This window comes from Gilliamella sp. N-G2 (genome assembly GCF_002142215.1).
Taxonomy (GTDB): Bacteria; Pseudomonadota; Gammaproteobacteria; order Enterobacterales; family Orbaceae; genus Gilliamella.
The window spans coordinates 1-41138 of the sequence record NZ_NAST01000021.1 but is presented as its reverse complement, the minus strand read 5'-3'; the positions used below and the strand labels follow the sequence as shown (position 1 = coordinate 41138).

Genomic DNA, 41138 nt, shown 5'->3' with positions numbered 1-41138 from the left:
GAACTAATTTTAGTAATAATTATTTTATTTTTAGGAATTTAAAATAGATTTTTTGGGAAAAAATGGATTTTTTTAAACTTAAAAAAATTGCTACTCAAATTATTTAAGTAATTATCTTTATACGCATGGTTTTAAATGCTTTTTAATTTCCTAAATTTAGTACAATTGAAATAATTCATACAACTGATGTATTTATAACCTATTTAACCTTGACGATAAGGTAAGCCAATGCTAATATTTCCCACCTATTCAGATAGACCTCTATGGCGCGTTGGCAGAGTGGCCATGCTGCGGATTGCAAATCCGTCTACCTCGGTTCGACTCCGGGACGCGCCTCCATTAAAATCGATAAGTTACCTACAGTATTTCCTCGAATAAAGTACTAAATCAATCGAGAGAATTATTTTTTATATGATATAGTTAATGATAATTATAGCGAATTGAGTATTATTATGACGGTAGAAAAACTTAGATATTGGCTATCATTTATTATTGCATCAGTAGCAGTTTTCTTTTTTATGAATCAATTTGACCTATTTGATAAAAAAATATTGAAAAGCTGTTAGTTATCATGTCAAACGAAATAAATAAAAATACCTCATATCAGTTAGATCAGTTCACGTTTTTAGATTCAACTATCGCATGTAAAAATACAATAGTTTTCAAAATGACAATTTTTAATGTTAATATTGAAGATTCAGAAATGGGTTTTGTTGAAAATAAACTTTTTTTAACTGCAAGAAACTCTATTTGTACTGAAGAATCTACAAAAGAAATAATATCTAAGGGAGCGATTTTTAAAAACATGTATTATGAAGAAAATGGTAAACATTTATTTTCTTTTACTATAGATAGTAAAGATTGTTTAGAGATGTTAAAGGATGATTCAAAATAACCATTCTTTAGTAACCCTAAAACTGAATATCATCATTAAAATCCATTTGTAGTTAAGGCATTTTTTGTAATTATAAAAATGTTTTCAATTTTTAATGTTATTTATTAAATCATTAGTCAATTAAACAATCAAAAAATACTCATCATTTACTGTAAACTCATTGATTGAGTTATACCCACTTATAATGTTAATCAAACAACAGGATAAAATAAGATATGGCTTATTTTAATTATCATGCTAAAGCCAAAAAACTGATCTCACAAGGCTATCTGATACACTATGAGTTTGTCGATAATTGGAATGGTATTAAGCCGGCATTAGTTTTATATTTTGAGAATGTTAATCCAATGCCAATAAGGAAATATCGCTGGCAAGAATATTTGCCGCTTATTGGATTAGATGATGAAATGGATTAATATTTAATATATAAAGCTATTTATCGAGTTGTAATGCAATATAAAGCAGTACACGATCATCAAATTTTGATAAATCTAATCCCGTTACTTTGGCAATATTGTTTAATCGATACTCAAGTGTATTGCGATGTATGAACAGGGCTTTTGCAGTATTATTGTTATGTAGATTATGAATAAACCAAGTTTCGAGAGTATTTTGCAGTAAGCCATTTGTATCTGATGCTTTTAATTTATTTAATGGTGAAAGTAACTCTTCCGCTTGCCAATCTTGGTTTAAACCATCCAATAAAACCGGTAAGATTAGGTCCTGATAATAATAATTACGGCAATGTGGAAATCTTTTTTTTCCGATTTCCAATGCTGTTTTAGCTGTTTGATAAGATCTTGCTATGGCGTCGTTACCTTGATGAAAGTAATTTCCTAAAGATATTTTTATAACAAATTTACTAAGAAGTTTTGTTTGACCAATTAGTTTTTCAAGTTTTGTTTTATGCTCTGCTAAATCCCATCGATTAAACTTATTTAAGGCTGGAAGTAATATCACAATTTCGGTTAGTGATTTTATGGCTACTAATTTGGTTATTGTTTCGAGTTGATTTTGAATTTGTTGTAATTCGCTCATAGCTGTTTGAATTCCTAACTGGCCACTCTCGATTTCAATAATTACAGTTACATACGGTAAAGATAAATCAATATTTAATTTTCGACTCCACTCAGTAATATTTGCCATTGTGTTGTCTGATTGAATTATTGATAATATAAATTCTTCTTTTAAACGATTATCTTGAGAGAGCTGATTGAGTAATAATGCTTGTTCCATCATCATCTCAGCTGTCATACTTACTAGTTCTGCAAATTGAATGATTTTATTAGGTTCACCCGTGATACCAATAACACCAACAATTTCATTTTTAAGTTTCAGTGGAAAATTAACACCCGGTTTAACACCTTTAAGTTTTTGGGCGGTTGGATTATCAATGGTAACAACTCTACCTTGCGATATGGCTAATACTGCGCCTTCATGTAATTCGCCAATTCGTTCTAAATCACCGCTACCGATAATTTCTCCCTTGTTATTCATTATATTTACATTACAATTAATGATTTGCATGGTTTTATCCACAATATATTGAGCAAGTATTGGAGAGATGCTTTGAACTTTCATAGTGATAAACATTTTTTATTTTTAATAAATTATATTTTATAACTCATTGATTTTTATTGCTAGGATCTTTATCAGAAATCATCTGAAGCCTTTCCATGATAGCTGATTTTGAATACGTTATTTTAATGATTAAAATTATTAGTGTTTATAATAATTGGGGAAATAAAAAATAGCCTCTTTATTTCCCCATTCTCTTACTTGTTAGATGTCTTAAAATGTTAAGGTTGAGTGATATTAATTAGACGACCAATATTTTCACTGGTACGTTCAATATTTTTAAATCCATCTGCTAATAAATCTTCAATCTTAGCTAAAGAAGGAATAATGCCAAAAATGGTGTTAATACCTTCAGGATAAAGTTCCTCGATGTTTTCACCAATCATTCCAGCTAATGCAATAACGGGGACATTGTGCTTTTTAGCTGTTTGTGCAACACCATAAGGCGTTTTTCCAAATTTAGTTTGAAAGTCAATTCCACCTTCACCAGTAAAACAGAAATCAGCACCAATTAATTGATTTTCTAAATTACTGTACTTGATAACTATATCAATGCCTTTTTCCATTTTACTATTGGTAAAAGCCATTAATCCGGCACCCAATCCACCTGCAGCGCCTGCGCCAGGAATCGTTGCAACATCTTTATTTAACTGAGTCTTTATGATTGAAGAATAATGCTGTAAGTTCGCATCTAGTTGTTCAACCATCTCAGGGGTTGCTCCTTTTTGAGGGCCAAATACTCTTGAAGCACCTTTTTCGCCACATAGTGGATTGGTTACATCACTAGCAACAATAAATTCAACTGTATCTAATCGAGGATTGATTTCCGACGTATCAATTTTAGCTAAATCTCCTAATGCACCACCGCCTTTAGGAAGTAATTGATTGTTTTTATCATAAAATTTCACACCTAAAGCTTGTGCCATGCCAGCTCCGCCATCATTAGTGGCGCTACCTCCAATGCCTAAAATGATTTTTTTAATACCATGTTTTAAGCTGGCAAGGATTAATTCGCCCGTACCAAATGTTGTGGTAATCAATGGATTACGTTGGTCTTTTGGTACAAGATGGATACCACTTGCTGAAGCCATTTCAATAACCGCGGTTGTGTTATCACCCAAAACTCCATAATAGGCTGTTACCTTATTACCAAGTGGACCTGTAACTTCACAAGCATATAATGTACCGTTAGTGGCATCAACTAATGACTGTGTTGTACCTTCACCACCATCAGCCATTGGGACATGAATATATTTTGCATCAGGAAAAACTTTTTTTAACCCTGATTCCATAGCCTGACAGACTTTTTTTGCAGTTAAGCTTTCTTTAAAAGAGTCAGGTGCAAGTACAAATGTTTTTTGTTTCATAAAAATTACTCTTAATATTACATAATAAATTGATAGAAAATTGTGGCAACGAGAGTCATAGTGCCACCAACCATAGCTTCATATGGGATCAATTTCATACGTTGTTTAATTGTCATATTCATACTACCACCAGTGACATGGAAGTAATTTCCTTGCGGTAATGAATCAATAACTGTTGCACCTGTATGCATCATAACTGCTGCACTAATTGCAGGTATACCCATATCCATAATGGTTGAACCAAATGTTCCTGTTGCTAAAATAACACCTGTAGAGGTTGAAGCTGTTGCTGCTGCCATTAATACCCCGGAAATAGGTGATAAGTAATAGCCTGAGATACCCATGGAATCAATAATATTGATAACTTGAGCTGCTAAGTTTGATGCACCAATTAAACCAGCAATAGCACCGGCACCCACCAAAATTAGTACAGTTGGTGTCATTTTTTCAATTCCTGATTTTGTATACATAGCAATGTTACGATGTTGTCCCATGGCTAACATTCCGATGATCCCCGCAACAGGCAGTACATATAAAGCATCAAGTTTTAAACTAGCTAATGCTTCAATATGAAAAATATTACCTATAGGATTGATCATTAATAGCAAAATTGCGGTTACAGGCGCAACAACAGCTTTTCCTAGAGAAGGATTGTTATTTTTTTGTTCAGTATCATTTTTTTGCAAAGCAATCACTTCTTTAGAATCTACTTTGTCACCTTTATTTTTGATTAATGAAGCAATTACAACAGTTGCAATTAAACCAAATAACGCAGGAATAAAACCAGCTATCATCACGTCACTCAAACTTAAATTGAAACCATTGGCAACCGCGATAGTATTAGGGTTAGGAGAGATAATATTTCCTGCCTTACCACCACCAGAAAGAGCTAATAATAAGGCTAACCGAGAAATGCCCATTTTATTACCTACAGAAAGAGCAATTGGTGCAACAATTAATACAGCAACAGGAATAAATACGCCAGATGCAGTAATAATACCAGTGGCTAGTGCTAAAGCGAGTAATGCCTTTTTTTCACCTAATTTTTTTACGACAGCTTGTGCGATGGTTTCCGCTGCACCTGATTCCATCATTACACCAGCTAGAATACCTGCCGCTAATACTCTTATTACGGTACCCATAATACTTTGTGTACCGCTAGTTAAAACTGAAACAGTTTGTACTAGATTTGCCCCTCCAATGAAAGCACCAATTATCGCGCCAAAGAATAACGAATAAACTGGATTTATCCCGCGTAAAATTAAAAAAATAGCAAGAAAAAGTCCTATAATCGCTCCATACCAACTAATGAGTTCAGTCATTTAAATTTTCCTCATGTTTTTTATGACAATTAAAAAAAGTTGTACTAATTTTATTATTGAATTTGTTGTTTATGCTATGTGGTTTTGCACAAATATAAGCAATAAAAACTAAAAAATATTGGGCTTTATAATAGTTTTATGTGATATTAGTCACAAATTTATGTTGTTTTATCTGTATTCTATTATTTTTTTTATCCGATTTAAAAAAATTTCCCCATTTTTATTTAACATTATGGAATAACTTTATATTGAATAAATTATTGTTTTTTTTATTTATCATTGAGATATTGTTGTTCCTAATTATGGTTACAATAAATTTGCCAATCTGATAGCTAAAGCGTAAAATGCCCATCCTATTTTGCTTAACCTATTACCTTATAAGGTAATACTGACTTGAAATCAGAGGCATTTGTTAATGACAATGTTATATCCAAAACCAGAATTACTTTCACCAGCTGGTTCACTTAAAAATATGCGTTACGCGTTTGCTTATGGTGCTGATGCAGTTTATGCAGGGCAGCCACGCTACAGTTTGCGAGTGCGCAATAATGAATTTAATCATGAAAATCTTGCTATTGGCATCAACGAAGCTCATGCTCAAGGCAAAAAGTTTTATGTGGTAGTTAATATTGCCCCTCATAATTCAAAATTAAAAACCTTTATTCGTGATTTAGAACCAATTGTTAACATGAAACCAGATGCATTTATCATGTCTGATCCGGGTTTAATCATGTTGGTTCGTGAACATTTTCCGGAAATGGAAATTCACTTATCTGTGCAATCCAACGCGGTTAACTGGGCGACGGTAAAATTTTGGCATAAGATGGGATTAACGCGTGTTGTGTTGTCACGAGAGTTATCCATCGATGAAATTAAAGAAATTCGAGAAAAAGTGCCGGAAATGGAACTTGAAGTTTTTATTCATGGTGCGCTTTGTATGGCCTATTCAGGACGTTGCTTGTTATCTGGTTATATTAATAAACGTGACTCAAATCAAGGTACCTGTACTAATGCTTGTCGTTGGGAATATAAAGTATTTGAGGGCAAAGAGGACGAAGTAGGGCAGATAGTCCATAAATGCGAGCCGATTCCTGTACAACAAATTGAACCAACATTAGGTATTGGCTCAACAACCAATCAGGTCTTTATGTTAGAAGAATCTGGTCGCCCTGGCGAATATATGCAAGCTTTTGAAGATGAACATGGTACTTATATCATGAATTCAAAAGATTTAAGAGCAGTTGAATTAGTCGAAGATCTGACAAAGATTGGCGTACATTCATTAAAAATTGAAGGTCGAACCAAATCGTTTTATTACTGTGCTCGAACTGCACAAGTCTATCGTCAAGCTATTGATGCCGCCAGTGAAGGTAAACCATTTGATCCACGCTTATTGGCTGAACTTGATTCTTTGGCTCATCGAGGATATACCGAAGGCTTTTTACGTCGCCATAAACATGAAGATATGCAAAATTATGTGCACAGTCATTCTGTATCTGATAGACAACAATTTGTTGGTGAGTTTAGTGGTCAACGTCTAAATGGCTTAGCTGAAATTATTGTTAAAAATAAATTTTCAGTAGGGGATAGTGTTGAAATGATGACCCCTAAAGGTAATATGACCTTTATTATTGAACGAATGGAAAATAAAAAAGGTCAACCAGTTCCAGCAGGACTTGGTGATGGTCACATTGTTTATATTCCAATCGCCGAAGATATTGATTTAAATTATGCGCTTTTAATGCGTAATTTTGATTAATCTATTTAACTTATATAACTAATAACTATATAACTAACTGTTCAGGTTTATGAACAGTTAGTTGTTATCATTACTGACGAATTAAATCTTCGCCATAACCAATCCATTTATACGTTGTTAAGGCTTCAAGGCCCATTGGTCCTCTAGCATGTAATTTTTGCGTACTAACTGCAACTTCAGCACCTAAACCGAATTGTGCACCATCGGTGAATCGGGTCGATGCATTAACATAAATTGCAGCAGCATCGACTAAGTTAACGAATTGTTCTGCATTTATAAGGCTTCGCGTTAAAATGGCTTCTGAATGACCACTACCATATTCGCGAATATGTTCCACCGCCAATTCCAATGAATCAACAATAACAATATTCAGATCTTTGGAAAGCCACTCTTGCCTTAGTTCATCATCCTCAACGGCAAAAACATTTGCCACTCCAGCATTCAAAATCTTATAAGCATCGGGATCGGCATGCAATATCACCTGATTATCGGCCATGATTTGACTAAGTTTTGGTAAAAAAGTATTGGCAATTTCAGTATGAACAAGTAATGTTTCAACAGTATTACAGGTACTTGGTCGCTGAGTTTTTGCATTAAGTATTATTGATAGCGCTTTATCAAAATCAGCACTTTCATCGACAAAAATATGGCAAACACCAATACCACCAGTAATAACAGGTATGGTTGAATGTTCTCGACAAAGTTTGTGTAATGCTGCGCCACCTCGAGGAATAATCATATCAACATATTTATCAAGTTTAAGTAATTCTGTGATATATTTGCGATCAGGATTATTAATAGATTGAATTGCTGTTTCAGGTAAGCCGACTTGTTTTAAGGCTTGTTGAATAATAGCTATAATAGCAGCATTGGTATTAATTGTCTCTTTACCACCACGCAGTATCGCTGCATTGCCGGTTTTTAAGCAAAGAGCCGCAATATCAATAGTCACATTAGGACGAGCTTCATAGATAACACCAATCACACCTAATGGCACTCTGTGACGTTGTAACTTTAATCCGCTTGCTAATGTCGAACCATCAATAACTTGGCCAATTGGATCGGTTAAAGAAACAACATTTCGAACATCATTAGCAATAGATGATAATCGTTCGGAAGTTAATAACAGACGATCAAGTATTGCCTCGGTCAATCCTTGTTCTTTTGCCATAACCATATCTTTCTGATTAGCATCAAGAATCTTGTCAGCATTTAGTTCTAATAAATCGGCGATATGAATTAAAGCCTGATTTTTAATTTTTGTTGCGCATTGTGCTAATTGATATGAAGCAAGTTTGGCTGCTTTACCCATTTCGTTTATCATTGCTTAACCTTTATTGATTTTGTCCACAAAGTTTTTTAATAGATTGCATTTTTTCTAAATATAACTGCTTTTCTGACTCCAACATCATATTTAGGTTGATAACATAATCCTCAATAATATCGTTTGTCTTATATTTTATTATCATTGTATTAGGATTTTTTTCTGAGATATTAATAATATTCTTAAATAGGATACAGGTCATTTTATTTTTATCTTTTCTTTTTAAAAAGACATAAACAATAAAAAACAGGGTAAATAGGATAAGATCCGCAACGGTAAACTGACTATTCCTAATACTAATAAATGTTTTACCCAAAATGATATATTTTTCAGCCCATTGTAATAACAAAAAAACAATCATTAATAATAAAATGAGACCTAGTTGAAAAGGGATTTCGATTATGTGAGAGAATATAAAGAATGCTATAAAGCAGGTAAGTAAAATTATTATAAGTGGTTCAATATATTTACGTCTATAAAAGACTAAATCCTGCTCATCTTTTTGCCATTTTTCGTGATAGCTATTAACTTCAATACTCAATTTTATAAGCCTTTTATCTTATTCATCTGTTTTTTTATTTATCGATAAGATAGGTAATCTATCCAGAACGCTATGTTATATATTAAATCATCAATATATTTTTGTAATTTAACTATGTATTTCTAATTTTACTAAAATAATTCCTCTAAACCCATTTGATTTACTATTGTATCGATTTTATTTTCTAAAGGAGCAGTTTGCTCGATTTTTCTAAAAGCTATTTTTAATGTAATAAAAACTTGTCTAGTTTTATTATAAATCATTTTGTATTATGAAAAATATAAACATGCCAATAATGACTTTCTCTGATGTTGGCTTTTGCATAGTCAAAAGCCTGATTGTAGGCATTATTACTATTATTAGTAAAAGATTATACTGAACACAACGCTATAGAGTAAGTTTTTGTAACGATTTGGCCGAATGTCTCTATTCTAAATCTATTATTTAATCAGCATATCATCTCGGTGTACGGCAACAGGACCATATTCATAGCCAATTATTTGGCTAATTTCTTGTGAATGATGTCCAGCTATTTGTCGTAATGCATCACTATTATAACGGCTGACTCCTCGAGCTATTTGTTTACCAGATTTATCACAAATATTAATGACTTCACCACGTGAAAAATCTTTTTCGACAGCGATAATGCCTTTTGGTAATAGCGAACTGCCATTATTTAAAATAGCATTAATCGCACCATCATCAAGTATCACTTTGCCTACGTTTGGTGCGCCATATAGCCAATGTTTACGATGTTCTAATGGGGTTTTTTGCGGTAAAAAACGGGTACCAACTGATTGATTATTGACTGCATCAACAATCACATTGGCTTTATTTCCTGCAGCTATAATTACTTCTATGCCAGCACTCCCGGCTACTTCGGCAGCTTGAATTTTGGTGCTCATGCCACCGGTTCCTAAACCTGAAACACTATCACCGGCGATACTGCGCAGATCATCATTAATCTGAGTTACTTCTTTTATCAATTGTGCATTGCTATCGCTTCTTGGATCGGCGGTATATAAACCTTCGATATCGGTAAGTAATATCAATTTATCTGCTTCAGCTAAAATTGCGGCAAGTGCTGATAAATTATCGTTATCACCAACTTTAATTTCAGCAGTAGCGACAGCATCATTTTCATTAATTACTGGGACAATATTATTTTCTAGCATCGCCTTTAATACATCTTGAGCATTTAAAAAGCGTTCGCGATCTTCAAGATCTGCGCGAGTTAATAGCATTTGTCCAATATAAATTTTATATATCGAAAAAAGCTGTTCCCAAAGTTGGATTAATTTACTTTGACCAACTGAAGCAAGTAATTGTTTTGTGGCAACAGTATTGGGTAGATTAGGATAGTTGAGGTATTCTCGACCAGCAGCAATAGCGCCCGAAGTCACGATAATAACTTTATGACCAGTTTGATGTAAATAAGAACATTGTCGAATCAGTTCTACTATTCTCGCACGGTCTAACTGTTTAGTTCCTCCAGTTAAAACACTGGTACCGAGTTTAACAACGACAGTTTGTTGTTTTTTATTATTCATAACAATACTCTTATTTAAATTAGCTATTACAAAATAGACTCCATCCATTTAACTGATTGAGCAAAGGCGTTTTGTAAGCCTTTTTGCAATGGTGTTTTGGGGATTGTGACAATTTTGCTTTGTTTTGCTGATTGAATTAGTTTCGCTTCACTCAAATTACTTAATTTATCATCTTCAAAGATAATATTCATAACTGGTACAGGGCAAGAATGAGTTAATAATCCTTGATTCTTAAGAGAAAAATAATTCAATTCGGCTGCTAGTTGTTGATTTGATACAGAAGTTAAACCTAAACGACTGGCTAGCATATCTTTATAGCTATTAGGTAGATTTTGTTGTAATGCCTTATCAACAAAAAGTTGGTGTACAAATGGAGTAAAATTAAATAATCCTTTAATTTTATTAGGCATTAGATAAGCAAGCCGTGTTGCAATGTGTGAACCAAAGCGGAACCCAGCAACAATCACTCGATTGCTATCTACCCATGGAACCGATGATAGTTGTTCGATCACTGCTTGATGAATTTGGCTACTATTTTGGCTCAATACAAAATTACGACTATATCCAACGGTTGGTAAATCTATAGTTAACATAGCAAAACCTTGCGGAGCAAGATATTCACTAAAGTAACGATAATAATCAATTTGTAAATTACCTAAACCATTGCAGACTAAAACAACAGGGCAAACACTACTATTACTATTGTTTGGTAAATGCAAAATGGATTTAATAACTCGATTTTCAACCTTAAATTCTAACTGTTTGTTTGAATAAGGTGAATATTCAAGTGCCTTCATATATGATTGATAGGCACAGGTTTGAGCATACATCGCTAGCTCATCATTCTTAAAATGAGGGTAACTGGCAATGCTGGCGTATTCGCTGGCAATGAGATAATCCTGATGTAAGCTATTTTTTGATTCTTCAGTTAAATTAGATTGAGCAACATTATCAGCTTTAGCTTGCCACATTGCAGCTTGATTTAAAAACTCATATATCCAGTTGCCAGATTGATAACCAATAACTGAATCCAACCATTTATCATTAGTATGGCGCTTAGTTGAAACAGAGATTCTTGATAAAACCGCTTCGATTTCTAACTTAGGAAGACCGCGCCAATACCATAAAAGAGGGTTAATGATTCGATACCATTTTGAATCAATTTCACCATCAAGAGGACTAATACTGCTGCCATTGCTACTATCAAGACGATTGATTAGCGACGATGTTTCAGGGTAGTCATATTGTGGTTTAAATATCTTTTCAGAAAGGTTTTCAGTCATAACCATAGCAACCTAGTTATATTTAACAATTATTTATTATCACAAATTGGTTTAACAAACATGACACCAGTATCCCATGGTTGTTCAATCCATGTATCTTGTGCGATGTCGACAACATAATCATCAACTAATGGTTTACCTGCTGGTTTAGCAAAAATAGTTACAAAGTGCGCCTTAGGATACATTTCACGAATGGTATGTGCAGTGCTACCAGTGTCAACTAAATCGTCAACAACAATAAAGCCTTCGCCATCACCGTTTGCTTGTTTTAAAATTAATTTTTCACGTTGATGATCATGATCATAGCTAGAAATACAAACTGTATCGACATAACGAATACTAAGTTCACGAGCTAAAATAGCTGCTGGTACTAAGCCCCCACGACTAACTGCAATGATGCCTTTCCATTGATTGGCGGGTAATAATCTCTCAGAAAGCTGACGACCATAAGCTTGTAGCATTTCCCAAGTGACATTGAATTTTTTCTTTTCAGCGATAATCTCTGCTTTATGCTGTTTTTTGGCTTTGATTTCTTCTTCTGTTAAAGTTTGTTCTATTGACATGTGTAACCTGCAATTTTAATCGAATATACGAATTTAATAAATTAATATTAATGGGCTAAAAATAGATGTAAAATTGCACCTTATTATAGAGTGGTTAGATAAAAAAAACCACTTATTAATTCATTACCCACCTAATATTGAGGATAAAATATGCTATCGACCTTAAATCCAAAATTTGTTTGGCAGATTTTTAATGATATTTGTAAAATTCCACATCCTTCTCATCATGAACAAATGATAACTAAATATATAGTCGATTTTGCAACTACTCATCATATTGATTGTCAGCTAGATAAAGCTGGTAATGTTTTACTGCGTAAAGCTGCTACTAAAGGGATGGAAGATTGTCCATCAATCGCTTTGCAAGCTCATATGGATATGGTTCCGCAAAAAAATGAAGGTACACAGCACGATTTTCTTGTTGATCCAATTCAAGCTTATGTTGATGGCGATTGGGTCAAGGCTAAAGGGACTACATTAGGTGCAGATAATGGCGTAGGTTTGGCATCAGCATTGGCAGTATTAATTGATCCTTCAGTTGAACATGGACCTCTTGAAGTATTAGTTACTACTTCGGAAGAGACGGGGATGCATGGCGCTTTTGGTCTACAACCAAATTGGTTGAAAAGTCATTATTTGATCAATACTGATTCAGAAGATGAAGGCGAAATTTTTACTGGCTGCGCTGGAGGTGTTGATTTTACGACCAGTTTTGCCATCACATATGCGGTAATGCCAGAAACACATGATTGCTATATTCAACTCTCGCTAAAAGGTTTGAAAGGTGGTCATTCTGGTTGTGATATTCATCTTGGCCGCGGTAATGCAATAAAATTACTGGCAAGATTTTTAGCGGAATATGGACAAGATATCTCATATCGATTAGCAGACATAAGAGGTGGTTCTTTACGTAATGCAATACCTCGAGAAGCATTTGCTGAATTAACCTTAAATAAACAAGATTTACCAAAACTAGAACAGATTGTTAACCAATATAAATCTATTTTACAAAATGAGTTTGGACAGGTAGAACCCAATATAGAATTAACCTTAAAAGAGGTTAATAGTGATCATATTAAACGAGTCCTCGCCGTTGAACAGCAAAGTAAAATTATCAATTTATTAAATGTTGCGCCAAATGGTGTGGTGAGTATGAGTAGCCAAATTCATGGTGTTGTTGAAACATCTTTAAATCTGGGGATTGTAAGTATTAGCGATAATCAACTGAACGTTAATTTCTTAATCCGTTCTCAAGTTGATAGTGCGAAAGATGCAGTCGTTGCAACATTAATCTCGTTAAGCCAATTAGTGAATGCCAATTACGAAATTAGTGGTGGCTATTCGGGCTGGGAGCCTAATTTAAATTCTAGTCTTTTACAATTAGCTAAAGATAAATATCAAGAGATTTTCTCAAAACAAGCAAAAATTATGGTGATCCATGCCGGATTAGAATGTGGTCTATTTAAACAGTCTTATCCTGATATGGATATGATATCAATTGGCCCGACAATTGTTTCACCTCATTCACCTGATGAAAAAGTTAATATTCAAAGTGTTTATCGTTATTGGGAACTACTCATAGCAATCTTAAAATCTGCCAGCTATTTAAAATAATCATTAACCTTCCTCCTACAGATCTAATGTGTAGGAGGATGACATTTTCACCTCACTGCTAAAGTTTAAAACGTGGCAGTAATTGTCTTTTTGAAAATAAATTCACAAAAAGTGAATAAAAATTCAATTTTCTCTTGTTTTGTTGTTTTAAATCGCCTACTATACTGCATAAAAATCTGAATGATAGATAAGGAAAGATATGTTAAAAGCAATAATTGTTGGGGCGAGTGGTTATGCAGGTGCAAAATTAGCTTATTATTTAACAAAACATCCAAATATTGAATTAGTCGCTTTAACGGTATCAGAAAATAGTCTTGATGCGGGAAAACTTATTTCTGATAGATTTTTATACCCGCAATTGAAAGGTGTTGTTGATTTACCTTTAATTGCTACGGCTGATTATTCTTCTCTTGTTAAAGATATTGATATTGTATTTTTAGCTACTGAACATTCTGTTAGTCACGATATCGCACCATTTTTTCTTGAAAATGGTTGTACAGTATTTGATTTATCGGGTGCTTTTCGAGTCAATTCTCCCTCGTTTTATACCCAATTTTATGGTTTTGAACATCAACATCAACAGTGGTTAGATAAAGCTGTTTATGGTTTAGCTGAATGGAATTTTGATGCGATAAAAAATGCGCAATTAATCGCTGTACCAGGTTGTTATCCAACCGCATCGCAACTGCCACTAAAACCGTTAATTGAAGAAGATTTACTAGACAAAAGGCAATGGCCTGTCATCAATGCTGTGAGTGGCGTTAGTGGTGCAGGTCGTAAACCTTCTACAAATAATCTATTTTGTGAGGTTAGCTTACATGCTTATGGCATATTTACTCATCGTCATCAACCTGAAATTGCGACACATCTAGGACAGGAAGTCATTTTTACTCCTCATTTAGGTTGTTTTAAAGAAGGTATTCACGCCACTATTACCTGTCAGGTAAAAGAAGGGGTAAGTGAGGAAGATATTCTTACCGCATTAAATAAATATTATGATGATAAGCCATTGGTAAGAGTTTACCAAAAACAATGGCCAGCCCTAAAATCGGTAATTGGCTTACCTTATTGTGATATTGGTTTTGTGCTAAAAGGCCAACATCTGATTTTAATTTCTGTGGAAGACAATTTATTAAAAGGTGCAGCTGCGCAAGCAGTTCAATGTATGAATATTCGATTTGGTTTTGATGAAACAACAGCCTTATTATAAAGATAGATAATAATTTGTTAATGATGACAAGTTTATATCAGTGAACATTTATTAGAGTGAATAGGAAATAAAAATGAAACCATTGATTATTAAGTTTGGCGGCGTATTACTCGATAATAAAGAGGCATTAAGTAAATTATTTATTGTTATTAGCGAATACAAAAAAAATTTTAAACGTCCTTTAATTATTGTTCATGGTGGTGGTAGTGTGGTTGATTCATTAATGGATCGACTCTCCTTACCGGTTGTTCGACGTAATGGTTTACGTGTTACACCGGCAGATCAAATAGATGTGATTGTTGGTAGTCTTGCCGGTAGTGCGAATACCACAATTTTGTCAGAAGCTAAAAAATTACAAATAGCCAGTATTGGACTCTGCTTAGCCGATGGTGATAGCGTTAAAGTTAAGCAAATTTCTGAAGAGTTAGGTTATGTAGGTGAAGCTGAACAAGGCGATCCTGCCTTAATCAATTTACTCCTTACTAATGGTTATTTACCTATTGTTAGTTCAATTGGGATTACCGATGAAGGCAAGATGATGAATGTCAATGCCGATCACGCAGCTGTTGCCTTGGCAAAAACTTTAGATGCAGATTTAATTTTACTATCTGATGTATCTGGTGTTTTAGATGAAAACAAACAATTAATCGAATCGTTAACGCAAGCTGAGGCAGATCATCTAATTGCTCAAGGAACTATTACCGATGGAATGATCGTAAAAGTGAATTCTGCTTTTGAAGCGGCTAAAACATTAGGCCGACCAATAGATATCGCAAGCTGGAAAGAATCAGATAAACTCATTGAATTATTTAATGGAAAATCAGGTATAACGGGTACAAGAATTATTGCTTAAACATAAATCAGTCAGTATATTAAACAAGTATATTTATTGTTAGATATACTTGGCTTAGTGTTTAAAACATTTATTTTTTTCGTCAGTAAATTATGAAAGGGTATAACATGAAAAAAAGTGCAACAAAAAAAGTAGTTTTAGCCTATTCGGGTGGCTTAGATACATCAGCTATTATTCCTTGGTTAAAAGAGAATTATGGCGATTGTGAAGTTTATGCTTTAGTCGCCAACGTTGGACAAGATCCTAAAGAACTAAAAGATGTGGAAAAAAAGGCCAAAGCATCTGGCGCAGTAGCATGTAAAGTTGTTGATTTACGCGAAGAGTTTGTTAAAGACTATGTTTACCCTGTTTTAAAAACTGGCGCATTATATGAAGGAACGTATTATCTTGGTACTTCAATGGCTCGCCCAATCATCGCTAAAGCTCAAGTTGAATATGCATTAGAAGTTGGTGCTGATACCCTTTGTCATGGTGCGACCGGTAAAGGTAATGACCAAGTCCGTTTTGAAACAACTTATACCGCTTTAGCACCACAACTAAAAGTTATTGCACCATGGCGTGAATGGGATTTACGTTCACGTGAAGCGTTAATTGACTATCTAAAAGTGAGAAAAATTCCTACTACAGCAACAGTTGAAAAAATTTACAGCCGTGATGAAAACGCATGGCATATTTCAACCGAAGGTGGAGTGTTAGAAAGCACTTGGAATCAAGCAAATGCTGATTGTTGGGCATGGACTGTATCACCAGAAGATGCACCAGATGAAGCAGAATTTGTCACTATTGGTATTGAAAAAGGCGAAGTTGTTGCCGTTAATGGAAAAAAATTATCACCATATAACTGTGTTGCAACACTGAATAAAATTGGTTCAAAACATGGTGTAGGTCGAGTAGATATTATTGAAAACCGTTTAGTCGGCATCAAATCGCGTGGTTGTTACGAAACCCCTGGTGGAACTATCATGATGACTGCGTTACGTGGTTTAGAACAACTGATCCTAGATCGTGATAGCTTCAAATGGCGTGAACAACTAGGTCTAGAAATGGCTTATGTTGTTTATGATGGTCGCTGGTTTGCACCATATCGTCGTTCTCTTCAAGCTGCTGCAGAAGTGTTAGCAGAAGATATGACTGGTGAAGTTGTAGTTAAACTTTATAAGGGTAATGCAACCGCAGTACAGAAGAAATCACCAAATAGCTTATATAGCGAAGAGTTTGCAACGTTTGGTGAAGATGAGGTTTACGATCACAGTCATGCAGGTGGTTTTATTCGTTTATTCTCCCTATCTTCACGTATCCGTGCTTTAAATGAAGGTAAGAAAAATCAGCCGACTAAAAAAGCTAAATCGTCAGCGAAAGAAACCACAAAATCAAAAAGTAAAAGTAAAAGTAAAAAGTAATTTTTAAGACTTTTTAATTAGATATAAAACATAATATATACAGACTTTGGTCTGTATATATTTTTCGATAGTATTGTTATAGATAAACTTATCATTAAAATTATTAAAAAAATAATAAATTTTAATTGGTTAGGACTGATTTGAAATAAAATATTTGAGGTGATTATGGCATTATGGGGTGGGCGTTTTAGCCAAGCAGCAGATCAACGATTTAAACACTTTAATGATTCTCTGCGCTTTGACTATCGGCTTGCAGAGCAAGATATCATTGGATCAATTGCATGGTCTAAAGCATTGGTCACTGTCAACGTTTTATCTCATGATGAACAACAACAGTTAGAACAAGCGTTAAATGAATTATTAAGTTCGGTACAACAAGATCCGCAGCAGATCTTACAAAGTGACGCTGAAGATATTCATAGTTGGGTAGAACAAAAACTAATAGAAAAAGTCGGTGATTTAGGTAAAAAACTTCATACAGGTCGCAGTCGTAATGATCAGTCAACCACCGATCTAAAATTATGGTGTAAAGATGAAATTGCTCATCTTATCTCTGCTATCAATCAATTACGTAAAACACTGGTGTTAACTGCAGAACAACATCAAGATGCGGTTATGCCTGGTTATACTCACTTACAACGTGCTCAACCAATAACTTTTGCGCATTGGTGTTTAGCTTATTATGAAATGTTAACGCGTGATGAAAGTCGTTTACAAGATACTCTAAAACGCTTGGATGTTAGTCCTTTAGGCTGTGGTGCTTTAGCAGGTACAGCTTATCCTATGGATCGTGATATGTTAGCCAACTTGTTAGGTTTCGCAACTGCAACCAATAATAGCTTGGATACGGTGTCTGATAGGGATCATGTGCTTGAACTACTCAATAATGCATCAATCGGTATGGTTCATTTATCACGTTTTGCTGAAGATTTAATTATTTTTAATAGTGGTGAAGCGGACTTTGTTGAATTATCTGACCGCGTTACTTCAGGATCTTCATTAATGCCGCAGAAAAAAAATCCAGATGCATTAGAATTAATTCGCGGTAAAGCAGGACGAGTGGTTGGCGCATTAACAGGAGCATTAGTCACATTTAAAGGATTACCTCTGGCATATAATAAAGATCTACAAGAAGATAAAGAGCACTTATTTGATGCACTTGACAGTTGGCAAGAGTGTTTAGATATGGCGGTATTAGTACTTGAAGATATAAAAATCAATTACCAAAATTGTCAAAGTGCTGCTAAACAAGGTTATTCTAATGCGACAGAACTTGCTGATTATCTTGTGGCTAAAGGCATTCCATTTAGACAAGCGCACCATATTGTTGGTGAGGCGGTAGTAGGAGCGATTGCGAAACAAAAAGCATTAGAAGAGCTAACTATAGATGAATTAAAACAATACAGCCAAGTCATTGAGGATGATGTTTATTCTATATTATCTTTAGAATCTTGCTTAGCGAAACGATCTGCAAAAGGTGGTGTATCACCACAACAAGTAAAATTTGCCATCGAAAACGCTAAACAGAAACTAGCTCTTTAAATTTCATTTTCTTTGCGATAAATGCCGACTATTGTCGGTATTTTTATGCTTCAAAAACCCCGTTCCTCAAAATTTTTTGCTAAAAATCTGATTGTATATTGGTTCATAGAGTGTAAAAATAGATTTTCTATTTTTTGATGGATGAAAGTGAATCGCAATGAGTAAAAGTTATAATTTTAGTGCAGGCCCAGCCAAACTACCGGCGGATGTTTTAAAGCAAGTACAAGTTGAATTATTAAATTGGCAAAACACTGGTGCATCGGTGATGGAACTAAGTCATCGAGGTAAAGAATTTGATGCATGTGCGATTGAAGCAACTAACGACCTTCGTCATCTTTTAAATGTACCAGAAAATTATAAAATCTTATTTTGTCAAGGTGGAGCTAGAGCTCAGTTTGCTGCTGTACCATTAAATATTTTAGCTAATAATACTCACGCTGATTACATCAATAGTGGCTATTGGAGTCAGTGTGCAGCGAAAGAAGCGGCAAAATATTGTAATGTAATTGAGCAAAATGTAGTTATCAAAAATGCAGGAATAACCTCAATCAAACCAATGTCTGAATGGCAATTAAGCGATAATAGTGCTTATGTTCATTATTGTCCCAATGAAACCATCGATGGCGTTGAAATATTTGAACAACCTGACTTTGCCGATAAAACTGTCGTAGCAGATTTATCTTCTTGTATTTTATCACAACCTATCGATGTTAAGCGTTACGGTATTATTTATGCTGGTGCACAGAAAAATATCGGCCCATCAGGAATTACTATTGTCATTGTTCGTGAAGATCTGATTGGTTATGCGCAAAAAGTCTTACCTTCGGTACTTGATTACAAAATATTATTAGATCATGATTCTATGTTTAATACTCCACCAACTTTTGCTTGGTATATGTCAGGTTTAGTCTTCAAATGGATTAAGAGTTTAGGTGGCTTAAGTGCCATGCAACAACGAAATCAAGCAAAAGCACAGTTACTTTATCAATTTATTGATCAGTCTGATTTTTACCGCAATACTGTAGCGGTAAACAATCGTTCCATTATGAATGTAACCTTTTTATCGCCAAATGAAGAACTCGATAAAAAGTTTGTTAGTGAGGCTACTCAAGCGAATATTATTGGCATTAAAGGTCACCGAATTGCAGGCGGAATGCGCGCATCAATTTACAATGCAATGGAAATTGAAGGTGTCAAATACCTTATTGAATTTATGCAACAGTTTGAAAAGCAAAATGGCTAATTATTTTGGTAAATTTTACTAAAAAGGGATATCAATATATCCCTTTTTTTATTTGCTGATTAGCTATTTACAGCTGAAAACTTCACCAACCATAACTGCATCTGTTGGGGCAATATCAGAAACATATTGTAAAGATGCATCTTGTGCATTATAAATTACGTTACCACCCATAGCTGCAGCCTTATTCATTAAATCAGTTGCTGCATCACGGATTAGTTCACTATGCGTTTTTAAACCAGAAAAGAAAGTACTACGACGCCCTTCAGCTTTACCAATAAATTGACAAGTTGCGGCTGGTTTCGTATCAATAAATTGAACTTGGCGACCAGCAGAGGTAGCTTGATAATCTGAACTACTACAACCATTTAAAAATAATGTCGCTGACAGTGCAGCACTAATAAAAAGAGTTTTTTTGATAGACATAATATTTCCTCAACCAATAAAAAAACATTACTAATAATATAAAACATTGTATCAGGATAATTGATTAAAAAATATCGCTTATTATAAATGATGCTATTATGACAAATGTCAGCTTAATAATTAACCAAATCAACCTATTTAGTTAATTAATTGTAGCAAATTAATTTTAACTCTATTATAATCGCAACCCTACTAAGTCAGTAGCACATCAAAACATGGCCCCTTAGCTCAGTTGGTCAGAGCAGTCGACTCATAATCGATTGGTCACTGGTTCAAGTCCAGTAGGGGCCACCATCAAAGTTTTTTAAATTCAATTGGTTACTTCCTTTTATAATGTTCAGTTTGTCGAGTTATTTTATGCTGTGGCGATAAAATGGCGGTTGATATTATGCTTATTCTACGTTTTAATCTTGCTAGTTAGTAGTTAGTAGTTAGTAGTTAGTAGTTAGTAGTTAGTAGTTAGTAGTTAGTAGTTAGTAGTTAGTAGTTAGTAGTTAGTAGAAGCAGTGCTTGGAATAGGAGGGGACCAGATTGCTATGAGATGCAACCTGGTGATGTTTTAGGCTTTTTTGGCGTGTCGGCTATATGGCGAAATAGGAATGTTTACTTTTGGATCTGGAATTGCGCTTGGTACAATTGTTTCAGATATTGATTGCATTGCAGTAAATGTATGCCCACAATATATGTTGGAGCATTGATAATACTGTTTGCGAGTTAAGTTACTAATTTCTTCACTAGATCGTATAAATGTTTTGTTTCGGCAATGTGGACATTTCATGTGACAAACCTCTTCTGTTAAGCTTAGATTAATTTTACATTAATTTAGGTTTAAGTCTAGTTTTTTTGTATTTTTATTTTTATACAATTTTACAGGGGTTTTTTATTTAATGGTGGTAAAGTTTAGCTGAACCATAACTTGGTTAATTATTAATTTAAGTTGTTTTTTTGAATTGAGTGATGACTCTTTGTGGGAGTCATCATTTGATAGGCATCAAACTATAGATTAATTTTGCTAAGATTATTTCATTACTTTTTTAAGGCTTTAATTATATATATTCTCATAACTTTCTTCCTCTGGTTTAATCTCTAATTCTACTTCAGTTGTGAATCCACCACTTTTATTTAATGAATGTGAACATTTAGCAATGGTCCATTTGGTTGAATTTATTTCTGGTTTAAATCCATCCACTTCAACAGGCATTTCAGTAAATAAATCGGGACGACCTAGTGCTAGTTTAAGTTTAAATTGTGCTATTCCTTGTTCAATTTTTTTCAATTCACTTTTAGCCGCTTCTATTGCACTTTTTTCATTTGCATAAACATATCTAAGTTCTTTGATTTTACCTTTCATTTCTTCTTTTTCGGCTTTTTCCTTATCAACACCCTCTACGTGAGTTTTACTTTTTTCAATCTGTTCTTTATAAATAATTTTGTACGGTTTTTTGGTGGGATGTCTATAACTATGCCAATAGGCTTTTACACCTTGATATTGACTATCGATGATGGTGTAGCTGTGTGAATTTCCTGACTGTCTTTTGATTTTAGCTGGGGGGATTTTTTTTCCATTTACTGTTATCCCTTGGCCTTTATTAAATGCTATTAAGATATCATTTTTAACCGTTACACCTCCGCCATAATCATTAACTAAGCGAGTAAGAAAAGAACTATCTGTTTCTTTTGTTTGGTCAATATGTGAAATATATTTGGAACCTAACAGTTTATCACAGCGATAACTTAAATTTCTGCGTATAGCAATAATTGCGATTATTTCGCCTAAGGTAAGATCGTGATAAGATTTTTCGAGAACTTCATCGTTGAGCTTTCTTAAATCATCAGCACTATCTCCTTGTATAGTAATGACATCTGGTGTACCAGAATGTGTAACTTGCTTGATGGTAAATACATTTTTTATATTTGCATCAAAGATCACCGTTTCTTGATCGTTTAGCGTGTTTTTTTTGTTATCAGCTTTCCAACCAAGGGTAATTTCCAATTTAGCACCTCGAGTGGGTAAATTAACTTTCTGATCGGAATCATCAATGACTATGCTAATTGTATCTGCTTGAAAGCCATTATTGTCGACATAAGTCATTGAGATAAGACGATTGTCAAATTTTTTGGTTATGTCTTGTTTCTTGTTATCATCTAATAAGATAATTTTGTAAAATGGACTTGCCATGTTATACCTATATAATAATATCAATAATATCTTTGATTGCACCTTCACCAAAGAAGTCTGGAATATCGACTTTAGTCAGGTTTATCGTGAAATCGATTTTTAGTGGTGAGCCATGACGATTTAGTTCGGTATAGGTTTTCTCAACACTATTTAATACAAAAAAGCCAAGCGGAACACCGTCACCTTCAATTAGTGGCATTGGTATAGATAAATATGCCATACGTTCTAAGACTTCAAGGCTGACTCTGCCATGGGTTATTTCGCTGTATACTGAACCAGACAGACTTATTGTTTCATTATTAGGTCCGGTAAATTGTAATGCTGAGCGTTTGTTGACTCTATTATTACTTGCCCAGTTCCAACTTTTGTTTATTCTCATATTTTTGTAAGGTAATGTTTTTAAGCAGAAAACAAAAAAGCCATAACACATCATCATTTTAGTAGATATCCCTTAAACTGCTTCTAATTTGAAATAATTGTTGTTGTTCTCGACGATCAAGTTCTTGAGTGATAACTTTGACTAACTCTTGTTCATTCATGCCTGGTGCTGCATTAATGGTAATATAATATTGTGAGGTTCCTCCTTGAATATTACCCATCCCCGGATTGGCGATAGAATTTGTGCTATTATTCATGCCATTAAATGGCATTTGTGGCGCAGTAGTCGTCACTTTGTCAGCAAATTTACTCATTGAATCTAAAGCTAGATCTTGTGTTCCATCAATCCCAATTTGATAGCCTTCAATAGTGTTAACACCAAATTCTTTAAAGATTTTCGATGGTGAATTAATTCCAAGTATTGATTTGAAGCAACCGCAAATGTTATTACCAAGATTAGATAAATTTTCCTTTAAACCGTTCCAGGCATTTTTAATACCGTTCGTCAGCCCATCTAAAATATCGCCGCCAATTTTTAAAAACTTATTGAATAATCCATTTTCACCAGTAAAAATTTGTTCTATTTTGTCAGGTAGTTCTTTTATTTTGTCAGGTAATGACATAATAAGATCCCAAGTGTCACCGACTATTTTAGCAAGACTTTCAAATAGTCTGATTGGTGCCATTAGAATGCTACCCACAACTGAACCAAAAGAGGTTCCGGCCGATTTACAGCTTTCGAACTGTTCATCTGTGAGTTTCATTGGTGATAATAATTCACTAAACCAGTTGATCACTCCGCCTATTGCATCACCTATAGTTGTGAATACTGGTCCTAAGAATGAAAAACTATCAATTACTGGTTGTATTTCATTGGTGAGTCCTTGCCAGAAACCTGTGAAGAATGCGCTGATTGGTTCCCAGAATTTTCGAATTACTAGTGCTGCCGCGGCAATAGCCATAACGACAAGACCGATAGGGCTGAGTAGAAATGCTCGACCAACTGTTGTGATAACAGTGCCTAAACCTTTAAATGCACTGGTTAAGCTTTTAATTGGAATTTCTCCTAATGCACCTAATGCGGTACTTGCCATGGAGGTGATTGAAATAATTTCCATAAAGGTAGCAACAAAAGTAGGGTGGTTATTTACCCATTGCTGAGTATTTGCCATGAGATCTGTTAACCATGGCATTGCACTAACTATTGGTCCTTGCATGGAGCCACCCATTGAAGTTGAGATGTTAGCTAGTGTGGTTTTTAATAATTGAAATTGTGACGCGAAACTTTTACTGTCAATATCGGCTTTTATTTGTAAAGAACCCATGGCATTTGGATTATTGATTACTGATTGTTGTTGGGTGAGTAAAGGCAGATTATTGGTAAGTTTGCCGGTATTTTGCGCCTGTTTGCTACCGAATAGCTTAGTAAGAATTTCTGTTTGTTGGGTAGTATTCTGTTGTTTAATGGTTGTTAGTACTTTTTGTATTGTGTCAATGGCATCAATTGACATATCTTGTTCTATTTTACTGGCATTGAATCCAAGTGATTGTAGTGTTTGTTGGAATTGCTCCGATTGCGTTGTGGCTTTTGATAAACTGTTGACGATGGCATTGGTAGCGGCAATCGCGCCCTCTGGTTTTATATTCAGGTTTAAGAACGCCGAATTTAATGCCATAACTTGTTTGAAATTAAGTTTATCAGCTATTTCCTCCATACCTTTTAATGAACTAATGATATCAGCTGCATTAGCGTTGGTGTTGTCACTGAGATAATTAATGGTGTCGGCTAAGTTTTCAATATTTTCTGTTGGTATATTAAATAGTTTGGCAATTTTACTCAGATCTGTTGCTAACTCTTTTACTGGTAAGCTAAATGCATTGGCTGAAATTGCCGAGATTTTAGTAAAGTTTAGCAGTTGTTTATGTTGTTCGCTTATAGGATCGCTTTGTTTAGTTAGCCCTAATTTGGCATTGGATTCTACCTGTTCAGCAATACCTAGTGCTCCTTTGGCAGTTGGTATTTGTTGACTTAGTGATTGAATTTGTTCTTTCATGCTGTCAAATAATTTAGTCGGTTTTCCTTGTAGGTCATATAGCCCTTTAACTTGTCTAGCGACTTTATTCATAGCTTGTTCGAGTTCAATAAAGGAACCAACCGAATTAAATACAGGTTTACCAATATTTTTACCCAATTCTTTTAGTTTTTTACTTTGCGAGCTTGTTTTTTCTTTATTATCTGATTTTTTGTCAGCAATTTTTGCATTAACCTGTTCATTAACATTTTTTTCCAGACTTGTTTCAGAAGACTTGGTTTTATACTGAGGCTTGTTTGTATTATTTCCCTTGTATCTATTATTTTTTGATTTTTTGTTAAAATTTTTGGCCATAATTAATAAACTTTTATTTTCTGATTTTGATTAATGATGTTTATGTTGAGCGCATTAATTAAGTACTGATTCGATTATTTAAATTATTTAAAAATCAATGTAGTCAAACGGTACCTTTTATTTTGGATAATTTTGTTAATGATTATTCAGGATTATTGGTACCGTTTCTGACGCGAGCATGCTCTCGCCATTCCATAAGTTCAGATAAGTTTAATTCATCCATGGCAGACGGTTGCCAGTGAAAGATTAGCGCAATATCTGCCATTGCCTCCTCTACTCGGTTGGGGATTCCTTGTTGGCATCGTTCGAGTTCTGGGACAAAAAATTGATTACCTCTTTAGTGATTTCTGATAAGTCAATTAAATCTAAATTAAATACTTCATGTTCAGCAATTGATGGAGTAGTAATGCGTGGTAATACTTTTGCTAATGAGTCGATATCTAAATCAATAAATTCGATTAATTTAACGCCACGTAAATCACCAGTTAAAGGTTTGCGGACAGTAATTTCGTTTATGGTTGTTTTACCTGATTTTAGTCCAGTTTTTAACGTAATTTTTTTGCTGATAGTCATTTGTTTTCCCTCGTAAGAAGCCCTTGCGGGCTTTTTTATTTAAATGGTTAATTTTAAATTAATTGTTATAGTCCAATGGCATTGCGTGCTTTGGATAAACGATCTTCGCCGTTTACTTTGTCGATCATGTTGATAAGGTCGATTTCTGTAATCTCTTCGTTGTTGATGATCTCTTTATAGTAAGTACATTGCGTAGTGATTTTGGTCGAGTTGCTTTCACCTTGTTTTAGTTCACCACGGTCTTGTTCTTTATGACGTCCGTTAACAATGATTTCGACTTTAATAAAATCTTCACTATCATCTTTTTGGTAAGCACCAGCAAAACGTAATGTAACGCCATTGAGTAAGCCGCCATGCTGTTTTAGCACTTCATGAGCTAACCCACCGATTGTCCATTCAACATTTAATGCATCATCTTCATATCCCATGTCGATTGGTACACTACCAGGCATACCTGCACCACGATAGTTTTCAAATTTTCGGGTTAGTTTTGGTGGTGTGAATGATTCGACTTCACCAGCAAAAGATGTCCCGTTGACATAGACGTTAAAGTATTTGAGTTTTTTAGGTAGAGCCATTTAATTGTTCTCCTTAGTTAGTGGCGACTGAATTAGCCAGCTCAACCAAATATTTATCGGTAATGCGTTGGCGTAACATAAGATTTTCAAGTGGCGGGACAGGGGTATAATCATAATCGATATATAATTTGCCTGCTTTTAGAATGTCTGCTGTATTAGCTTCAGGATCAAACCATGCTTTACCATCAATAATGTAGCCGTTAGATTTTAATTCACGGAATTTATTATTGATTGATTCAATTAAATCTTTAATTAAAGAAGCATGCATTGGTGCATCAACTAATTGGAATTGAGCTTCAGCGATAGTGTCAGCTAATACTTGTGCAGTACGAGTGTAGTTTTCAAACGCAAATAATGTATCAGCAGAACAGGTACGAGAGCCCCAGAAGCGATAACCTTGATTGCAAATTAAAGTTGTTACATCGTGTTCGTTTAAGTAATTTGAATCTGAGCTTTCTTCTTGCAAATCCCAAAATACATCGTTAGAAATGCCTGTGACGCCATTGACAGGGACATTTGATAATGTTTTATGCCAGCCAACTTTTTGGTCGATTTGGGCACGTAGACCTAACGCTCTAGCCGTTGCAGCTAAAGTAACATTTTGTTTTTGTGTGGTATCAAAGCCGACAAAATCAGGCCAAATTACCATCGCTTCTCGAGCTCCTAATTTATCGCGATAAAGTACCGCTTGCTCTTTGGTTTTAGCGCCATAAGCAGAAACATAACAAAAGGCACGTAATTTTTGTGCTAATGAAACTAGCGCAGTAGCAACTGGTAATGAGTCATAACCAGGTACACCTAAAATACGTGGTTTTACTTTCAATTGCGTTTGTGCTGAAAGTAGTGCTTTCATACCAGTATATTTGCCGTCTTCAGTCGTGGTACCAATAATATTTGCTTCTGTTTCTGCAACAGTTGCACCTGTTTCAACACGAACAGCAACAATAACCGGTGAACACTGATCTGCAATTGCTTCTAGTGTTGGTTTGAGTGTTCCTGTTGAGCCAGCTTTACCGATAGCAGTATTGACATTGGTAATCAAAACTGGGGTGTTAAGTGGAAAATGCGTCGCATCGGCATCATCGCCAGTACAAACAATACCAATAACAGCAGTTGATACTGTTCTGATAGAGCGTGAACCTTCATTGATTTCGATGACTCGGACGCCGTGATGATAGTCGTTAGCCATAAGTTCTCCGTTGTGGTTTACATATCGTAAAGTTAATGTACTTATCAATATTTACATATTTAAAACAAAGGAGTTAGTGATTGGATTTGTAGTGGAAATTGTTACAACTTATAATAAAAATGTTTATAAGATAGAATGAATAAAACAGGTAAAGAAACTGTCATTTACTATGCTAAATCGAATAAGTAAATGACAGTAATTGATACAAAAATTAGTTATTTGGATTATTTGGCCAATCGATATTTGGCGCTTGTTCGATATCAATGCGATTAACTAGCACACGATATTTTTTCCATTCAGCGAGTAATTGTTTTTCTTGTTTACTGGCAATTTCTGATTCGACCGCATCTTGTAAATAACTGATTTGCGCTGTTGCATCAGTAATAAGCTGATTTTTTTTAGCTGAAGCTTGATTGACTTCATATTGATGCTGCTTGCTGACATCTAATTGCCATTTTTTACCATCCCAGCTATCAAATTCACTGGTTGGTTTTGATGTTGTAAAGCCATCAGGGATTTCACCCACTTCTTGCATGGTCGTTTCCGCACCCGTTTCGGTTGAGTAAATTATCGTGCCACGTAAATCTTTAGGGTAGGTCCACTGTTGGCCATTGTGAATAATGGCTTGATTATCTTTAACGCTTTTTGGTGCGTCTAAATAAGCATTAGCTGGTAAACCAACACCTGTTGGTAAATATTGATAGGTGGCTTGTAAAAATTCACCTTTAGCATCAACATTATAAACAACAGCCCAGCCTGGTGAAATTGTTAAGCCGTTATTATCTAATACTGCTGATTGTGGTTGTAATTCATATTTCATTATTTTTTCTCCTATTTATTCTGCTTTAACGATATACATAAATGCGATATTGCGAGGTCGGTTTTCATTAGCAGTTGGTACAACTCGTGATGCATCAAAATTATCACCGCACATAATTTCACCGCCACCCCCATTGGCGATCAGTGAAATCTTATATCTATTTTGTGCTGCTCGACGATAAAACGCACCACTCGTGCTATCATCAATACTTGAAAGCGCATTATCACAAACACCTGTAATATTTCGAATAGCATCGCCCTGATAACTTAAAATAGCCCTATTTGGGTCTAATCCTCGACCATTATCCTTGCCCCTGATAAATACGCCTCGCAAATCTGGTAATGATCCATTTGGATACGCAGCAGCCAATTTGGGGAATTGATTTTTATCGAACCACGAGCCATTACATTCTAACCATCCTTCAGGTGGTTTGTTAGTCGGCCACGGCAACGGCACACCGATGGGGATATAATTATTAACGTTTGCCGTTGTGATTGACTCATACCACGACTGCTTGCCTTCTGATGTCGCGCAACGGCTGAAAATTCGAGGTGTTTTTGACGCAACAGTAAATAATTGCTCAACGTAAAAATTTTTATGTGAACTACCGTAAACCGCAAGAGTAGCAGAATCGTTGCCAGACAAATCATGGAAATCTGATGTTTTGGTTGCGTACCAACCACTTAGTAAGCGTTCATCAGGGTTAGTCATTGGAGTACCAGTCAATGAACCGATTCCGTAATCTCCAGCTTTTAGCGCTGATTTACCATTAATCGCTACGTCATCAATATATTGAAAATTCCACGAATTTGTAGTCGAATTGTAAATAAGTTTACTCAACCATTGTTTTTTTTCTGCATTATAAAAAACGTGTGAATAATTATCATCTGACGTTACAAGAGCCATTATATTTTTGTTGTCATAATTGATTTTCAGTCCATTTTTCGACAATATTAATTCCCCCATCATGGTGTCACCCGTTTTTTTTACCGCTCCTTTTGCTAAATCATAGGCTTTTTTGACAGCTAATGGTGTTGCAGCTTGGTTTTCGAGATTAGAATCAATAGCTGAATTTAATTGCACAAATCCTTTTGATGAGGTTGTTGCATTTGGATGATTAGTTGACTTTTCATGAGCTGTCATTTTAGAAGTAATCAAATCATCCACATATTGACGGGTCGCTAATACCACTGATGGGTCGATTTTAAGCGCCACAGCATTAACATTATCAACCACAATAATCATTCGGATAACTTGTGTTCGACCACTGCCTTCTGATAGTTGTGGTTTATAGGTGGCAGGGCAATTACCAACAGCGACTAAAGTATCACTTTCATCATATAAACCAATTTCATTAATAAACCAACCGCCCTGATTTTCAGGAATGACCAACTCAGCAATAATTTGATTAGGATTTTTTTCATCAATGGTTAATGAATTTAGTGGTGCTTGATACACTTTGTGAATTAGTTTAGTTTGACTAGCATTGGGTGTTGTCGTATTACCATTTGCATCACCAACAGCCATTTTACTTAATTTGAGTGGCTTACCTAAAGCGGTAGCATTCGCTAGTAATGCTGCTCCTTGTTGAGTAATTAACGTATAAAATTTTTGACTCATATTTTCATTCCTATAAATAAAAATTCGAATCGCCAATAAGGCGATCGAATGAGCTGATTGAGTTTGTTTTAAATGTCTAGTTTATGAATACTTTATAAAATGCATTGAATTTGCATTTCATAAAATGGCTTGCTGAAGATAGTGACATAATCTAAAAAAGTTAGTTAATGAATGAATTTGTAATAAAATTTATTACAAGTAGCTAGAATGATAATCAATAAGTGCTATAAAATATGAATCAAAAACCTTAGGGAAAACACTAAGGTCTTTGTTGATTAATTAACGCTATTTGGGTTGTTTTGGCCAATCGATATTTGGTGCTTGTTCAATATCAATGCGATTGACTAGTGCGCGATATTTTTTCCATTCACCGAGTAATTGAATTTCTAGTTCACTGGCGATTTGCGAATCAACTGCATCTTGTAAATAACTGATTTGCGATGTTGCTTCGGAAATGAGTTGTTTTTTTTGAGTTGTCGCTTGGTTAACTTGTGATTGGTACTGTTTATTTTTATCTAATTGCCATTTTTTGCCATCCCATTTGTCAAATACACTGTCTGGTTTTAAGGTGGTATAACCTTCAGGAATGTCACCAACCTCTTGCATAGTCGTTTCCGCTCCAGTTTCGGTAGAGTAGATCGTGGTGCCACGTAAATCTTTAGGGTAGGTCCACTGTTGGCCATTATGGATGATGGCTTGATTTTCTTGCACGTTTTTCGGGGCTTCTAAGTAAGCATGAGCCGGTAAGCCAACACCCGTTGGTAAATATTGATAAGTGGCTTGTAAAAATTCACCTTTTGCATCAACATTATAAACAACAGCCCAACCAGCTGAGACTGTTAATCCTTTGCTGTCTAATACTGCTGATTGTGGTTGTAATTGATATTTCATTATTTTCTCCTTTATTCTGCTTTAACGATATACATAAATGCGATATTGCGAGGGCGGTTTTCATGAGCGACAGGTACAACACGTGATGCGTCAAATGAATAAACTTGCCCCCAATTGTCACTATCACCCATTTTTACTGCAGCATTCCATCTTGAATCAGATCGGAACACCCCATCTGCAGTAATGGGTTCAGCACCACCGGCACGAGTAACAACCGGGAACCGACCATAAATATTTCGAATAGTGTCTTGTTGCCAGTCTAATATTACGCGATACGGGTCAGCTCCTCGGGCATTGTCCCAGCCTCGAATAAATTCACCACGCAAATCGGGTAAAATTCCTGATGGGTAGGCTGCAGCTAGTTTAGGACATTTATTTTTATCGAATGTTGAGCCGTTACACTCAAAATAGCCAGCGGGAGGATAGACCTGTGGCCAGGGCATTGGCACACCTACCGGTGGCGTTCTATCTCTAACGAATTCATCTAATTTTCCAATTCTGCTAGCTGGCAAATAACCATCTATCCAACCGTCGTGATTGATAGACCACGAAAAACAGTTTTTTACTAGACTATACATGCCAACGAGTCCATCGTCTCGAACCACTTGATAAAACCGCTTATCTTGTGAATACATGCGAGATTCAAAACCGCCAGATTGAAATTTATCAGCGATATTATCTACTCTACCGCTAACCACTTTCGAATAATCATGGACTTGACTAATTCTGTTATGAGCAGAAATGACTTCGTTATTAATCGATTTAGCGTATTCATTAACATTAGTAATTCTGTTGTTAGCTGAAGTTACTCTGCCGTCAACTTCTTTTGAATAATTGTGTACTTGACTAATTCTGTTGTGAGCCGAAATAACTTCGTTATTAATCGATTTAGCATATTCATGAACATCATTAATTCGCGCATGAGCATAATTAACGTTATCATTGACTTTTTTAACTGCGATGGGCGTTGACGCTTGGTTTTCAAGATTAGAATCGATGGAAGAATTTAATTGCACAAATCCTTTTGATGAAGTTGTTGCATTTGGGTGATTAGTTGATTTTTCATGAGCCGTCATTTTTGCGGTAATTAAATCATCAACATATTTTCGGGTAGCCAATACCACAGCTGGATCGATTTTTAATTCAATAGATTGAGTATTGTCGACAATAATGACCATTCTAATCACTTGTGTGCGACCACTGCCTTCCGCTAATTTAGGCTTATAGGTAGCAGGGCAGTTACCTACGGCAATTAGATTACCTTTGTCATCAAACAAGCCAATTTCATGAATAAACCAGCCTCCATCAGACTCAGGTATAACTTGTTCTGCAATAATTTGATTGGGATTTTCTTTATCGACAAATAGTGTGTTGATAGCAGCACGTCTAACTTCGTGCACTAATTGAGTTTGGTTTGCATCAGGTTTTGGTATTTTACCGTTACCATCTCCAACCGACATTTGAGTTATTTTCAGTGGCACACCTAGTGCGGTAGCATTAGCTAATAGTGCCGCTCCTCGTTTAGTTAAAATTGTATAGTATGTTTGATTCATGGTGTTATGCTCATTGTATCGATTAAATGAATAGTTGCGCCAAAATGGCCTTCGGATTGTGTTGTGATTGTTTCAGCAGTATACGGATAGATGTCTAAAGTATTACCATCATAGCTACTGGCACCAATGGTTAATGAACCTTTGGAAGCTAATTGGATAGCCAAATTTGATAATTGACGTGATACCGGTTTAACATCATCAATTATACGGCTAAGTTCTTTATAGGATTCTTCGGTTATGCCGGTATCTAAAACGCCAATTTCTAGAGCAAAAGAGCCTGGTGTTTGATTGTTTTGCCACCATTCGATAATTTTAATTAAGTAACCAAATGGTTCTACTGCTCGGCGAATTGCATCTTTGGTTCCTTTCAGTTTATGGATCTCAAATGCTTCGGCGATGACTTTACGTTTAATCTGCTCAGACCATTTTTCATCCCAACGATCGACACTATATTGCCATGCTAAGTAGGGTAGTAATTCATATGGACAAGTTTGTGGATCCCAAAGTGAACGCAGTGGTATGGGTGGCTTACAAGCCATCGTTTGTGAAAGTTTTTTTTCCAGTTTGGTGGCAGTAGGGGGGAGTAGCGTATTATTCGCCATAACCTGCTACCTCAATCTGATAGTTTGAACAGTAACTAGCTTGTTCACGGTTGATGATAATATCTTGTGCTGGCTCTTGAAGTTCAACACGTTGAACACCAACCGCATGTAATGCGGAAATGATTGCGCTGCGACTGATTCTTCGACCAATACGATGTTTTTCGCTTATATAAGCTTGTAAATTATCCATGGCCGTTTTTTTAATCGGCTCTGATTCTGGTCCTGGATACAAGTAAAGTTTAGCTTTGATTTGATAGTTAATTAATTCTACCGACTTAACTGTTACCCTATCGGCAATCGGCCGACGATCATCTTGATTGACTGCTTTTTTGACAATTTCAATTAATTCATTAGAAGCTAGACCATTATTGTCACGAGCTAATATCGCTAATGTAACACAAGCAGGTGATGGGCTTTCTGCTGCGGCATCTAGTACTCGTCCATCAGCACTTCGTGCAAAAAATTCATATGCCGCGCGCGGTCCTGCAACCGATAATCCTTCAAAAGCTGATTGAATTCGTACTCTAAAGTCACTATCGGCTTCTTTAATTTCTTTGATAGCCGGAACGACACTATTGTCTGCAGCTTGAATTGTTAAACGATAAACATTAAAGTTTGCCCCTAAATTATCTAAATCCTGATCTTTAGCATGAGCAATCATTAATGCTTGTGAGGCTTCATTGATTCGTTGCCGTAAAATTAGTTCATAATAGCTGCTTTCTTGTAATAGTTTGACAATCGGCTCACTTTCAAATTGTAATGTTTTAGCAACTTCTTCCTGCTCTTGCTCACTATAAAGTGAAATGAATTTGGCTTTGCGACGATTAAAGATCTCCTCAAAATCTAATGATTCAATCACATCAGGGGAAGGTAATTTTGAAAGATCTGTTAATGTGGCCATGTTGCTACCTCGATTTCGCTAGTAAATGTTTGGTTTGGTTTGTCTATTCGGGAACCGGTTATTTGTAAGGTTAATTTTTCTTTATCAGGAAATACATCGACAGCATCAAGTTTTATTCTGGGTTCCCATTGAGCAAGAGCCAATACTGTTGCCGAAATCACTCGTAATTTTGTTGCTTCTGTATTTGGATTATCTAAAAGTAAAAACAGTAATGAACCATAACTACGACGCTCAATTCTCGAACCAATCGGTGTTGTAAGAATATCTTTAATTGATTGGTTGATATGATCCATATCGTTAATTGTTCGTCCTGTTTTGCTATTCATTCCTATGTAACTCATTGCGGTTTTCCTGTTGAATCACCACCAGCTTTAACGCCAATATGGGTGTGAGAGTCTAATACAATGCCGTTCGATGATAATTGACCTTGTTTATGAATGACGTTACCAGTTAAGGTGCCTGTACTACCTTTGGCGCCACCACCGCTAGCACTAAATGATTTGAATGTTATATGATCACTACATTCAACCAATGGTGTATCAAGTTGAATTTTACTGCCAGCTTTAGCGGTGATTTGTTCACTTGCTTCAATCACAGCCGTTTTGATACCTTTGATGGTTAATTGGCTGGTTTCGGGTTCATATTCAAATGATGCACCATCGGGAAATGTTACAAAATATCCATCCTCAGATTTAGATGGGGCAGGATTAGCATCACAATATATGCTAGGTAATACGCAACCTAACGAAAGGTTACCATTAGGGCTTAAAATAAATACTTGTTCACCAACCGATGGCCGCCACCATGTGCGACTTTTACCGGCACGATGAGTAAACCAAGGTAACCAGGTGGTAATTAAATCACCGGTACGGACTTTAACCTGATCGCCATTAGTTTGATAAATAACACCAGGGCGGATCAGGTTTTCAATTTTTCGTAGAATGTCGACTAAGTCGGCGGGATGATAATTTTTCATAACGACTATAATGAAATTTTATCAAATAAAAATAAAGTAAGCGTAGTTGTAGTGATTGGGGTTACAATTTTTCAATGAGTTATATTGTACTTATAGATTATTTGGCATAACTTAATAATTAACGTTCGAGATAACTATTTTCTTAATCTAAAATAAAAATGATTTAAAATCAATATATTAATTGAGTGCTTAAAAAAGGTTTTTTTAAAACAACATTGCGTTTTGTCGTTTTATTAACAGAGCTCATAGTATATATTGTTCTAATTCAATCCGGTATAGGAATATTAGAATGTTTACTTCCTTGCGTCTTGTTTACAGCAGTACTGATGCGAACATATTAAATATACCTGTTTAACAATATGATTGGTGGTCTAAAACAAATGATAGGATTTTTGTAACGCCTTATGCATCAATGTTATTTCGTAGTGTAATCGCTGCAAAAATTTAGACCTCTGAACGCTATAGGACTAATACAATTCAGTTTGACAAAAAAGTTGAGGAAAGTTTTTTAAAATCCTCGATATTGCTAATCAACGGCCCATCGCATATATTACATAAAATATTTTACTTCTCTAAAAAGAATAGTCATGACACAAAACATCGATTTGAACGAAATAGATAAGTTTGCAAAACTTGCTTCGCAATGGTGGGATCCCAATGGTCAATGCAAACCATTACATATTATTAATCCATTACGAGTAGATTATATAAAACAACAGTCAGGTGATCTAAATGGAAAAAATGTATTAGATGTTGGCTGTGGCGGGGGAATTTTGTCAGAGAGTCTAGCTAAACTTGTGGCTAATGTAACTGCAATTGATCTTGCAGAAGAATCATTAGCAGTGGCAAAATTACATGCTGAGCAAAATGGTTTAGAAATAAACTACCAGAATCAAACAGTAGAGCAGCATGCTGAACAATTTCCTGCACACTATGATGTTATTACTTGTATGGAAATGTTAGAACATGTTCCCGATCCATTTTCAATTATTCAGTCTTGTGCAAAATTGCTTAAGCCTAATGGACAACTCTATTTATCGACCATTAATCGTAATTATAAAGCAAAATTAATGTTGATTTATGGCGCGGAATATATTGCACGCTTAGTGCCGAAAGGTACTCATGATTTTAATCGCTTTATTCGTCCTTCAGAATTAATGACTTGGGTTGAACAGGCTAATTTGACTGTCAAAGGGATAATTGGTATGGAGTATCATTTGCTCAGTAATCAATTTCGTTTAGGTAAAAATGTTGACGTCAATTACATCTTAATGGCACAAAAAAGCGATGACGAGTAACAGAGATTAGTTTGCGCTATATTTATCTTCTGAAATATAAATATAAAATTTTACTGGTCTTTTATATTAAAAGTGAGTAGAATGCATCGGCAATATTTTATCAACAATTCAACTCAATGGTGAATATTGTCATGTCTCGTATAGTTAAAGAAGCCCTCACGTTCGATGATGTTTTATTAGTTCCAGCTCATTCAACTGTTTTACCTAACACTGCTGATATTACAACTCAACTGACCCAAACCATCAAATTAAATATTCCAATGTTATCTGCGGCAATGGATACCGTTACCGAAGCCGAACTTGCTATTGCGCTTGCTCAAGAAGGTGGTATTGGTTTTATTCATAAAAATATGCCAATTGAAGTTCAGGCAGAACATGTCAAACGGGTAAAAAAACATGAAAGCGGAATTGTGCAAGATCCCGTATCTGTATTACCAACTGCAACGATTGAAGAGGTGATTGAACTAGCCAAAGAATATGGTTTTGCTGGTTTTCCAGTTATAACTGAATCTCAAGAGTTAGTTGGCATTATTACTGCTCGTGATGTTCGATTTGCTACTGATTTATCACTATCTGTTACAGCTGTAATGACGCCTAAAGAACGCTTAGTCACTGTTAAAGAAGGTGAATCTCGAGAAAGCGTTTTGAAAAAAATGCATGAGCATCGGGTTGAAAAAGTATTAGTTGTTGATGATCGTTTCCACTTAAAAGGCATGATAACAGTCAAAGACTATAATAAAGCCGAGCAAAAACCAAATGCTTGTAAAGATGAAAAAGGTCGTTTACGAGTAGGCGCTGCTGTTGGTGCAGGAGCAGGTAATGAAGAACGTATTGCTGCATTGGTAGAAGCTGGTGTTGATGTGTTACTTATCGATTCATCACATGGTCATTCAGAAGGTGTACTTGAACGTATTCGCCAAACAAGACAAGCTTATCCAAACTTGCAAATTGTAGGTGGTAATGTGGCAACCGGTGAAGGAGCAAAAGCTCTGATTGATGCCGGAGTAAGTGCAGTCAAAGTCGGTATTGGACCAGGTTCAATTTGTACTACACGTATTGTTACTGGGGTAGGGGTACCACAAATTAGTGCGATTATGGATGCTGTTGAGGTAGCTAAACAACATAATATCCCAGTTATTGCTGATGGAGGTATTCGTTTTTCAGGTGATATCGCTAAAGCAATTGCAGCTGGTGCATCTTGTGTTATGGTTGGTTCAATGTTTGCAGGTACTGAAGAAGCACCAGGCGAAATTGAATTATTCCAAGGTCGTGCCTATAAATCTTATCGAGGTATGGGGTCGTTAGGTGCAATGGCAAAAGGATCATCTGATCGTTATTTCCAATCCGATAATGCTGCTGACAAGTTAGTACCAGAAGGTATCGAAGGTCGTATTGCTTACAAAGGGTTATTAAAAGAAATTATTCATCAACAAATGGGTGGCTTACGTTCATGTATGGGATTAACTGGCTGTGGAACTATCGATGAACTTCGCACTAAATCGAAGTTTTATCGTATAACAGGTGCCGGTATGAAAGAAAGTCATGTTCATGACGTGCTTATAACCAAAGAGCCACCTAACTATCGAGCCGGCTAATAAGTATGATTTAGAAGGGATTGAATACAATCCCTTTTTTTTATTTATATTATTCGCTATCTAAAAAGTTTAGCCAAATTATTGTAAAGATCTAAAGCCGTATTTTAAAAGTTGAATTTAATAATATTCACGAAAATTAATAATTAAATATTAAAATTTATTGCATAGATTTTCTTCTATTACTATACTTGCTGATTATTCCTAATACAAAATCAGATTAGCATTTACCCTTTTATTGGTAAAAAATATATCAAACATCAGGTTAATTGACATGGTTGTCACTATGTATAATAAATTTAAATTTGAAGCCCGCCTAAATAATCATTTAAATTTTGCTAATTTTAGTAATAAACTCAACTGTAGGCTTTTGTTAATATTATGTTTTTTAACTATTAGTCAAAAAAGCCAAGCAATCGCAGTTAATACCGTAAATACCATTATTGGTAGTAAACCAAAAGTTGTTAATCTAGAAGCTGCTTCAAACAAACATGGCTTTATCTTAAATGGTGTTTTCTATAGCTCAAGCACTCATAATTTAAGCGATACGGATATTAACGAATTTAATGGTTTAACAAAATTTAGTGATTTTATTATTAAGGACTATACTGCAAATGATTTAGATAATACATCTAATTATGATGATTCAGATGGTGATAGTATTCGTAGTAATAAACCATTTGTCGTCGAACAAACTGTTTATAATTGGTTTGATAATAATGGTGAAAAAATTCCTGATAGTGATATAGGTAATATAATAGGTTGTGGAAGCAATTATGCAATGCCGTTGTCATTGACATTAAAAACTTCAGTAAAAACCTATTCTGAATATGGTACCCCAAATGAAAGTGAGGCAGTAGAGATAACTAAAATATATAAAATTGCACCTACAGGTGATGTATGTTATCTGAAACCAAATTCAACTAAAGTTTTACCTTTAAAACAATGGCGTGGTAGTGATGCTCAAGGGACTATGTATCCATTTAATACTGGCCCAATAAAACCAGATCCCGAAAATGGTGGTGGTTATACTGAAGATTTTATTGTTGATAAAGGATTTAGAGCTAGGCCAATTGTTTCAGATAAACCCTTTCCTACTACAGGCTTCCCAGGTGCAGAATTTCAATTAATAATGAATTATTCTCAAGATAGTTATACTTATAATGTAGCGGTTAATCCTGGTAATGTGGCAACAGTTGATCAAACAGGTAATGTTCTTTTAAAAGCTAAACCACCGGAAGGTAGTGGTGATATCGTTATTCGAGCTACATTAAAATCCTCTCCTAACAAACATTTTGATTATAAATTTAATCCAACTTCCGTTTGGATAGAACCTCAAAATGTGGGTAGTTATGATTGGCGTACTGCATTTAACCGATTTTGTGGTGGAATTGATGGATTCCCATCTCGCAAAGATTATTCTAACTCACCTGTAGTTAATGTTGGTCCTAATTGGCAACGTAATGGGAAATGGAATTTTTCTACTCGTGCTATTAATCAAGGACTTTATCCTGAATGGGGATTTACAAATCGTCGTACTTATCCAAATTCTAAATGGGAATGGGATGAAACGACTTATTTTACTAAAGATCCTAATTCTGATACACAGTACTTTATTATTTACCTACATGATGGTGGGCTATTGCCTTCTCCTCGTACGCCTGGTGATTTCGCTGGTGATGATTTTGCGTTTATAGCTTGTAGAAAATAACATTTTATTAAATTATGTTTTGGATTATTGATACCAATACTTGATCAAATACGTTAATTCAAAATAGATGTTATTTACTTTTAGAAGGATGGTAAGAAATAATAAAGCTATGATATTGTAAAGTGAAATAACATTTTTAAACAATTAACTAACGCTAAACAGCAAAAACTAGAATTTGTTTATCAGTAACTTTGGATGAATATTTTTAACCTATAATTTTTGTTTTTATGATGACATAGATAGTTCATAGGTTAAAATAACACATTGAATTTTATAAAATTGTATCTAATAACCCATGTTTCAACAGGAACGATACTGAAATCAATACAGTAAATTATTTATACGGCAAAGCGTTTTGCTTTAACCATTAAGAGTGGCAAGTATTATTTTCAAGTTATAAAAAAGACCGAGTTGTTATCTGTCTCGGTCTTATAATAAAATTTACTTATCATGAGCTTAACTGACAAGCACTACATCTTAAGATGTGTTTCTAGTTTTAATTATTTTTCAATTTTCTTTTCAAAATTGACAGAATAACCCATTCCTCTTTTACGGTAGGCTTCTTTCGCTTGATAACAAGGATAGGCTTCTGTTATTTTACGTTCTAAAGTATTTTTCTCGTTCCATTCTAAATTTTGTTCTTCAATGGCTGCTATTTTATCGGCACATGAGTTAAATGTTGTAATAAATTCATCATCATTGTCGGTAAAGAATTTTACATGTTTCTCATTTTCTCTATCAAAAGCTTCTTCCCAACTTTTTCTACAAGCGTTTAAAGAATAGATATCTTCGGCACAATAAAGTGGTTTTTGGGATTCAATTGTTTGGATATCAGCGTTAGCCAAATCTTCAGTGGCTTTTTCCTCTAAAGCCGATTTAGCAACGGAGCAATTTGAACCTTGACGTTGATCTAATTTACATATAGAAATCATTTGCTCTTTAATATCTTCGAATGGTAGTTGTTTTAACTCTTTTTTACCTTCGTCAACTTTCTCATCATAAACAATTTTCCAAGCCTTACATTTAGGAGAAGGTGTTGAGAATAATACATTGCAGCCTTCAACTTTCATAAATTCATTGATTGACTTTTGCCATGATTTGCCTGCTATTTGGTTTCTAATGGCTGTCATTTCTGTTTCTAAAGCTTGTTTTTCCTCTGCTTCTTTACGTTCTTGTTCTAATTTAGCTTGTAGGATTCTATCTTCTTTAATAGCATTTTCTGCAGCTTGACATTCGGTATCATTTTTTATTTTTTCGAATAATTTCTCATCATTTTGTCTAAAAGCTTTATTTAAATCATTATGGCATTCTTCTAATTTTTCTTTAGCAGAATCAATATGTTTTAAATAATACTCTTGATTTTTTTCTTCACATCCAGCTAAACCTAATCCGGCAATTAATACAAGTCCTATCACTTTTAAGT

37 protein-coding genes, 2 tRNA genes and 1 pseudogene are annotated in these 41138 nt (G+C 35.0%); 14 read left to right on the top strand and 26 right to left on the bottom strand.

Annotated elements, in window-relative coordinates:
* Window positions 1–265: 265 nt before the first annotated feature.
* The 3 genes from B6C99_RS10035 to B6C99_RS10025 all read left to right on the top strand — a co-directional run bounded on the left by B6C99_RS10035 (window position 266) and on the right by B6C99_RS10025 (window position 1311).
* Window positions 266–339, top strand: a tRNA-Cys gene (locus tag B6C99_RS10035).
* Window positions 340–571: 232 nt separating this feature from the next.
* Window positions 572–895, top strand: coding sequence for a hypothetical protein (locus B6C99_RS10030; protein WP_086359694.1), 324 nt, complete (start codon window positions 572–574; stop codon window positions 893–895).
* Between the two features lie 215 nt (window positions 896–1110).
* Window positions 1111–1311 carry a thermostable hemolysin delta-VPH gene (locus B6C99_RS10025; protein WP_086359693.1) on the top strand — a complete coding sequence of 67 codons (201 nt, stop codon included), beginning with the start codon at window positions 1111–1113 and terminating at the stop codon, window positions 1309–1311.
* Window positions 1312–1327: 16 nt separating this feature from the next.
* On the opposite strand, the gene B6C99_RS10020 is transcribed toward B6C99_RS10025, so the two are convergent.
* From B6C99_RS10020 to B6C99_RS10010, 3 genes are all read right to left on the bottom strand, one after another.
* The gene (locus B6C99_RS10020) at window positions 1328–2476 is read right to left on the bottom strand and encodes a sugar diacid recognition domain-containing protein (protein ID WP_086359696.1); all 1149 of its coding nucleotides are present in this window, start codon (window positions 2474–2476) and stop codon (window positions 1328–1330) included.
* Window positions 2477–2694: 218 nt separating this feature from the next.
* Window positions 2695–3840, bottom strand: a complete 1146-nt coding sequence (locus B6C99_RS10015; RefSeq protein ID WP_086359692.1) for a glycerate kinase — start codon at window positions 3838–3840, stop codon at window positions 2695–2697.
* A 17-nt stretch (window positions 3841–3857) separates the two neighbouring features.
* Window positions 3858–5162 carry a GntP family permease gene (locus B6C99_RS10010; RefSeq protein WP_086359691.1) on the bottom strand — a complete coding sequence of 435 codons (1305 nt, stop codon included), beginning with the start codon at window positions 5160–5162 and terminating at the stop codon, window positions 3858–3860.
* 421 nt (window positions 5163–5583) lie between these two features.
* On the opposite strand from B6C99_RS10010, the gene yegQ reads away from it, so the two are divergent.
* Window positions 5584–6921 carry a tRNA 5-hydroxyuridine modification protein YegQ gene (gene yegQ, locus B6C99_RS10005; RefSeq protein ID WP_086359695.1) on the top strand — a complete coding sequence of 446 codons (1338 nt, stop codon included), beginning with the start codon at window positions 5584–5586 and terminating at the stop codon, window positions 6919–6921.
* 70 nt (window positions 6922–6991) lie between these two features.
* On the opposite strand, the gene proA is transcribed toward yegQ, so the two are convergent.
* The 5 genes from proA to gpt form a co-directional block, all read right to left on the bottom strand.
* Window positions 6992–8245 carry a glutamate-5-semialdehyde dehydrogenase gene (gene proA / locus B6C99_RS10000; protein WP_086359690.1) on the bottom strand — a complete coding sequence of 418 codons (1254 nt, stop codon included), beginning with the start codon at window positions 8243–8245 and terminating at the stop codon, window positions 6992–6994.
* A gap of 10 nt (window positions 8246–8255) precedes the next feature.
* The gene (locus B6C99_RS09995) at window positions 8256–8786 is read right to left on the bottom strand and encodes a hypothetical protein (RefSeq protein ID WP_086359689.1); all 531 of its coding nucleotides are present in this window, start codon (window positions 8784–8786) and stop codon (window positions 8256–8258) included.
* Between the two features lie 440 nt (window positions 8787–9226).
* Window positions 9227–10336 (bottom strand): glutamate 5-kinase, encoded by a 1110-nt coding sequence (gene proB / locus B6C99_RS09990; RefSeq protein WP_110448064.1) that lies wholly within the window; start codon window positions 10334–10336, stop codon window positions 9227–9229.
* 26 nt (window positions 10337–10362) lie between these two features.
* Window positions 10363–11619, bottom strand: coding sequence for an alpha/beta hydrolase (locus B6C99_RS09985; RefSeq protein ID WP_158092467.1), 1257 nt, complete (start codon window positions 11617–11619; stop codon window positions 10363–10365).
* A gap of 29 nt (window positions 11620–11648) precedes the next feature.
* Complete coding sequence (gpt, locus tag B6C99_RS09980) at window positions 11649–12182, bottom strand: xanthine phosphoribosyltransferase (protein ID WP_086359686.1); 534 nt, start codon at window positions 12180–12182, stop codon at window positions 11649–11651.
* Window positions 12183–12332: 150 nt separating this feature from the next.
* Here gpt and B6C99_RS09975 point away from each other — a divergent pair, with 150 nt between their 5' ends.
* From B6C99_RS09975 to serC, 6 genes and pseudogenes are all read left to right on the top strand, one after another.
* On the top strand, window positions 12333–13796 hold the full coding sequence (locus B6C99_RS09975; protein WP_086359685.1) for an aminoacyl-histidine dipeptidase: 1464 nt from the start codon (window positions 12333–12335) through the stop codon (window positions 13794–13796).
* A gap of 199 nt (window positions 13797–13995) precedes the next feature.
* Window positions 13996–15006 (top strand): N-acetyl-gamma-glutamyl-phosphate reductase, encoded by a 1011-nt coding sequence (argC, locus tag B6C99_RS09970; protein ID WP_086359684.1) that lies wholly within the window; start codon window positions 13996–13998, stop codon window positions 15004–15006.
* Window positions 15007–15079: 73 nt separating this feature from the next.
* On the top strand, window positions 15080–15859 hold the full coding sequence (gene argB, locus B6C99_RS09965) for an acetylglutamate kinase (RefSeq protein ID WP_086359683.1): 780 nt from the start codon (window positions 15080–15082) through the stop codon (window positions 15857–15859).
* Window positions 15860–15966: 107 nt separating this feature from the next.
* Window positions 15967–17178, top strand: a pseudogene (locus B6C99_RS09960) (argininosuccinate synthase); the annotation flags it as partial.
* Window positions 17179–17424: 246 nt separating this feature from the next.
* Window positions 17425–18801: an argininosuccinate lyase gene (gene argH / locus B6C99_RS09955; protein WP_086359681.1), complete on the top strand. Its 1377-nt coding sequence runs from the start codon at window positions 17425–17427 to the stop codon at window positions 18799–18801.
* Window positions 18802–18958: 157 nt separating this feature from the next.
* Window positions 18959–20044, top strand: a complete 1086-nt coding sequence (serC, locus tag B6C99_RS09950; protein WP_086359680.1) for a 3-phosphoserine/phosphohydroxythreonine transaminase — start codon at window positions 18959–18961, stop codon at window positions 20042–20044.
* A 63-nt stretch (window positions 20045–20107) separates the two neighbouring features.
* Here the strand turns inward: serC and B6C99_RS09945 are convergent, their stop codons facing one another.
* Window positions 20108–20467 carry a DUF4156 domain-containing protein gene (locus B6C99_RS09945; RefSeq protein ID WP_086359679.1) on the bottom strand — a complete coding sequence of 120 codons (360 nt, stop codon included), beginning with the start codon at window positions 20465–20467 and terminating at the stop codon, window positions 20108–20110.
* A gap of 217 nt (window positions 20468–20684) precedes the next feature.
* Here B6C99_RS09945 and B6C99_RS09940 point away from each other — a divergent pair.
* Window positions 20685–20761 (top strand) — tRNA-Ile (locus tag B6C99_RS09940).
* 265 nt (window positions 20762–21026) lie between these two features.
* On the opposite strand, the gene B6C99_RS09935 is transcribed toward B6C99_RS09940, so the two are convergent.
* The 16 genes from B6C99_RS09935 to B6C99_RS09860 all read right to left on the bottom strand — a co-directional run bounded on the left by B6C99_RS09935 (window position 21027) and on the right by B6C99_RS09860 (window position 35114).
* Entirely contained in the window at window positions 21027–21245 is a 219-nt protein-coding gene (locus B6C99_RS09935) for an ogr/Delta-like zinc finger family protein (RefSeq protein ID WP_082205083.1), read from the bottom strand.
* A 264-nt stretch (window positions 21246–21509) separates the two neighbouring features.
* Window positions 21510–22646, bottom strand: a complete 1137-nt coding sequence (locus B6C99_RS09930) for a contractile injection system protein, VgrG/Pvc8 family (RefSeq protein WP_086359678.1) — start codon at window positions 22644–22646, stop codon at window positions 21510–21512.
* Window positions 22647–22653: 7 nt separating this feature from the next.
* The gene (locus B6C99_RS09925; RefSeq protein ID WP_065651214.1) at window positions 22654–23082 is read right to left on the bottom strand and encodes a phage tail protein; all 429 of its coding nucleotides are present in this window, start codon (window positions 23080–23082) and stop codon (window positions 22654–22656) included.
* Window position 23083: 1 nt separating this feature from the next.
* A complete protein-coding gene (locus B6C99_RS09920; protein WP_086359677.1) occupies window positions 23084–25411 on the bottom strand; it encodes a phage tail tape measure protein in 2328 nt (775 codons plus the stop codon).
* 142 nt (window positions 25412–25553) lie between these two features.
* Window positions 25554–25676 carry a GpE family phage tail protein gene (locus B6C99_RS09915; protein WP_086359676.1) on the bottom strand — a complete coding sequence of 41 codons (123 nt, stop codon included), beginning with the start codon at window positions 25674–25676 and terminating at the stop codon, window positions 25554–25556.
* Between the two features lie 8 nt (window positions 25677–25684).
* A complete protein-coding gene (locus tag B6C99_RS09910) occupies window positions 25685–25984 on the bottom strand; it encodes a phage tail assembly protein (RefSeq protein WP_086359675.1) in 300 nt (99 codons plus the stop codon).
* A gap of 65 nt (window positions 25985–26049) precedes the next feature.
* Window positions 26050–26562 carry a phage major tail tube protein gene (locus B6C99_RS09905; RefSeq protein WP_086359674.1) on the bottom strand — a complete coding sequence of 171 codons (513 nt, stop codon included), beginning with the start codon at window positions 26560–26562 and terminating at the stop codon, window positions 26050–26052.
* A 13-nt stretch (window positions 26563–26575) separates the two neighbouring features.
* Complete coding sequence (locus B6C99_RS09900) at window positions 26576–27751, bottom strand: phage tail sheath protein (RefSeq protein WP_086359673.1); 1176 nt, start codon at window positions 27749–27751, stop codon at window positions 26576–26578.
* A 211-nt stretch (window positions 27752–27962) separates the two neighbouring features.
* A complete protein-coding gene (locus B6C99_RS09895; protein WP_086359672.1) occupies window positions 27963–28571 on the bottom strand; it encodes a tail fiber assembly protein in 609 nt (202 codons plus the stop codon).
* Between the two features lie 15 nt (window positions 28572–28586).
* Window positions 28587–30191, bottom strand: a complete 1605-nt coding sequence (locus B6C99_RS09890; protein ID WP_086359671.1) for a phage tail protein — start codon at window positions 30189–30191, stop codon at window positions 28587–28589.
* A 285-nt stretch (window positions 30192–30476) separates the two neighbouring features.
* Window positions 30477–31082: a tail fiber assembly protein gene (locus B6C99_RS09885; protein WP_086359670.1), complete on the bottom strand. Its 606-nt coding sequence runs from the start codon at window positions 31080–31082 to the stop codon at window positions 30477–30479.
* An 11-nt stretch (window positions 31083–31093) separates the two neighbouring features.
* Window positions 31094–32635: a phage tail protein gene (locus B6C99_RS09880; protein WP_086359669.1), complete on the bottom strand. Its 1542-nt coding sequence runs from the start codon at window positions 32633–32635 to the stop codon at window positions 31094–31096.
* Entirely contained in the window at window positions 32632–33237 is a 606-nt protein-coding gene (locus B6C99_RS09875; RefSeq protein WP_086359668.1) for a phage tail protein I, read from the bottom strand. The genes B6C99_RS09880 and B6C99_RS09875 overlap by 4 nt, the downstream gene beginning before the upstream one ends.
* The gene (locus tag B6C99_RS09870; protein ID WP_086359667.1) at window positions 33227–34138 is read right to left on the bottom strand and encodes a baseplate J/gp47 family protein; all 912 of its coding nucleotides are present in this window, start codon (window positions 34136–34138) and stop codon (window positions 33227–33229) included. The genes B6C99_RS09875 and B6C99_RS09870 overlap by 11 nt, the downstream gene beginning before the upstream one ends.
* Window positions 34126–34479 carry a GPW/gp25 family protein gene (locus tag B6C99_RS09865; protein ID WP_086359666.1) on the bottom strand — a complete coding sequence of 118 codons (354 nt, stop codon included), beginning with the start codon at window positions 34477–34479 and terminating at the stop codon, window positions 34126–34128. Before B6C99_RS09865 ends, B6C99_RS09870 begins: the two co-directional genes overlap by 13 nt.
* Window positions 34476–35114: a phage baseplate assembly protein V gene (locus B6C99_RS09860; RefSeq protein WP_086359665.1), complete on the bottom strand. Its 639-nt coding sequence runs from the start codon at window positions 35112–35114 to the stop codon at window positions 34476–34478. Before B6C99_RS09860 ends, B6C99_RS09865 begins: the two co-directional genes overlap by 4 nt.
* Before the next feature lie 587 nt (window positions 35115–35701).
* On the opposite strand from B6C99_RS09860, the gene ubiG reads away from it, so the two are divergent.
* From ubiG to B6C99_RS09845, 3 genes are all read left to right on the top strand, one after another.
* Entirely contained in the window at window positions 35702–36412 is a 711-nt protein-coding gene (gene ubiG, locus B6C99_RS09855) for a bifunctional 2-polyprenyl-6-hydroxyphenol methylase/3-demethylubiquinol 3-O-methyltransferase UbiG (RefSeq protein WP_086359664.1), read from the top strand.
* Between the two features lie 131 nt (window positions 36413–36543).
* A complete protein-coding gene (gene guaB, locus B6C99_RS09850) occupies window positions 36544–38007 on the top strand; it encodes an IMP dehydrogenase (protein ID WP_086359663.1) in 1464 nt (487 codons plus the stop codon).
* A gap of 367 nt (window positions 38008–38374) precedes the next feature.
* Window positions 38375–39715, top strand: coding sequence for a hypothetical protein (locus B6C99_RS09845; RefSeq protein ID WP_143413925.1), 1341 nt, complete (start codon window positions 38375–38377; stop codon window positions 39713–39715).
* A gap of 500 nt (window positions 39716–40215) precedes the next feature.
* Here the strand turns inward: B6C99_RS09845 and B6C99_RS13200 are convergent.
* Window positions 40216–41138, bottom strand: a 923-nt coding sequence (locus B6C99_RS13200) for a hypothetical protein (RefSeq protein WP_086359661.1), incomplete at its 5' end; no start/stop codon positions are given.

Bases quoted from the DNA above. Each gene is read 5' to 3' on its own strand.
- B6C99_RS10030 (WP_086359694.1), top strand. From the start codon at position 572: ATGTCAAACGAAATAAATAAAAATACCTCATATCAGTTAGATCAGTTC.
- B6C99_RS10025 (WP_086359693.1), top strand. From the start codon at position 1,111: ATGGCTTATTTTAATTATCATGCTAAAGCCAAAAAACTGATCTCACAA.
- B6C99_RS10020 (WP_086359696.1), bottom strand. From the start codon at position 2,476: ATGAAAGTTCAAAGCATCTCTCCAATACTTGCTCAATATATTGTGGAT.
- B6C99_RS10015 (WP_086359692.1), bottom strand. From the start codon at position 3,840: ATGAAACAAAAAACATTTGTACTTGCACCTGACTCTTTTAAAGAAAGC.
- B6C99_RS10010 (WP_086359691.1), bottom strand. From the start codon at position 5,162: ATGACTGAACTCATTAGTTGGTATGGAGCGATTATAGGACTTTTTCTT.
- yegQ (WP_086359695.1), top strand. From the start codon at position 5,584: ATGTTATATCCAAAACCAGAATTACTTTCACCAGCTGGTTCACTTAAA.
- proA (WP_086359690.1), bottom strand. From the start codon at position 8,245: ATGATAAACGAAATGGGTAAAGCAGCCAAACTTGCTTCATATCAATTA.
- proB (WP_110448064.1), bottom strand. From the start codon at position 10,336: ATGAATAATAAAAAACAACAAACTGTCGTTGTTAAACTCGGTACCAGT.
- B6C99_RS09985 (WP_158092467.1), bottom strand. From the start codon at position 11,619: ATGACTGAAAACCTTTCTGAAAAGATATTTAAACCACAATATGACTAC.
- gpt (WP_086359686.1), bottom strand. From the start codon at position 12,182: ATGTCAATAGAACAAACTTTAACAGAAGAAGAAATCAAAGCCAAAAAA.
- B6C99_RS09975 (WP_086359685.1), top strand. From the start codon at position 12,333: ATGCTATCGACCTTAAATCCAAAATTTGTTTGGCAGATTTTTAATGAT.
- argC (WP_086359684.1), top strand. From the start codon at position 13,996: ATGTTAAAAGCAATAATTGTTGGGGCGAGTGGTTATGCAGGTGCAAAA.
- argB (WP_086359683.1), top strand. From the start codon at position 15,080: ATGAAACCATTGATTATTAAGTTTGGCGGCGTATTACTCGATAATAAA.
- argH (WP_086359681.1), top strand. From the start codon at position 17,425: ATGGCATTATGGGGTGGGCGTTTTAGCCAAGCAGCAGATCAACGATTT.
- serC (WP_086359680.1), top strand. From the start codon at position 18,959: ATGAGTAAAAGTTATAATTTTAGTGCAGGCCCAGCCAAACTACCGGCG.
- B6C99_RS09945 (WP_086359679.1), bottom strand. From the start codon at position 20,467: ATGTCTATCAAAAAAACTCTTTTTATTAGTGCTGCACTGTCAGCGACA.
- B6C99_RS09935 (WP_082205083.1), bottom strand. From the start codon at position 21,245: ATGAAATGTCCACATTGCCGAAACAAAACATTTATACGATCTAGTGAA.
- B6C99_RS09930 (WP_086359678.1), bottom strand. From the start codon at position 22,646: ATGGCAAGTCCATTTTACAAAATTATCTTATTAGATGATAACAAGAAA.
- B6C99_RS09925 (WP_065651214.1), bottom strand. From the start codon at position 23,082: ATGATGATGTGTTATGGCTTTTTTGTTTTCTGCTTAAAAACATTACCT.
- B6C99_RS09920 (WP_086359677.1), bottom strand. From the start codon at position 25,411: ATGGCCAAAAATTTTAACAAAAAATCAAAAAATAATAGATACAAGGGA.
- B6C99_RS09915 (WP_086359676.1), bottom strand. From the start codon at position 25,676: ATGGCAGATATTGCGCTAATCTTTCACTGGCAACCGTCTGCCATGGAT.
- B6C99_RS09910 (WP_086359675.1), bottom strand. From the start codon at position 25,984: ATGACTATCAGCAAAAAAATTACGTTAAAAACTGGACTAAAATCAGGT.
- B6C99_RS09905 (WP_086359674.1), bottom strand. From the start codon at position 26,562: ATGGCTCTACCTAAAAAACTCAAATACTTTAACGTCTATGTCAACGGG.
- B6C99_RS09900 (WP_086359673.1), bottom strand. From the start codon at position 27,751: ATGGCTAACGACTATCATCACGGCGTCCGAGTCATCGAAATCAATGAA.
- B6C99_RS09895 (WP_086359672.1), bottom strand. From the start codon at position 28,571: ATGAAATATGAATTACAACCACAATCAGCAGTATTAGATAATAACGGC.
- B6C99_RS09890 (WP_086359671.1), bottom strand. From the start codon at position 30,191: ATGAGTCAAAAATTTTATACGTTAATTACTCAACAAGGAGCAGCATTA.
- B6C99_RS09885 (WP_086359670.1), bottom strand. From the start codon at position 31,082: ATGAAATATCAATTACAACCACAATCAGCAGTATTAGACAGCAAAGGA.
- B6C99_RS09880 (WP_086359669.1), bottom strand. From the start codon at position 32,635: ATGAATCAAACATACTATACAATTTTAACTAAACGAGGAGCGGCACTA.
- B6C99_RS09875 (WP_086359668.1), bottom strand. From the start codon at position 33,237: ATGGCGAATAATACGCTACTCCCCCCTACTGCCACCAAACTGGAAAAA.
- B6C99_RS09870 (WP_086359667.1), bottom strand. From the start codon at position 34,138: ATGGCCACATTAACAGATCTTTCAAAATTACCTTCCCCTGATGTGATT.
- B6C99_RS09865 (WP_086359666.1), bottom strand. From the start codon at position 34,479: ATGAGTTACATAGGAATGAATAGCAAAACAGGACGAACAATTAACGAT.
- B6C99_RS09860 (WP_086359665.1), bottom strand. From the start codon at position 35,114: ATGAAAAATTATCATCCCGCCGACTTAGTCGACATTCTACGAAAAATT.
- ubiG (WP_086359664.1), top strand. From the start codon at position 35,702: ATGACACAAAACATCGATTTGAACGAAATAGATAAGTTTGCAAAACTT.
- guaB (WP_086359663.1), top strand. From the start codon at position 36,544: ATGTCTCGTATAGTTAAAGAAGCCCTCACGTTCGATGATGTTTTATTA.